47 protein-coding genes and 1 pseudogene (2 of these 48 only partly in view) are annotated in these 57,671 nt (G+C 71.2%); 31 read left to right on the top strand and 17 right to left on the bottom strand.

Going from position 1 to position 57,671, the window contains the following annotated elements:
• The 4 genes from ACFWU3_RS02545 to ACFWU3_RS02530 form a co-directional block, all read left to right on the top strand.
• A protein-coding gene (locus ACFWU3_RS02545; protein WP_384429989.1) for a DoxX family protein crosses the window boundary here: on the top strand, positions 1–115 show its end. The gene continues 332 nt to the left of window position 1, outside the view; 115 of the gene's 447 nt are visible here — the last part of the coding sequence; its start codon lies beyond the left edge, outside the window; it ends in the stop codon at positions 113–115.
• 227 nt (positions 116–342) lie between these two features.
• Positions 343–1,437 carry an SPFH domain-containing protein gene (locus ACFWU3_RS02540; protein WP_384429986.1) on the top strand — a complete coding sequence of 365 codons (1,095 nt, stop codon included), beginning with the start codon at positions 343–345 and terminating at the stop codon, positions 1,435–1,437.
• Between the two features lie 124 nt (positions 1,438–1,561).
• Positions 1,562–4,489: a DEAD/DEAH box helicase gene (locus ACFWU3_RS02535; protein ID WP_384429983.1), complete on the top strand. Its 2,928-nt coding sequence runs from the start codon at positions 1,562–1,564 to the stop codon at positions 4,487–4,489.
• Positions 4,486–5,757, top strand: coding sequence for an SWIM zinc finger family protein (locus ACFWU3_RS02530; RefSeq protein ID WP_384429980.1), 1,272 nt, complete (start codon positions 4,486–4,488; stop codon positions 5,755–5,757). The genes ACFWU3_RS02535 and ACFWU3_RS02530 overlap by 4 nt, the downstream gene beginning before the upstream one ends.
• Before the next feature lie 94 nt (positions 5,758–5,851).
• Here ACFWU3_RS02530 and helR read toward each other — a convergent pair whose 3' ends face one another.
• Positions 5,852–8,002: an RNA polymerase recycling motor ATPase HelR gene (helR, locus tag ACFWU3_RS02525; RefSeq protein ID WP_384429977.1), complete on the bottom strand. Its 2,151-nt coding sequence runs from the start codon at positions 8,000–8,002 to the stop codon at positions 5,852–5,854.
• A 420-nt stretch (positions 8,003–8,422) separates the two neighbouring features.
• On the opposite strand from helR, the gene ACFWU3_RS02520 reads away from it, so the two are divergent.
• Positions 8,423–9,607 carry a cytochrome P450 gene (locus ACFWU3_RS02520; protein ID WP_384429974.1) on the top strand — a complete coding sequence of 395 codons (1,185 nt, stop codon included), beginning with the start codon at positions 8,423–8,425 and terminating at the stop codon, positions 9,605–9,607.
• 48 nt (positions 9,608–9,655) lie between these two features.
• Here the strand turns inward: ACFWU3_RS02520 and ACFWU3_RS02515 are convergent, their stop codons facing one another.
• Entirely contained in the window at positions 9,656–10,159 is a 504-nt protein-coding gene (locus tag ACFWU3_RS02515; protein WP_384429971.1) for a DUF3574 domain-containing protein, read from the bottom strand.
• A 196-nt stretch (positions 10,160–10,355) separates the two neighbouring features.
• Here ACFWU3_RS02515 and ACFWU3_RS02510 point away from each other — a divergent pair, with 196 nt between their 5' ends.
• Positions 10,356–11,693, top strand: coding sequence for an amidohydrolase (locus tag ACFWU3_RS02510; protein ID WP_384429968.1), 1,338 nt, complete (start codon positions 10,356–10,358; stop codon positions 11,691–11,693).
• A 170-nt stretch (positions 11,694–11,863) separates the two neighbouring features.
• Positions 11,864–12,520 (top strand): chaplin, encoded by a 657-nt coding sequence (locus ACFWU3_RS02505; RefSeq protein WP_384429965.1) that lies wholly within the window; start codon positions 11,864–11,866, stop codon positions 12,518–12,520.
• Between the two features lie 28 nt (positions 12,521–12,548).
• Here ACFWU3_RS02505 and ACFWU3_RS02500 read toward each other — a convergent pair.
• A pseudogene (locus ACFWU3_RS02500) lies at positions 12,549–13,206 on the bottom strand (DUF2293 domain-containing protein); the annotation flags it as partial.
• 35 nt (positions 13,207–13,241) lie between these two features.
• Here ACFWU3_RS02500 and ACFWU3_RS02495 point away from each other — a divergent pair.
• Positions 13,242–14,201 (top strand): D-2-hydroxyacid dehydrogenase family protein, encoded by a 960-nt coding sequence (locus ACFWU3_RS02495; protein WP_384429962.1) that lies wholly within the window; start codon positions 13,242–13,244, stop codon positions 14,199–14,201.
• On the opposite strand, the gene ACFWU3_RS02490 is transcribed toward ACFWU3_RS02495, so the two are convergent.
• Entirely contained in the window at positions 14,194–14,652 is a 459-nt protein-coding gene (locus ACFWU3_RS02490) for a hypothetical protein (protein WP_384429959.1), read from the bottom strand. The two genes, ACFWU3_RS02495 and ACFWU3_RS02490, sit on opposite strands and share 8 nt — an antisense overlap.
• 70 nt (positions 14,653–14,722) lie before the next feature.
• Here ACFWU3_RS02490 and ACFWU3_RS02485 point away from each other — a divergent pair, with 70 nt between their 5' ends.
• Both ACFWU3_RS02485 and ACFWU3_RS02480 read left to right on the top strand, forming a co-directional pair.
• Positions 14,723–15,454: a hypothetical protein gene (locus ACFWU3_RS02485; RefSeq protein WP_384429956.1), complete on the top strand. Its 732-nt coding sequence runs from the start codon at positions 14,723–14,725 to the stop codon at positions 15,452–15,454.
• A 499-nt stretch (positions 15,455–15,953) separates the two neighbouring features.
• Entirely contained in the window at positions 15,954–16,592 is a 639-nt protein-coding gene (locus ACFWU3_RS02480) for a uridine kinase (RefSeq protein WP_384429952.1), read from the top strand.
• Here the strand turns inward: ACFWU3_RS02480 and ACFWU3_RS02475 are convergent.
• The 5 genes from ACFWU3_RS02475 to ACFWU3_RS02455 form a co-directional block, all read right to left on the bottom strand.
• Positions 16,565–17,524 (bottom strand): carbohydrate kinase family protein, encoded by a 960-nt coding sequence (locus ACFWU3_RS02475; RefSeq protein ID WP_384429949.1) that lies wholly within the window; start codon positions 17,522–17,524, stop codon positions 16,565–16,567. The two genes, ACFWU3_RS02480 and ACFWU3_RS02475, sit on opposite strands and share 28 nt — an antisense overlap.
• Positions 17,521–18,423 (bottom strand): pseudouridine-5'-phosphate glycosidase, encoded by a 903-nt coding sequence (locus ACFWU3_RS02470; RefSeq protein WP_384429946.1) that lies wholly within the window; start codon positions 18,421–18,423, stop codon positions 17,521–17,523. Before ACFWU3_RS02470 ends, ACFWU3_RS02475 begins: the two co-directional genes overlap by 4 nt.
• Positions 18,424–18,529: 106 nt before the next feature.
• Positions 18,530–19,789 carry an MFS transporter gene (locus tag ACFWU3_RS02465; RefSeq protein ID WP_384429943.1) on the bottom strand — a complete coding sequence of 420 codons (1,260 nt, stop codon included), beginning with the start codon at positions 19,787–19,789 and terminating at the stop codon, positions 18,530–18,532.
• A gap of 132 nt (positions 19,790–19,921) precedes the next feature.
• Positions 19,922–20,452, bottom strand: a complete 531-nt coding sequence (locus tag ACFWU3_RS02460; protein WP_384429940.1) for a methylated-DNA--[protein]-cysteine S-methyltransferase — start codon at positions 20,450–20,452, stop codon at positions 19,922–19,924.
• A gap of 58 nt (positions 20,453–20,510) precedes the next feature.
• Entirely contained in the window at positions 20,511–21,401 is an 891-nt protein-coding gene (locus ACFWU3_RS02455) for a glycerophosphodiester phosphodiesterase (protein ID WP_384429937.1), read from the bottom strand.
• 269 nt (positions 21,402–21,670) lie between these two features.
• Here ACFWU3_RS02455 and ACFWU3_RS02450 point away from each other — a divergent pair, with 269 nt between their 5' ends.
• The 5 genes from ACFWU3_RS02450 to ACFWU3_RS02430 all read left to right on the top strand — a co-directional run bounded on the left by ACFWU3_RS02450 (position 21,671) and on the right by ACFWU3_RS02430 (position 28,830).
• Positions 21,671–22,534 (top strand): MHYT domain-containing protein, encoded by an 864-nt coding sequence (locus ACFWU3_RS02450; RefSeq protein WP_384429934.1) that lies wholly within the window; start codon positions 21,671–21,673, stop codon positions 22,532–22,534.
• A gap of 121 nt (positions 22,535–22,655) precedes the next feature.
• Positions 22,656–24,776 (top strand): excinuclease ABC subunit UvrB, encoded by a 2,121-nt coding sequence (gene uvrB / locus ACFWU3_RS02445; protein WP_384429931.1) that lies wholly within the window; start codon positions 22,656–22,658, stop codon positions 24,774–24,776.
• Between the two features lie 191 nt (positions 24,777–24,967).
• The gene (locus ACFWU3_RS02440; protein ID WP_096629140.1) at positions 24,968–25,546 is read left to right on the top strand and encodes a TerD family protein; all 579 of its coding nucleotides are present in this window, start codon (positions 24,968–24,970) and stop codon (positions 25,544–25,546) included.
• A gap of 106 nt (positions 25,547–25,652) precedes the next feature.
• On the top strand, positions 25,653–27,608 hold the full coding sequence (locus tag ACFWU3_RS02435; RefSeq protein WP_384429929.1) for a TerD family protein: 1,956 nt from the start codon (positions 25,653–25,655) through the stop codon (positions 27,606–27,608).
• 223 nt (positions 27,609–27,831) lie between these two features.
• Positions 27,832–28,830 carry a TerC/Alx family metal homeostasis membrane protein gene (locus tag ACFWU3_RS02430; RefSeq protein WP_384429926.1) on the top strand — a complete coding sequence of 333 codons (999 nt, stop codon included), beginning with the start codon at positions 27,832–27,834 and terminating at the stop codon, positions 28,828–28,830.
• Positions 28,831–28,928: 98 nt separating this feature from the next.
• Here ACFWU3_RS02430 and ACFWU3_RS02425 read toward each other — a convergent pair whose 3' ends face one another.
• The 3 genes from ACFWU3_RS02425 to ACFWU3_RS02415 form a co-directional block, all read right to left on the bottom strand.
• On the bottom strand, positions 28,929–29,975 hold the full coding sequence (locus ACFWU3_RS02425) for a S66 peptidase family protein (RefSeq protein ID WP_384429924.1): 1,047 nt from the start codon (positions 29,973–29,975) through the stop codon (positions 28,929–28,931).
• Positions 29,976–30,258: 283 nt separating this feature from the next.
• The gene (locus ACFWU3_RS02420; RefSeq protein WP_384429921.1) at positions 30,259–30,915 is read right to left on the bottom strand and encodes an MBL fold metallo-hydrolase; all 657 of its coding nucleotides are present in this window, start codon (positions 30,913–30,915) and stop codon (positions 30,259–30,261) included.
• A 10-nt stretch (positions 30,916–30,925) separates the two neighbouring features.
• Positions 30,926–31,618: a maleylpyruvate isomerase family mycothiol-dependent enzyme gene (locus ACFWU3_RS02415; RefSeq protein ID WP_384429918.1), complete on the bottom strand. Its 693-nt coding sequence runs from the start codon at positions 31,616–31,618 to the stop codon at positions 30,926–30,928.
• A 196-nt stretch (positions 31,619–31,814) separates the two neighbouring features.
• Here ACFWU3_RS02415 and uvrA point away from each other — a divergent pair, with 196 nt between their 5' ends.
• Complete coding sequence (uvrA, locus tag ACFWU3_RS02410; protein ID WP_384429915.1) at positions 31,815–34,853, top strand: excinuclease ABC subunit UvrA; 3,039 nt, start codon at positions 31,815–31,817, stop codon at positions 34,851–34,853.
• A gap of 144 nt (positions 34,854–34,997) precedes the next feature.
• Here the strand turns inward: uvrA and ACFWU3_RS02405 are convergent, their stop codons facing one another.
• Positions 34,998–35,897 carry a carbohydrate kinase gene (locus ACFWU3_RS02405; protein WP_384429912.1) on the bottom strand — a complete coding sequence of 300 codons (900 nt, stop codon included), beginning with the start codon at positions 35,895–35,897 and terminating at the stop codon, positions 34,998–35,000.
• A 126-nt stretch (positions 35,898–36,023) separates the two neighbouring features.
• Between ACFWU3_RS02405 and ACFWU3_RS02400 the strand changes: the two genes are divergently transcribed.
• Positions 36,024–36,455, top strand: a complete 432-nt coding sequence (locus ACFWU3_RS02400) for a Rieske (2Fe-2S) protein (RefSeq protein WP_384429909.1) — start codon at positions 36,024–36,026, stop codon at positions 36,453–36,455.
• Positions 36,456–36,500: 45 nt separating this feature from the next.
• Here the strand turns inward: ACFWU3_RS02400 and ACFWU3_RS02395 are convergent, their stop codons facing one another.
• Positions 36,501–37,442 (bottom strand): hypothetical protein, encoded by a 942-nt coding sequence (locus tag ACFWU3_RS02395; RefSeq protein ID WP_384429906.1) that lies wholly within the window; start codon positions 37,440–37,442, stop codon positions 36,501–36,503.
• A gap of 399 nt (positions 37,443–37,841) precedes the next feature.
• Here ACFWU3_RS02395 and uvrC point away from each other — a divergent pair, with 399 nt between their 5' ends.
• From uvrC to ACFWU3_RS02325, 14 genes are all read left to right on the top strand, one after another.
• A complete protein-coding gene (gene uvrC / locus ACFWU3_RS02390; RefSeq protein WP_384429903.1) occupies positions 37,842–39,815 on the top strand; it encodes an excinuclease ABC subunit UvrC in 1,974 nt (657 codons plus the stop codon).
• The gene (rapZ, locus tag ACFWU3_RS02385; protein ID WP_313947011.1) at positions 39,812–40,747 is read left to right on the top strand and encodes an RNase adapter RapZ; all 936 of its coding nucleotides are present in this window, start codon (positions 39,812–39,814) and stop codon (positions 40,745–40,747) included. The genes uvrC and rapZ overlap by 4 nt, the downstream gene beginning before the upstream one ends.
• Entirely contained in the window at positions 40,744–41,778 is a 1,035-nt protein-coding gene (gene yvcK / locus ACFWU3_RS02380; protein WP_313947012.1) for a uridine diphosphate-N-acetylglucosamine-binding protein YvcK, read from the top strand. Before rapZ ends, yvcK begins: the two co-directional genes overlap by 4 nt.
• Positions 41,769–42,758 (top strand): DNA-binding protein WhiA, encoded by a 990-nt coding sequence (gene whiA / locus ACFWU3_RS02375; protein ID WP_313947013.1) that lies wholly within the window; start codon positions 41,769–41,771, stop codon positions 42,756–42,758. The genes yvcK and whiA overlap by 10 nt, the downstream gene beginning before the upstream one ends.
• A 162-nt stretch (positions 42,759–42,920) precedes the next feature.
• Positions 42,921–45,866 (top strand): M14 family zinc carboxypeptidase, encoded by a 2,946-nt coding sequence (locus ACFWU3_RS02370; RefSeq protein WP_384429900.1) that lies wholly within the window; start codon positions 42,921–42,923, stop codon positions 45,864–45,866.
• Positions 45,867–46,069: 203 nt separating this feature from the next.
• Positions 46,070–47,080 (top strand): type I glyceraldehyde-3-phosphate dehydrogenase, encoded by a 1,011-nt coding sequence (gene gap, locus ACFWU3_RS02365; protein WP_313947015.1) that lies wholly within the window; start codon positions 46,070–46,072, stop codon positions 47,078–47,080.
• Positions 47,081–47,192: 112 nt separating this feature from the next.
• The gene (locus tag ACFWU3_RS02360) at positions 47,193–48,404 is read left to right on the top strand and encodes a phosphoglycerate kinase (protein WP_384429898.1); all 1,212 of its coding nucleotides are present in this window, start codon (positions 47,193–47,195) and stop codon (positions 48,402–48,404) included.
• A gap of 7 nt (positions 48,405–48,411) precedes the next feature.
• Entirely contained in the window at positions 48,412–49,188 is a 777-nt protein-coding gene (gene tpiA, locus ACFWU3_RS02355; protein WP_384429897.1) for a triose-phosphate isomerase, read from the top strand.
• Between the two features lie 119 nt (positions 49,189–49,307).
• Positions 49,308–49,538, top strand: coding sequence for a preprotein translocase subunit SecG (gene secG, locus ACFWU3_RS02350; RefSeq protein WP_313949056.1), 231 nt, complete (start codon positions 49,308–49,310; stop codon positions 49,536–49,538).
• Between the two features lie 134 nt (positions 49,539–49,672).
• Positions 49,673–50,008 (top strand): RNA polymerase-binding protein RbpA, encoded by a 336-nt coding sequence (locus tag ACFWU3_RS02345; RefSeq protein WP_003957010.1) that lies wholly within the window; start codon positions 49,673–49,675, stop codon positions 50,006–50,008.
• A 126-nt stretch (positions 50,009–50,134) separates the two neighbouring features.
• Entirely contained in the window at positions 50,135–51,346 is a 1,212-nt protein-coding gene (locus ACFWU3_RS02340; RefSeq protein WP_384429895.1) for an MFS transporter, read from the top strand.
• 57 nt (positions 51,347–51,403) lie between these two features.
• Positions 51,404–53,056: a glucose-6-phosphate isomerase gene (gene pgi / locus ACFWU3_RS02335; protein WP_384430255.1), complete on the top strand. Its 1,653-nt coding sequence runs from the start codon at positions 51,404–51,406 to the stop codon at positions 53,054–53,056.
• 4 nt (positions 53,057–53,060) lie between these two features.
• Positions 53,061–53,564 (top strand): PH domain-containing protein, encoded by a 504-nt coding sequence (locus ACFWU3_RS02330; protein WP_313947019.1) that lies wholly within the window; start codon positions 53,061–53,063, stop codon positions 53,562–53,564.
• Positions 53,561–55,237 carry a PH domain-containing protein gene (locus ACFWU3_RS02325; RefSeq protein ID WP_384429891.1) on the top strand — a complete coding sequence of 559 codons (1,677 nt, stop codon included), beginning with the start codon at positions 53,561–53,563 and terminating at the stop codon, positions 55,235–55,237. The genes ACFWU3_RS02330 and ACFWU3_RS02325 overlap by 4 nt, the downstream gene beginning before the upstream one ends.
• A gap of 136 nt (positions 55,238–55,373) precedes the next feature.
• Here ACFWU3_RS02325 and pgl read toward each other — a convergent pair whose 3' ends face one another.
• The 3 genes in view from pgl to zwf are tightly spaced (each overlapping or abutting the next) and all read right to left on the bottom strand, a layout consistent with a single transcriptional unit that may run on beyond the window.
• Complete coding sequence (gene pgl / locus ACFWU3_RS02320; RefSeq protein WP_384429888.1) at positions 55,374–56,156, bottom strand: 6-phosphogluconolactonase; 783 nt, start codon at positions 56,154–56,156, stop codon at positions 55,374–55,376.
• Entirely contained in the window at positions 56,153–57,154 is a 1,002-nt protein-coding gene (gene opcA / locus ACFWU3_RS02315) for a glucose-6-phosphate dehydrogenase assembly protein OpcA (protein WP_384429886.1), read from the bottom strand. The genes pgl and opcA overlap by 4 nt, the downstream gene beginning before the upstream one ends.
• On the bottom strand, positions 57,151–57,671 hold the 3' portion of the coding sequence (gene zwf / locus ACFWU3_RS02310; protein WP_384429882.1) for a glucose-6-phosphate dehydrogenase. 1,012 nt of this gene lie beyond the right edge of the window; 521 of the gene's 1,533 nt are visible here — the last part of the coding sequence; its start codon lies off the right edge, out of view; its stop codon occupies positions 57,151–57,153. The genes opcA and zwf overlap by 4 nt, the downstream gene beginning before the upstream one ends.

Raw genomic sequence — 57,671 nt, 5'->3', positions numbered from 1 at the left:
CGACGGTCAGTACGCGATCACACCCGTCATCCTGTTCTTCGTCTTCGCCGGCATCGCCTGGGCGCGCCGCCACAACACGGCGGAGCTCGTCGCGCTGATCCGCAAGCGCATCTGACGGCGCCGGGCGTCCGCGCTCCGTCCGTCGAGATCCGCACCGCAGCCGGGAAAGGCCGTACCCGCCGAGGGTACGGTCTTCCTGCGTTCCGGGGCGGGCGTCGGCGTTCGGCCGTGCCGGGGTGTCTGTCGGTGGCCGGCTGAGGATGAGCCCGACGCTCGACCGACGGGGCATTTCGGGCATACCGTGGTAGTGGACATCCGGCTCGGACGGTAGGGGGTGCCCTGATGGTCGAGGAGCTGGTGATTGCGGGCGTGTCGGTCGCGTCGGCAGCCGTGGCGTACACACTGGCCGCCGCGCGGGTGGTCAAGCAGTACGAGCGAGGCGTGGTCTTCCGCCTCGGCCGTCTGCGCGACAGCGAGCGCGGCCCGGGATTCACCATGATCATTCCGGGCGTGGACCGGCTCCGTAAGGTCAATATGCAGATCGTGACGATGCCGGTGCCCTCGCAGGACGGCATCACCCGGGACAACGTGACGGTCCGGGTCGACGCGGTCATCTACTTCAAGGTGATCGACCCCTCCGACGCGGTGGTGCAGGTGGAGGACTACCGGTTCGCGGTCTCGCAGATGGCGCAGACATCGCTGCGTTCGATCATCGGCAAGAGCGATCTGGATGATTTGCTGTCGAACCGGGAGAAGCTGAACCAGGGGCTGGAGCTGATGATCGACAGCCCGGCGATGGGGTGGGGTGTGCAGATCGACCGGGTGGAGATCAAGGATGTGTCGCTGCCCGAGGCGATGAAGCGGTCGATGGCGCGGCAGGCGGAGGCCGACCGCGAGCGGCGCGCGCGGGTGATCAACGCGGACGCTGAGCTCCAGGCGTCGAAGAAGCTGGCCGAGGCGGCGGGCGAGATGTCGAAGCAGCCGGCGGCCCTGCAACTGCGGCTGCTCCAGACCGTGGTGGCGGTCGCAGCGGAGAAGAACTCGACGCTGGTGCTGCCCTTCCCGGTGGAACTGCTCCGCTTCCTGGAACGTGCCCAGCAGCCCGCTCCGGTGGCACAGACGGGCGCTGCCGCACAGCCGGAACCGGGTCGACAGGAAGTGACTCCACCGGCGCCGGGCCCTGCGGTGGAGGGACCGGCAGCGGAAGGTCCGGCAGTGGAAGGGCCGGCGGTGGAGACGGTGTCCGAACCGGATGCGGTGCCGAAGCCGGTACCGGAATCGGCGGCCGTGCCGGAGGCCGGGCCCGGGATGGAGCCCGGGCCGGGGGACTCGCCCGCCGATCCGCGAGCCGGTGAGGCGGCAGGCCGCGAGCCGGACGGTGGCACGCGGAGCGACGAGGGCCCGCCATCCGTACGTCCGCTGCCGCCGGCAGCCTGATCGTCACGGCCGACCTGTCCGGCTCTCCGGACCCGCACCGCCGTCGGCGGCCATTGTCAGACCCCGCCCGTAAGGTCGTAGATCCAGTGCTCCACTGCACGACCGACGGGTGGGAGGTGACCCGATGACGCCCGAGACGACGCCTGCGCTGCACCGCTGTGCCGCCGTGTTCCTTCCGGCAGCGCTCCCGCGCGAGGGCCGGGTCGCCTTCTGGGACCCGGACGGCGACCGGCTGCGTGACGCGGCGGCCGAGATCACCGTCGTCGGACCAGGACCAGGACCAGGACCCGGACCCGGACCCGGAGGCGGAGGGGGTGTGGACGGGCCGGATCTTCCGGACGGGAGCGTGACGGAGCGGACCGTGCCCGCCGCGCTGCTCTCCGTGGCCGAGGCCGTACCGCTGCTGGCGCAGGCTCGCCACCGTCCCGATGCGCATCCCGCCACCGCCTGCTGGGGTGCGGCGGCGCTGCACGCCCTGCATCTGGTGGCGCGCGGCCGACTGCTGCCGGGGCTGACCCCGACCGACCACGACGCCTGGCGCGCGGGCCCGCTGGACGCGGACGACATCGCCCAGCTGCGCGCCATCGCCGCCGCCATGCCGTACGAGGCACACGCGGTCCCCGTGCCCGGCCCGCAGCCCCCGCACCTGCCCGAACCGGAGACTTTGGTGCGGGCCTTCTTCGACGCCGTGGCCGACGCCCTTCCCCGTACGCCGGCCGCGGCCTTCGCGGCGGGCGCGCCGTTCGCGGCCGAGCAGGCCCAGCATCTGCCGGGGGCGCGGGAATGGGCGGCGGAGGCCGCCGCGGGCATGGACGCCGGCGTGCGGGTGTCCCTGCGGCTGGACCTGTCGGCCTTCGAACTCTTCGACATCGCGGACGCGGAGGAGGATGCCGAGCGCAGTGCGGGCGCGGCCCTCGTGCAGGTGCACAGCCTCGCCGACCCGACGCTCGTCATCGACGCGGCCCGGCTGTGGGCGGGCGACGGCGACCAGCACTTCGGCCCCCGTGCCCGGATCGACGCGGTGCTCGCGCTGCGCCGTGCGGCCCGGGTCTGGCCGCCGCTCGCCGGCCTGCTGGAGCGGGACGTCCCGGACGTGCTGCCGCTCGCCGAGAGCGAGTTGTACGACCTGCTGGGACCTGGCGCGGCACGGCTCGCGGCCGCGGGCGTCGCCGTCCACTGGCCGCGGGACCTCGTGCGCTCCCTGTCGGCCGCCGCCGTCGTACGGCCCGCGCCGGGTTCGGCGACGGACGGCACCCCCTTCTTCGACAGTGCGGAACTGCTCGCGTTCAACTGGCAGTTGGCCCTCGACGGCGATCCGCTGACCGAGAAGGAGATGGACGCGCTGGCCGAGTCGCACCGCCCGGTCGTGCGGCTGCGGGACCAGTTCGTGGTGGTCGACCCCGACCTCGTGCGCAAGGCGCGGAAACGGGAGCTGGGACTGCTGCAACCGGTCGACGCGCTGGCCGTCGCGCTGACCGGCACCGCGGAGGTCGACGGCGAGACGGTGGAGGCCGTGCCCACCGGTGCGCTGGCCGCTCTGCGTGACCGGCTCACGGACGGCGCCGCACCGGTCCCGGCCCCCGAGGGACTCACCGCCACGCTGCGCGACTACCAACTGCGCGGTCTGGCCTGGCTGGACCTGATGACCTCGCTCGGTCTCGGCGGCTGCCTCGCCGACGACATGGGCCTCGGCAAGACAGTCACGGTGATCGCGCTCCATCTGCGGCGCGCACGTTCGGCGCCGACGCTCGTCGTCTGCCCCGCGTCGCTCCTCGGCAACTGGCAGCGGGAGATCGTCCGGTTCGCGCCCGGCGTGGCCGTGCGCCGTTTCCACGGCGCCGACCGGACCCTCCCGGAGTCCGGGGGCGGCTTCGTCCTCACCACCTACGGCACGATGCGCACCAGCGCGGAACAACTGGCCGGGCACACCTGGGGCATGGTGGTCGCCGACGAGGCCCAGCACGTCAAGAACCCCTTCTCCGCCACGGCGAAGGCCCTGCGCACCATCCCGACACCCGCCAGGGTGGCGCTGACCGGCACCCCCGTGGAGAACAACCTCTCGGAGCTGTGGGCGCTGCTGGACTGGACGACGCCCGGACTCCTCGGCCCGCTCAAGGCGTTCCGCTCCCGGCACGCCCGCATCGTCGAGCACGGCGAGGACGAGGAAGCCGTCGAGCGGCTGTCCCGGCTGGTGCGGCCCTTCCTGCTGCGCCGCAAGAAGTCCGATCCCGGGATCGTGCCCGAACTGCCGCCCAAGACCGAGTCCGACCATCCCGTGGCGCTCACCCGCGAACAGGCCTCGCTGTACGAAGCGGTCGTGCGGGAGACGATGGCCGCGATCGAGGGCGCCGAGGGCATCGCGCGCCGAGGACTCGTGATGAAACTCCTCACCGACCTCAAACAGATCTGCAACCACCCGGCGCAGTTCCTCAAGGAACGCGCGCCCGAGGAACAGCGCGTCGCCCCGGGGGACCACACGCGGCGCGGCGGTGCGCCGGGCGCCGGCGCCGTGCGGCTGGCGGGCCGCTCCGGCAAACTCGCCCTGCTGGACGAGCTGTTGGAGACGATCCTGTCCGAGGACGGCTCGGTTCTCGTCTTCACGCAGTACGTCGCCATGGCCCGGCTGCTCGCCGGCCATCTCGCCGCACGGGCGATCCCGGCTCAGCTCCTCCACGGAGGGACACCGGTGGCGGAGCGCGAGCGCATGGTGGACCGCTTCCAGTCCGGCGGCGCACCCGTGTTCATCCTGTCGCTGAAGGCAGCCGGCACCGGACTGAACCTGACGCGCGCCGGCCATGTCATCCACTACGACCGCTGGTGGAACCCGGCTGTCGAGGAGCAGGCGACCGACCGTGCCTACCGCATCGGCCAGACCCAGCCGGTACAGGTCCACCGGCTGATGGCGGAAGGCACCGTGGAGGACAGGATCGCGGACATGCTCGCCGCCAAACGGGCCCTGGCGGACGCGGTCCTCGGCTCGGGCGAGGCCGCCCTGACCGAGCTGACCGACCGGGAGCTCGCCGACCTGGTCTCTCTGCGGAGGCCCTCATGAGCCCGCGCAACCGCTCCACGGGACCTGCCCGCCACGACGACCGCCGGCGCACGTTCCCCGCGCTCCAGCCCCTGACGGGCGAGGACTTCGCCGCCAGCTGGTGGGGGAACGCCTGGGTGGACGCGCTGGAGGACACCGCCCTGGACCGGGCCAGGCTGGTCAGGGGCCGGGCGTATGCGAGCCGCGGCCATGTCGACGCGATCACGGTGACCCCCGGCCGCGTCATGGCGTACGTCCACGGCAGCAGACCCCGCCCGTACCGCACGGAGATCCGTCTGCGGACGCTCACCGACGACGACTGGGACGACTTCCTCGCGGCCGCGGCCTCCCGGCCCGACCACATCGCGGCCCTGCTCGACAAGGATGTGCCGCACGCGCTGGCGGAGGTGGCGGACCTGCTGCCGACGCCGGGCGATCTGATCCCCGACTGCTCCTGTCCGGACGACGGTTACCCCTGCAAGCACGCTGCCGCGCTCTGCTACCAGACGGCGCGGCTGCTCGACGAGGATCCCTTCGTCCTGTTCCTCATGCGCGGCATGGGCGAGCGGGAGATCCTGGCCGCCCTCGCACACCGCAACGCGACGCGGTCGGCCGCCGAGCGGAGCACCGCCGCGACGGCCGCGCCCGTGCCGACGGTCCCGGCCCGCGAGGCCGTCGCGGCTCGCAGGCTCCCGGTCCTGCCGCCACCGTTCCCCGTGCCCCTCCACCCGGGGCGCCCGCCGGCGTACCCCGAAGGTCCCGGTGCGGGCGGCCGCGGGCTCGACTCGCTCGCTCTCGACCTGCTCGCCACCGAGGCCGCCGCCCGGGCCCACACCATCCTCGCCACCGGCTCCGACCCCATCGCCGGCCTCACCACCTGGCAGGACGCGATCCGGCTGGCCGCCGCTCACCCGGGCTCGGGGCTGACCGCGTCCACCCGCGCCCTCTACCGGGACCTCGCCGCCGCCACCGGTCGTACGCCCACCGATCTGGCGCGGGCGGTCGCCGCGTGGCGGCAGGGAGGCCGGGCGGCGCTCGAAGTGCTGGAGGAACCGTGGGACCCGCCCGCCGGTCCCTTCGACCGCGCCCGGCCCGCGCTCGCCGCCGCCGACTTCCCGCACTTCCGTCCCTGGCGCAACCACCTCTCGACGAGCTCGCTCCAACTGCGCTTCGGCCGTGACGGCCTCTGGTACGGCTATGAGTCCGACACGGACCGCGAGGACTGGTGGCCCCGCGGCACGCCCGACGCCGACCCGGTGGGCGCGCTCACCGCCCTGCTGGGCAGATGACGGGCCCGAGGGCGTACGACACGGGGGCGGGGCCGGCCCCGCGCCTCACTGCCCCGCGCCCGCAGGACCGGCCCGGCGCACGGGCGGACCGGTATCAGGAGCTCGTGAGGATCACCAGCCGCTGCGTCGCCCGGGTCATCGCGACATAGCGGTCGACCGCCCCCTCGATGCCCTGGCCGAACGTCTTCGGATCGACGAGGACGACCAGGTCGAACTCGAGCCCCTTCGACAGCTCCGGCGTCAGCGACCGGACGCGGGACGTCGCCCGGAACGTGGGATCGCCGATGACGCAGGCGATTCCGTCGTCGTGGGCGGCGAGCCAGGTGTCGAGGACCGAGCTGAGATCCGCAGTCGAACCGTGCACGACGGGGACGCCGCCGCTGCGGATGGAGGTCGGCACATTGGCGTCCGGCAGCGCGGCCCGGATGACCGGCTCGGCCTCCGCCATGATCTCTTCCGGCGTCCGGTAGTTGATGCTCAGGGAAGCCAGATCGATCCGGTCGAGCCCGACCCGTTCGAGCCGTTCCCGCCACGACTCGGTGAACCCGTGCCGGGCCTGGGCACGGTCGCCCACGATGGTGAAGCTCCGGGAGGGACACCGGAGCAGCAGCATCTGCCACTCCGCGTCGGTGAGTTCCTGGGCCTCGTCCACGACGACGTGCGCGAACGGCCCGGCGAGCAGGTCGGGTTCGGCGCCGGGCAGGACGCTCTCGTCGATCAGGGTGTCCTGGAGATCCTTCCCGTGCAGCATCCCCATCGCGCCCTGGCTCTCGTCGATCTCGGTGTCCCGCAGCAGGATCTCGATGACATCGGCCCGGCGCTCCCGTTCGGCGGCGACGGCGGCCTCGTGCCGGCGTTTGCGCCGTGCCGTCTCCGGATCGCCGAGCCGCTGCCGGGCCGCGTCCAGGAGCGGCAGGTCGGACACCGTCCATGCCTGGGCATCCTCTCGCTGGAGCGTGCGCACCTCGTCGCGGTCGAGCCAGGGAGCGCACATCCGCAGATAGGCGGGCACCGACCACAGGTCCCCGACGAGGTCGGCCGCTTCGAGCAGCGGCCACGCGCGGTCGAAGGCCGTCAGCAGCTCCCGGTTCTGGCGCAGCGACTTGCGGAGCAGATCCTCCGGGGCGTCACCGTCGTGGTTGTCCACCAGGATCGTGACCAGCTCCTCCCAGACCTGGTCGCGCGCCTCGTTGTGCGGAGTGCCGGGCGCCGACTCGAACGCCGAGGCCCAGTCGTCGGCGCTCAGCCGGATGTCGGACCAGTGGGTCGTGACCGTCATTCCCGTCGCGGGCGGCTCCTCGTAGAACCTGACGGCCGACTCGATCGCCTTGACCAGGTTCGCGGACGACTTGAGACGGGCCACCTCCGCATCGGCCTCGGCCGCCGCCGTGGCTCCCTCGGTGACGAGGTCCCGCAGGGTGCAGGTCTGCACGCCCTCCTCGCCGAGGCTGGGGAGCACGTCGGCGACGTACCCCAGATAGGGCTGGTGCGGACCGACGAACAGGACGCCGCCCCGGCGGTGACCGAGGCGAGGATCGGAGTAGAGGAGGTAGGCGGAGCGGTGCAGCGCGACGACGGTCTTGCCCGTACCCGGACCGCCGTCGACGACGAGAGCGCCGCGGGAGCTCGCGCGGATGATGGCGTCCTGGTCGGCCTGGATGGTGCCGAGCACGTCGCGCATACGCGTCGACCGGTTGCTGCCCAGGCTGGCGATGAAGGCGGACTGGTCGTCCAGCGCGGCGTGCCCGACGAACCCGTCCGGAGTGAACACCTCGTCCCAGTAGTCGCTGATCCGGCCGCGGGTCCAGCGGTACCGGCGGCGGCTCGCGAGCCCCATGGGGTTCGCGTGGGTGGCTCCGAAGAAGGGCTCGGCGGCGGGGGAGCGCCAGTCGAGCAGCAACCGGCGGCCCTCGCTGTCGGTCAGGCCGAGCCGTCCGACGTACAGGGGCTCATCGCCGTCCTCGGTGACCATGTGCCCGAGGCACAGGTCCAGACCGAAGCGGCGCAGCGCGCGCAGGCGCGCGGTCAGGCGGTGCACCTCGATGTCCCGGTCCATGGCCTGCCGGCCGATGCCGCCGGGTGTCCGGCGCTCCGCGTCGAGGCGGTCGGACAGCTCGGCGATCGACTCGTCGAGGCACCGCGCGATCGCCGCGAAGTGCTGCTCGTCGCCCGCGATCAGCATCGGGTCGGCCTTGGAGGAGAGACGGTCGGGAAGGTCGAACGCGCTGGTGGTCAGGGGGTTCATGCATCAGCTCCGAACCGGGGTCGCTTGCGCCCGTCCACAGGCTCGACGTCCCCACGCAAGCCGTACGCCGACAACAAAACACGCATGCAGTGACACTCATTTCCGCAGGATCCGGCTTCGGCGGACGATTCTGCGGTACGACGGGGGCCTTGCCGCAAGCCCCCCAGTGCGCTATAAGTTAAGAGTGGCAAGGAGAGTCGGTGTGCTCCTTGCCTTTCGTCGTCTTCGGTGACGGACACCTCGACGGACGGCTCATGACCGTCCGGGCAGTGCCCCCGAGCGGCGGGCGCCGACGGTCACCGCGTGCCGACCGTACATCTCACAGCTCACTCGTCCCGGGTACGTCCTGCCCCCACACCCGGCCGAAACGAGTCCGCGACCCCTGACGGTCCGTCAGAACGCCTTGTCTAGGCTGGCGTCATGACCATGAACGATCCGGCGAGCGAGCTGCTGACCGATCCCTACGCCGTGTACGCCCGCCTGCGGGAGACCGCCTCCGTGCGGCGGATCACCGGGCCCGACGGCTCGCCCGCCTGGATCGTCACGCGTTACGAGGACGTACGGCAGGCGCTCGCCGATCCCCGGCTCTCCCTCGACAAGCGGCATGCGCTGCCCGGCGGTTACCGGGGCTTCGCCCTGCCGCCCGCCCTGGACGCCAACCTGCTCAACATGGATCCGCCGGACCACACACGTATCCGGCGCTTCGTCACCCAGGCGTTCACCACGCGCCGGATCGAGGAACTGCGCACACCGGTCCGGCGCATCGCCGACGAGCTGCTCGACGCCGTCGCCCCGCACGGCCGGGCGGACCTGGTCGCCGCGTACGCCGCTCCGCTGCCGATCGCCGTCATCTGCGAACTCCTCGGCGTCCCGCCGCACTCCCGCCGCGACTTCCGTGACTGGACCGACGCCCTCGTCGCACCCGACCCCGCACAGCCGGGCCGCGCCGGGCAGGCCATCGGCAGCATGCTCGGCTTCTTCCACGAGCTGCTCGCCCACAAGCGTGCCGAACCGGCGGACGACCTGCTCTCCGCGCTGATCGCGGTACGGGAGGAGGGTGAAGACCGGCTCAGTGAGGACGAGTTGATGTCGCTCGCCTTTCTCATTCTCTTCGCCGGCTACGAGAACACCGTCCAGCTGATCGGCAACGCCGTACTCGCCCTGCTCCGGCACCCCGACGAACTCGCCGCACTGCGGGCCGATCCGACGCGGATCGGCTCCGCCGTCGAGGAACTGGCCCGGTACGACGGCCCGGCGCTGCTGGCCATCCGCCGCTTCCCGGTCGAGGACGTGACCATCGGCGGGGTGACCGTTCCGGCGGGCGAGACGGTCCTGCTGTCCCTGGCGTCCGCCGACCGCGACCCCGCCCGCTTCCCGGAGCCGGACCGGCTCGACCTGAGCCGTGACACCGCGGGGCATCTCGCCCTGGGCCACGGCATTCACTACTGCCTCGGAGCACCGCTCGCCCGCCTCGAAACCGGCGTCGCACTCAGCGCGCTGCTGGAGCGTTTCCCCCGGCTGGCGCTCGACACCGCCGAGAGCGAGCTGCGCCGGCGGCCGTCCGCCCGTGCCCGGGGGCTCATCTCCCTGCCCGTCCGTTTCTGAGAGTCGTGAGGGTTCTGACGGTTCCGAGGGGGCCTTCCGAGGGCGGCTTCAGAAGTCGGCGAGGGCCGGCTCGTCGAGGCGGGCCACCGACTCCTGTCCGTACGCCGACCGGTACGCCTCACGGATCCGCTCGATCAGCGGCCCGCGGGCACGGGCCTGCGACGCCGGGTACAGCAGCGTCAGCTCGTAGGAACGCTCCTTCTCGATGGTGCCGTCGGCATCCCGCCACTGCCCGCGGCAGTCCTGGACCGTCAGCCCGTCCGGGAAGCCCGGGGTGACACTGCGGTCGACGAAGGCCATGAACTGTTCGTCGGTGACATCGGGCCCGCCGTCTGGACGCTCCGTGCCGAAGAAGAGCCGGGTCTCGACGTACGCGCTCCCGGGCGCCGAGGCCGGTACCTCCGCCACCGCGGCCGGGACCGCCTTCGTCGCCGCGGCCGCCTTCGGCTCCGGGCCGTCGAGCGCCGCGGTGGCGGAGGGCGCCGCCAGGGTCAGCACGGCGGCCACGGCACCGGCGGCGGACAGCAGTGAGCGCTGTTTCGGGGTGGGCACGGGTCGATCCTTCCGTCCGGCGTCAGCACGGCGGTCTGCCGGGCGCGCCCTCACTGTGGCAAGGTCCGTGACGGTGTGCCGGGCAGGCCGCGCATGTCGGCCGGACACCACTCGCACGGGAACGCCTGCCGTTCGCAAGACGACTCCCGGGCACAGAGGTCAGCGGCCGGAGGCCGCAAGCCGGAGGGAGAACCGGATGGTTGATCTTGTCATCGACGGGTGCACCGCCCTGGTGCACGACGAGAGCGGGCAGATCCAGTTCGCTCAGGACGCCGCCGTCGTGGTGCGCGGTGGAGTGATCGACGCCGTCACCTCCACGCGTGAAGCCGCCTCGATCGAGGCCGTGGAGCGCATCGACGGGCGCGGGCAGCTGGCGATGCCCGGACTGATCAACTGCCACACCCACTCGCCCATGGTCGCTCTGCGGGGGATCGCCGAGGACATGCCCGTCGAGGAGTGGTTCAACGACTGGATCTGGCCGATCGAGTCCAACCTTACCGACCGCGTCGTCGAACTGGGCGCGAGGCTGGCGTGCGCCGAGATGATCCGCGGCGGAGTGACCACGTTCGCCGATCACTACTTCTCGATGGACCGGGTGGCGGCCGCGGTGTCCGACAGCGGGCTGCGGGCCAATCTCGGCTGGGCCTTCTTCTCCAGCCAGGGTGCCGAAGGACGCGAACGCTCCCTGGACTTCGCGCTGCGGATGCGGGGCGCGGCGGACGGCCGGATCACCACCTCGCTCGCGCCGCACGCGCCGTACACCGTGGACGACGAGGACCTCGTCGCCACCGCCGCTCTCGCGCGGCGGCACGGGCTGCTCGTCCACCTCCACGCGGCCGAGAACCGGGCTCAGACCGACAACAGCCTGGAGCGGTACGGCCGTACGCCCATCGGTGTGCTCCAGCGCACGGGGCTGCTCGACGTGGACGTGCTCATCGCGCACGGGACCGGGATCACCACGAAGGACCTGGACGTCCTGCGCGAGGGCACGGGACGCATCGGGGTCGCCAGCGCGCCGAAGGGGTATCTCAAGTTCGCCTGGGACACCACGCCCGTCCGCGGTCTGACCGCCGCCGGCGTCGCGGTCGGGCTCGCGACGGACGGAGCCGCGTCGAACAACACCCTGGACGTGTGGGAGAGCATGGCGCTGACGGCTCTGGTGCAGAAGTCGGCCGAGAACGACCCCGCCTGGCTCACCTCCCGGCAGGCACTCGGCCACGCCACCACACAGAGCGCCCGGGCCGTCGGACTCGGCGACGAGATCGGCTCGTTGGCACCCGGTCGCCGGGCCGATGTGATCCTCGTGGACCTCAGCGGGCCGCACACCCAGCCGTTGCACGACGTGGCCGCGGCCCTGGTGCATTCCGCGCGATCCGCCGACGTCACCACCACGGTCGTCGACGGCCGGGTCCTCATGCGGGACCGCCGGCTGCTCACCCTCGACCTGCCGGAGATTGTCGCCGAACTGACCGCGGAGCTGCCCGCGTTGACCGAGCGGCGCAAGGGCAAGCGGATCCAGGACTACGACGGCTGAGTCGTGTGTCCGGCCACGGCCGGGACGGCGATACCGCTTACTGCGCCCAGTTCGAAATGCCGCCCACTCGATGGAGTGAAAGGCGTGGGCGAAGTAGCCCGGATGGCGTCAGGGCGTCGTTGTTCCCGGTGCGGGTGAGTGCCCGCGAACTTCTCCGGAAGGCAGGGAACATGAGGCAGCTTCACCGAAAGGGTCTGGCCACCGTGATGCTCACGGGTGGCGCGCTCGCGCTGACGGGACACGCGTACGCCGACTCCGGCGCGGACGGCGCCGCGGCCGGTTCACCCGGTGTGCTGGCCGGCAACACGGTGCAGCTTCCGGTCCACGTCCCGGTCAATGTGTGCGGCAACACGATCAACGTCGTCGGGCTCCTCAACCCGGCCGCCGGCAACTCCTGCGAGAACACCTCGCAGGACGACGGCCATCGTGCCGGACACGGCTCCAGGGGAGGAGCCACCGCCGAGGGCGGCAGAAAGGATTCCCCGGGCGTCCTGTCCGGGAACGGCATCCAGCTTCCGGTCGATGTGCCGGTCAACGTCACCGGGAACTCCGTGAACGTGGTGGGCATCGGCAACGCCTCCGTGGGCAACTCCTCCTCCAACACCCCCGGGCAGCCGCCCACCGAGCCGCGCCCCGTCACCCCGCCCAGGCCCGCCCCGCCCGCCCCGCCCGTGCCGACCGAACGCGCCGTCGCGCCGCTGCCCGAGAAGGATGTCGAGCTCGCCCACACCGGCTCCGGAGCGATCGGCTACGCGGTGCCCACGAGCGCCGCACTGCTGCTCGGCGGCGCGATGCTCTACCGGCGAGCCCGCCGCGGCGGTGCTTGAGAACACCTCGCTCCGACACCTGTCGGCCGGGCGGCCGGCGCCAGGACTCCGGCACCGTGTCGATCGCGTCCGATACGTGGGCCCGTGCCACCTTGCGGGCGGTTCCGGCGGCCGGCAACGCGTCGTACCCCGTGTCGAGATGCCGTACGGAGGCCCGCACCGCGGCTGTCGCCGCTCCTGTCTCCAGGGACCGGCCCGCGGCGGTGCGGCCCACCCGGCCGCTGCCGCGGGCCGTGGAGTGCGCGGCGATGTCCTGCGCGCGGGCCGGCGGGCAGCGGAGGAACAACCGCATGATCTCGGCGGCCGGTTCGGCCGTGAAGCGTACGTCCGCGTCCGCGTCCGCTCCGCGGGCCGCGTCCCGTTCCCGGCGGCGTGCCCGGGCCTCCTCGTCCGCGAGGCAGGCTGCCTCGGCACGGGCCGGGGCCGCCTCCTCGACGAGCAGGCCATCACGCTCGTACCTCCGGCGGCGACGGCTGAAGCGGACCACGACCGCGGAGTGTGAACTCGCCTCGCGGGCGCGGCGGGTGAGTACCGCGGAACCCCCGCGGCAGGTGGACCAGGTGCGTGAGATCCGCACAGACCAGGCAGAGCGGGGAGCAGTACTCCCGGATGTGCGGCGTCAGCGGGCCCTGACGGCACTCCGCGCAGTGCCGTCCCTTCCGTGGTTCGATCACCACCACGTCCATGCCCGCACCGTACCCACCGGGTACGCTCCGCTCCCATGACGCTGCACTGTGCCGTGCTCGACGACTACCAGGCGGTCGCCCTCTCCCTGGCCGACTGGTCGGCCGTCGCGGGCGACGTCGAGGTCCGTTCCCTCGACCGCCACTTGGCCTCCGAGGACGAGGTCGCGGGTGCCGTCGGCGACTGCGAGATCCTCGTCGCGATGCGCGAACGCACCCCCTTCACTGCCTCGTTGTTCGCCCGCCTGCCCCGGCTGCGGCTGCTGATCACCTCCGGCATGCGCAACGCGTCCATCGACCTGGAGGCCGCCGCCCGGCACGGCGTCACCGTCTGCGGCACCGCCAGCAGCTCGGAGCCTCCCGCCGAACTGACCTGGGCGCTGATCCTCGGTCTCGCCCGCCATGTCGTCGAGGAGAACGTGTCCCTGCGCGGCAACGGGCCCTGGCAGTCGACCCTCGGCGCCGACCTGCACGGCCGCCGGCTCGCCCTTCTCGGGCTGGGCAGGATCGGCGCCAAGGTCGCCCGCGTGGGACAGGCCTTCGGCATGGACGTCATGGCCTGGAGCGAGAACCTCACCGACCGAAGGGCCGAGGAGCACGGCGTCGTCCGTGCGGCCTCGCTCGACGAACTCCTCGAAGCGGGCGACTTCGTCTCCGTCCATCTCCAGCTCGGCGACCGCACGCGCGGGCTGATCGGGGAGAGCGAACTGCGGCGCATGCGCTCCACGGCCTATCTCGTCAACACCTCACGCGCGGCGATCGTCGACCAGTCCGCCCTGGTGCGGGCGCTGCACGAGGGATGGATCGCCGGAGCGGGATCGGACGTGTTCGAGGCCGAGCCGCTGCCGGCCGACGATCCCCTGCGCACGGCACCGAACTTCCTCGGTCTGCCGCACCTCGGCTATGTCACCCGGCGCAACTACGAGGGCTACTTCACCCAGGCCGTCGAGGACATCGTGGCCCATCTCGCGGGCAGCCCGGTCCGCCGGCTCACCTGACGCCCGGCGCCGCGGCGCCGATGAACTCCGAGAGTGTTTCGCGGGCCTGCTCGGAGCGCTCCGCCCGGTCGGGCTCGTCCGGCGCCTCGTGCATGCAGTTGGTCACCGCGAACGCCGATGCGGCCAGTGCCAGTGCCTGCGGGTCGTCACACACCAACTGGACGCGGATCAGCGCCTGATGGGCGCTCGAACGCAGCCGGTACGAGTCGATGCGGGCCGCCTCGGCAGCCGGGCTGTCCGGGGTCTGCTGCGCACGGTGCCACCGGTCGTTCTGGCCGCGCCGGTAGTCCACGAGAGCGCCGGCGAAGGCGCTGTACGCCGTAATGCGGTCCTGGCGCAGCTGTTCGGACCGGGCGAGCTGCGCGGTCCGCTCGGTCGTCTGCCGTTGGAAGACGTGGGTGATCAGCGAGCCGAGCAGGGTGCCGATGACCGCGATGACGGCTGTCTCCATGAAATGCCTGCTCCCGGTGGCTCCGAATAAGGGTTCGAGCGCGTCGGAGGGTCTTGGTAACGTGATCGACGTGGCGAAACTCAATCAGATCATCGCAGTGGAGAAGGGCGTCAAGTCCAAGACGCACCAGGACCTGACGGCTGCCCACCACGGGCTCCAGAAGCCCGCGTTGCTCGCCGGCATCTCGCGTACGTACCAGCCCAAGGACGAGGAGGGCGAGCAGCTTCCTCCCGAGTCGACACGGGTTCAGGTCAAGGCCGAGGACGTGCTGCGCGACACGGCGAAGACGCTGACGCGGCTGTTCGACGTGACCGCCACCAAGGACTGGGCCAACTGCACCGCGCGCGCCGATGTGACCGTGGACGGGCGGGTGCTGGTGAGCGATGTGCCGGTGGCGTACCTCCTGTTCCTGGAGAAGCAGCTGACGGACATCAACACCTTCGTGCGCAAGCTGCCCGTGCTGGACGCGTCGGAGTCGTGGACGCAGGACCCGTCGACGGACGCGTGGAAGACCGAGTCGGTCCGCACGCTGCGGACCAAGAAGGTCCCCCGCAACCATGTGAAGGCCGAGGCGACCGACAAGCACCCGGCCCAGGTCGAGGTGTACTACGAGGACATCCCGGTCGGTTACTGGACGACGGTGAAGTTCTCCGGCGCGCTGCCGGCCCGGCGGGTGAACGAACTGCTGGAGCGGGTGGAGAAGTTGCAGCAGGCCGTGAAGTTCGCGCGCGAGGAGGCCAACGGCGCGGAGGTCACCGACGAGCGCGTCGGTGACGCGGTGTTCGGCTACCTGTTCGGGTAGCCTTCAAGACTCCCCGTCCGCTGCTTGCGGACGGGGTGCGCGAGGAGCGCAAGCTGAAACTGAAGTTTGTCGTGAACGAGGCGGTTCCAGTGGAGGTTCGAATCCTCCCCGCGGCATTGACGCGCCGCGGTGGCCCAAGCCCGGCAGAGGCAGCCGCCGTCAATCTCAGACTATTGCTCCAGATTCAGTATTCGCCGCCGATCGCCGGATCGACCGGGCCCGGGCCCAGTACGCCGAGATGCCGGTTCAAGTCCGGCCCGCACAGCTCGATGTGCGGTGGTCCAAAGGCAGGACGCGACGACATCATGACTGACCGGGGTCCTCAAGTGTGCCGGCGTGCCACATGGGCGGCATCACAGGGCTCGGGGGCCGGCTACGCCTCCGGGCCCGCTCCTTTTCCGCCCGGCCCACGTGTGCCGGGCACCGCCGCCGCCCTCCCGTCGGGCAGCACCACCCCCTCCTTCGGGCATCGCCACCGCGCCCGCCGCATCATGGATCCGTGCGACTCGAAGCGATCACCTGGGAGCGGCTGACCGAGGCCGTGGCGGACACGGTCACGGCGGGCGAAGCCGAGGACGGCAGCCCGTGGCTGCGCGTCGCCGTGGACGGCGCCGGCGGGGCGCCCGGCGGGGAGTTCGCCCGGCGCGTCGAGGAGGCACTGCGGCTACGCGGCCGGGCCGCTCTCGTCGTCGGGACCGAGGGCTTCCTGCGACCCGCGTCGCTGCGCCTGGAGTACGGGCGTGAGGACCCCGACTCGTACTACAGCGGCTGGTTCGACACGGGTGCCCTGTGGCGGGAGGTCTTCGGGCCGCTGGAGGCCGGGGGCAGCGGACTCGTCCTGCCCGATCTGTGGAACCCGGCGACCGACCGGGCGACCCGCAGTCCGCACGTCCGACTCCCGCCCGGGGGAGTGCTGTTGCTGCACGGTCCCTTTCTGCTGGGCCACTGGTTCCCGTTCGACCTGACCGTCCACCTCCAGCTGTCGCCCGGCGCGCTGCGGAGGAGGACACCGGAGAGCGAACAGTGGACCCTGCCCGCGTTCCGGCGGTACGAGGACGAGGTGGGGCCCGCCGAGGCCGCCGATGTGCTGGTCCGTGTGGACGACCCGCGTCATCCCGCCTGGGGCGGGACGACCTGAGCGGGCCGGCCGCCGATCAGCGTCACGGCCTCCGCGCCGGCCCGGCAGCCCTCGGCCGCCGCACTCGCCGGGTCCGCCCCGGTGAGCCGTGACGCCAGGAACGCCCCGGTGAAGGCGTCGCCCGCGCCCGTCGAGTCGACCGCCTGCGACCGGGGCGGCAGAACGCGTGCCGTGACCGCGCCGGACTCCGCCACCAGCGCGCCGTCGGCGCCCAGGGTGACGACGGTCAGCGGAACCCGGCGGCTGAGCCGTGCCGCCGCGTCCGCCGGGTCGGTCAGACCGGTGAGAAGGCACGCCTCGTCCGCGTTGGGGACGAGGACGTCCACGTCATCGAGTTCCGCCAGCACCTCCGGTGCGCCGGCACTGCGGATGAAGCCCGCCGAGGCCGGGTCCAGGCTCACCGTGACGCTCCGGGCGCGCGCCGAGGCCATGGCGAGGCGGGCGAGTGCTCGGCTGGCCTCGGCGAAGAGCAGATAGCCGGAGAGGTGCAGATGCGTGATGCCGTCCAGCAGTGACGGCGACCAGTCGGCGGGCGAGATGCGCAGCACCGCGCCGCTGTCGGTGAGGAAGGTCCTCTCCGCGCTCGCGTCGACCAGGGCGATGACCGTGGCGGTGGGCGCGTCGTCGTCGGGGACCAGCAGCGGGCGGACCCCGGCGGACCGCAGCTGCTCTTCGTGCCAGCCGGCCTCCGCGCGGCCGACCCGCCCGAGGAGACGTACGTCGACGTGGCCCCCGCGCGCCGCCCAGCAGGCCACGTTGGCTCCCGCGCCGCCCGGCAGGATGCGGATCGTGGCCGTCGTGTCCGTGCCGTGGCTGAGCGCTGCGGTATGACGTGCGACGACGTCGGTGACGACGTCCCCGATGACGAGCAGCGCGGGCCCGGCACCCCCCTCACCCGGCGCCGCCTCTTCGTGCGGAAGCTCCGCCCTCACAGGGCCGCCGCGATCCGCGCCGCCAGCCGTACATTCCCGCGCACCGCCGCGATGTTGGCCTCCAGCGACGCGCCCTCCGTCCGCTGCATCAGGAACTCCAGCAGGAACGGCGTCACCGCCTGACCCACGATGCCCCGCTCCGTGCACTCGTCCAGCGCCTCGCGGAGCACGCGGTCGTGGAGCGCCGGATCGAGCTGGTCCGACTCCGCGACCGGATTGGCGACGATCAGCGACGACTCCGGCCCGCCGAGCGCCTCCCGCGCGCGGATCACCTCGGCGACCTCGCCGGGGGAGTGGACCGTCCAGTCGACCGGCTCCCCGGAGGAGGTGAGGTAGAAGCCGGGGAAACGATCCGTCCCGTATCCGAGAATCCCGACGCCGAGGGTCTCCAGCCGTTGCAGCGTCGCGGGAACGTCCAGCACCGACTTCACGCCCGCGCACACCACCGCGATCGGCGTCTGGGCCAGCACCCGCAGATCCGCGGACTCGTCCTGGGAGTGGGTCCACTCACGGTGTACTCCGCCGAGCCCGCCCGTCGCGAACACCCGGATACCGGCCCGCGCGGCCAGAAAGGCCGTCGCCGACACCGTCGTCGCCCCGCCGGCTCCCGAGGCCAGCGCCGGTGCGAGGTCCCGGTGCCCGAGCTTGCGCACGTCCTCGTCCCCGGCGACGCGCTCCAACTGCCGCTTGTCCAGGCCGATGTGGGCCCGCCCGTCCAGTACGGCGATCGTGGCGGGGACGGCCCCCTCGGACCGTACGAGCCCCTCCAGCTCCTCGGCCACGGCCAGATTGCGCGGACGCGGCAGCCCGTGCGCGATGATCGTCGACTCCAGGGCCACGACGGGCCGGTGGGCGGCGAGTGCTTCCCGTACTTCATCCGTCATCTCGGTGAGCTGCATGTCCCATCCCTGGCACACGGGCAGGCCGCCCAAACCCCGCCGCCCTCGTCCCGGACCCGGAGCCACCGACCGCGGTCCCCGGCCCGAAGTCCCGGGCCCGGGTGCGTCAGCGGATCGACCTGCGGATCGTCAGGGCCGCCATCGGCAGCAGCAGACAGGCCCCGACCAGGTTCAGCCAGCCGTAGCCCGCCTGCGCGACGATCAGTCCGGCGGCAGCGCCGCCGAGACCCGCGGTGGCGCTCATGGCCAGGTCGGACAGTCCCTGGGCGGCGGCCCGGGCCGGCTGCGGCACCGAGTCGGTCAGCAGCGCCGAACCGGAGACCACGCCCGCCGACCAGCCGAGCCCCAGCAGAAAGAGCCCCACGGTGGTCTGGACATGGCTCGCACCCGCCGTGCCGGCGAGCAGCGCGGCCACCGACAGCAGGCCGACGGCGAGTCCGATCACGGCGAGCCTGCCGACCCGGTCCGCCAGCCAGCCCATGACCGGCGAGAACGCGTACATGCCCGCGATGTGGCCGCTGATGACGAGCCCGATCAGTTCGATGCCGGCGCCGTGGTGGCTGAGGGCCACGGGTGTCATCGACATGATCGACACCATGGCCGTGTGCGACAGGGCGACGGTCACCAGCGCGAGCCGGGCCATGGGAGATGCGCGCACGGCCTGTACTCCGGCCCGCAGCGAGCGGCCCTCGGGGGACCGGTCGGCGGGGGACAGGGCACGGGCGGTCAGCAGCGGGTCGGGTCGCAGCAGCACCAGGACCATGACGGCCGCTATCAGGAACACTCCGGCGGCCCAGACGAACGGGCCCGCCGTGGCCGGTATGCCGGCACCGGCGACGCTGCGGCCCGCGGGCGCCGCGATGTTGGGGCCGAGGACGGCACCGATCGTGGTCGCCCACACCACATTCGAGATGGCCCGGCCACGCCGCTCGGGCACGGCCAGATCCGCGGCGGCGAACCTGGCCTGGAGATTGGCCGAGGAGGAGGCGCCGAACGCGGCCATGCCCACCAGCAGCACCACGAAGTTGTCCATGACGGTGCCGAGCACGACGACACCCGCGCCGAGAGCGCCGATCAGATACGCGAGGACCAGCCCGGGCCGCCGTCCCCTGGCCGTCATCAGCGCGGCCAGCGGCACGGACATCAGTGCCGTCCCCGCGACGGTCGCCGTCGGCGCGAGTCCGGCCAGCGCCTCGGTGCCGCTCACCTGCTGCGCCAGCACGACGGCGAGCGCGATGCCGGTGGCGACTCCGAGCCCGCCGAGGATCTGACTGGCGACGAGCACGGCGGTGATACGCCGCCGCACGGCCGCCAGCTCGGTCTCGGACAGCGGAGCGACGGCCGGAGCCTTGTCGAGCGAGGTCACGACGCGTACGCCGTTCCACCGCCGGAACAGAGGGAGGGTGCGTCAGCGCGGAGAGTCACTGGCGCAGTCTGGCAGCTCGCACGGCAGTGCGAAACCGCATTCCCGCCCCGGTGCGCACGGCCGGATCCCGCCTCAGAACAGCGGCTCCGGCAGAACCCCTTCCAGCGCCAGCAGTTTCCGCTTCGTCTCCAGACCTCCGCCGAAGCCCCCCAGCTTGCCGTCGGTCTCCACCACGCGGTGGCAGGGCACCACCACCGGCAGCGGATTGGATCCCATGGCCGCCCCCACGGCCTGGGCGGCACCCGGCTGGCCCACCCGCGACGCCAGGTCGCCGTAACCGACGACCGCGCCGAAGGGGACGCCGGCGGCGAGCTCGCGCAGCACCTGACGGTTGAAGCCGCCCGACAGCGACCAGTCGAGCGGCAGCGTGAACTCCCGCAGGCCGCCCGCGAAGTACGCCGTCAGCTGGCGCACCGGCTCCGCCAGCAGGCCGGTCGCGTCCTCGACCGGCTCGGCACCCAGACGCCCGGCCAGCTGCCCGAGCGCCCGGTCCCGTATGCCCGCGTCCGCGTGGAAGACGACGCTCACCAGGCCCTGCTCGGTCGCGGCGACCAGCAGGGGCCCGATGTCCGTGCTCACGACGGTCCACTCGAAGCTCTTCATGCGGACCACCGTACGACCGGGCACTGACAGTGCCCTCCGGCCGCGGCTCCGGTGCGGCTCAGCCCACCGCGTCCGCCACCACGTCGGGCTTGTTGGTGATGATGCCGTCGACTCCGTACCCGGCGACCCGCCGCGCGTCCGCCGCGGCGTCCACGGTCCAGGTGTTCACCCGGAGCCGCTTGCCGTGCGCGCCCTTGAGCCGGTGGACCGCGGTCACGTAGTCGGCGGTGAGGGTGCTGTACGTCGGGTTGATCTGATCGGTGAACGCCGCGTACGACGGCAGATCGGCGACCGCGGGCGTACCCAGGAACCCGGTGGTGACGTCCGGGCGCTGCCGGTGCACCTCCCGCACACTGGCCGCGCCGAAGCTCTGGATCACGAGCCGGCAGCGGACGTGCCCCCGGTCGAGCCACCCCTCCTGGCGCAGCACGCGCAGGGTGTCCTTCTCGATACCCGGGTAGAGCTCGGGCTTCTTGATCTCGAGCAGCAGCTTCTGGCCGTTGTCCTCGACGCGGTTCAGATACTGCTTGAGGGTCGGCACCCGGGCGCCCGCCCACTTCGGATCGAACCAGCTGCCCGCGTCCAGTGTGGCGATCTCGGCGGCCGTGAAGTCCTTGACCTTCCAGGGCGACCGCGTGGGGAACCGCTGCTCGACGTCCGTCGTGCGCGCCAGAGAGTCGTCGTGGACGACGACGAGCTCGCCGTCCTCGGTGCGCTGGACGTCGTTCTCGACCCAGGCGAAACCCATGTCGGCGGCGAGGTCCACGGCCGCGAGGGTGTTCTCCGGGGCGTACGCGGAAGCACCTCGGTGGGCGAAGACGATCGGTTCGCCGTGGCGGCCGGCGGTCTCGGCGGGGCTCGGGCCGGCGGCGGCGGCCGGAGGGGACAACAGGGCCGCGCCGACTCCCAGGACGGCGGCGGCGGTTGCGGCGACGGGACGTGCGTACACCCTGACTCCTCACGGTGTCGGTCACGGACGGGCCGAGAGTGACACCCGCCGGTCAACGCGGAACAGGCGAAGTATGGCCAGAACGTGAACGGATCCGCCCAGAACACATCGCGTGTCCGCTCTCGTGTCGACAAATCTCCGCACACCTGTTTGCCAACCGTGGCCGGAGTCATACCCTCGGCCCCTGACCGGACGTTCCATCAGGATCGCGGGGGATCCAGGATCGCGGGGATCGCGGAACCACGCCGGGAGCGAAGGGCGTTACAGGCATGCAGGGAACAGTCGACGGCTTCAGCTACGGACTGGTCACACCCGTGGCCGCCTTTGTGATGGCGTGGCTGGGCGGTGCCCTCGGGCTCCGCTGCACGGCACGCTCCGTCCGCAACAGGGGGTCGTTCAAGGCCGGCTGGCTGGCGCTCGGAGCGACCGCGATCGGCTCCGGCATCTGGAGCATGCACTTCATCGCGATGATGGGCTTCAGCGTGGACGAGGCGCCGATCGCCTACGACCGGCCGGTCGTCTTCGCCGGGCTCGGCGTCGCCGTCCTCATGACCGGCATCGGGATCTTCCTCGTCGGCTACCGCGGGGCCACGCCGATGGCCCTGATGACCGGCGGCACGATCACCGGCCTCGGCATCGCCTCCATGCACTACCTCGGCATGGCGGGGATGCGCCTCCAGGGGGCTCTGGCGTACGACACCCTGACCGTCGCCGCGTCTGTGGTGGTCGCCGTCGCCGCGGCCACGATCGCCCTGTGGGCGGCGGTCTCCGTCCGGGGCCTGTGGGCCGGTCTCGGCGCCGGCCTGGTCATGGGCGTGGCGGTGAGCGGCATGCACTACACCGGCATGGCGGCCGTCAGCGTCCATCTGCACGGCGTGACCGCGGGCACGGGCGACGACCCCGCCGCGCTGCTCATCCCCATGCTGATCGGTCCCGTGATCTTCCTGGTACTGGCGGGGGTGGTGGTGATGTTCGACCCGCTCCTGATGCTGGGAGAGCCGGACCGCGGGGCGCCCTCCGCCGTTGACCTGCGTCCGGGGGTGCCGGCCCAGCGGACGGGGAGCCCGTCCGGGTACCGGTCGCCCGGCTGGGCGGTCGAGAGGGGCGAGCGGCACCGGTCCGACAGCTGGTGACCACGGCGGCCGCCCGGCGGGGGCGATTCCCGGGGGCGCCGGCCTGATCCGGCCCGATCCGGCCTGATCCACAGGACGGACCCGAGCCCGGTTGTCAGTGGGGGGTCGTACCGTTGGATCCATGCGGCCCGTTTCCAAGATCGAACGTACGGTGGCGCCCTTCGAGGTCGTCAGTCCCTTTCAGCCCAGTGGCGACCAGCCCGCGGCCATCGCCGACCTGGAGCGCCGTATCCGCGCGGGTGAGGACGATGTCGTGCTGCTCGGCGCGACCGGCACCGGCAAGTCGGCGACGACCGCCTGGATGATCGAGAAGCTCCAGCGCCCCACCCTGGTGATGGCGCCGAACAAGACGCTGGCCGCCCAGCTGGCGAACGAGTTCCGCGAGCTCCTGCCGAACAACGCCGTCGAGTACTTCGTCTCGTACTACGACTACTACCAGCCCGAGGCCTACGTCCCGCAGTCGGACACCTACATCGAGAAGGACTCCTCGATCAACGAAGAGGTCGAGCGGCTGCGCCACTCCGCGACCAATTCGCTGCTCACCCGGCGTGATGTGATCGTCGTCGCCTCCGTCTCGTGCATCTACGGCCTCGGCACCCCGCAGGAGTACGTCGACCGCATGGTGCAGCTCAAGGTCGGCGAGGAGATCGACCGCGACCAGCTGCTGCGCCGCTTCGTCGACATCCAGTACACGCGCAACGACACGGCGTTCCAGCGCGGCACCTTCCGGGTCCGCGGCGACACCATCGAGATCTTCCCGGTCTACGAGGAGCTCGCGGTCCGCATCGAGATGTTCGGCGACGAGATCGAGGCGCTCTCCACCCTCCACCCGCTCACCGGCGAGATCATCAGCGAGGACCAGTCGCTCTACGTGTTCCCGGCGACGCACTACGTGGCGGGCCCCGAGCGCATGGAGAAGGCGGTCAACGGCATCGAGGCCGAGCTGGAGCAGCGGCTGGCAGAGCTGGACAAGCAGGGCAAGCTCCTGGAGTCGCAGCGGCTGCGGATGCGCACCACCTACGACCTGGAGATGATGCGCCAGATCGGCTCCTGCTCGGGCATCGAGAACTACTCGATGCACTTCGACGACCGCGGACCCGGCTCGCCGCCCAACACCCTTCTCGACTACTTCCCCGAGGACTTCCTCCTCGTCATCGACGAGTCGCACGTCACCGTTCCGCAGATCGGCGCGATGTACGAGGGCGATGCGTCCCGCAAGCGGACCCTGGTCGACCACGGCTTCCGGCTGCCCTCCGCGCTCGACAACCGCCCGCTGAAGTGGGAGGAGTTCAAGGAGCGGACCGGTCAGACCGTGTACCTGTCGGCCACCCCCGGCGCGTACGAACTCTCCCGCGGCGACGGATTCGTGGAGCAGATCATCCGCCCCACCGGACTCGTCGACCCGGAGGTCGTCGTCAAGCCGACCGAGGGCCAGATCGACGACCTGGTGCACGAGATCCGGCTGCGCACCGAGAAGAACGAGCGGGTCCTCGTCACCACCCTCACCAAGAAGATGGCCGAGGACCTCACCGACTACTTCCTCGAACTGGGCATCCAGGTCCGCTATCTGCACAGCGACGTCGACACCCTGCGCCGCGTCGAGCTGCTGCGCGAGCTGCGCGCCGGTGAGTACGACGTCCTGGTCGGCATCAACCTCCTGCGGGAGGGCCTCGACCTCCCCGAGGTGTCCCTGGTGGCGATCCTCGACGCCGACAAGGAGGGCTTCCTGCGCTCCGGCACCTCGCTGATCCAGACCATCGGCCGCGCGGCGCGCAACGTCTCCGGCCAGGTCCACATGTACGCGGACAAGGTCACCCCGGCGATGGAGAAGGCCATCGAGGAGACCAACCGCCGCCGGGAGAAGCAGATCGCGTACAACACGGAGCGGGGCATCGACCCGCAGCCGCTGCGCAAGAAGATCAACGACATCGTCGCCACCATCGCACGCGAGGAGGTCGACACCGAGCAGTTGCTCGGCACCGGCTACCGGCAGGCGAAGGCCGAGAAGCCGGGCAAGGGCGCCAAGGCTCCGGTCCCCGCGCTCGGCGGCAAGGCGGGCAGGAAGGGCGAGGTGCTGAGCGACCGGCCCGCCGCCGAACTGGCCGGAATCATCGAGGAGATGACCGACCGGATGCGCGCGGCCGCCGCGGACCTTCAGTTCGAGGTCGCGGCCCGGCTGCGCGACGAGGTCGGCGAGTTGAAGAAGGAGCTCCGTCAGATGAAGGAGGCGGGTCTGGCCTGAGCCGCCTCCACCGGCGGGTCACCACCCCGCTCACCAGGTGTGCGGCAGCCCTCGCACACCTGGTGATTCGTCTGGTGTGTTGCAAGACCGACACAAAATCGAGCCATTTGTGCTGCACCGTTGACGCAACTGCGTAGGGTGCTGGGAAGCCGCGCGTTGGGCGGCGGAATTCAGGGAGAAGGGGACAGCGCGTGACGGTCAACATGACCAAGGGTCAGGCCATCAGCCTGCAGAAGAGCGACGGGGGCACCCTCACGGCTGTACGGATGGGGCTCGGCTGGCAGGCGGCGCCCCGGCGCGGTCTGTTCGGCTCGCGCACCAGGGAGATCGATCTGGATGCCTCGGCGGTGCTGTTCGCCGACAAGCAGCCGGTGGACGTGGTCTTCTTCCGTCACCTGGTCAGCGACGACGGTTCGGTGAAGCACACCGGTGACAACCTGGTCGGCGGGGCGGGTTCGGGCGGCGACGACGAGGCGATCCTCGTCGATCTTCAGCGAGTGCCGGTCCACATCGACCAGATCGTCTTCACGGTGAACTCCTTCACCGGCCAGACGTTCCAGGAAGTGCAGAACGCCTTCTGCCGCATCGTCGACGAGACGAACGGCCAGGAGCTCGCCCGCTACACGCTCGACGGCGGTGGCCAGTACACCGCCCAGATCATGGCGAAGGTGCACCGCGCGGGCTCGGGCTGGCAGATGACGGCCCTCGGCAACCCCGCCAACGGCCGCACCTTCCAGGACCTGATGCCGTCGATCCTGCCGCACCTGTAAGCACGGCTCGCACGGACGACGCAGCTCCCGGAGGCATGAGGCCGCCGGGAGCTGCACCGATTGGCACCACCGCTCAGCACCGACCACAGCACGAGGGGACAAGGCGATGACGGCCGAGCTGGTCCGGGGGCAGAACCATCCACTGCCCGACGCCCGCCTGGAGATACGGGTGTCGGCCGGACACCCGGTCGTGGCCTGCGCGACCTGCGCCGACGAGCGGGGCGCCGTCCGGGACGACTGGATCGCCCACCCCGGAGCGCCCACCGTCCACGGCGTCGAGGTGCCCCGCCGGGCCACCGAGGCGCCCCGCTTCGCCGTCGACCTGTCGGCGGTGCCTGCGGCCGTCCACCGGCTCAACATCCTGCTCGCGCTCCCCGAAGGCACCGGCGGGCCGGCCCAGTTCGGCGCCACGGCCGCCCCGTTCCTCGCCGTCGTCGCCGAGGACGGCAGCGAGGTGGCCAGCTTCACCATCACCGGTCTGGACACCGAGACGGCCGTTGTCGCCGTCGAGGTCTACCGCCGCCAGGGCGCCTGGAAGGTGCGCGCCATGGGCCAGGGGTACGCGGGCGGGCTCGCCCAGCTCCTCGGCGACCAGGGACTGGCCACGGCCCGTGAGAAGGCCGCCGAGATCCAGGCCACCGCCGCACCGCGCACTCCGCGGACCGCGCCCGCGCCGCTGAACACCCGCGGCGCCGACGGCGCCTACACCCGCCCGGCCTCCGGCCAGACCTCCGCGGTGGACCCGACGGCCGCGGACGGTCTCGGGGCCGGCGGCGGACAGGCCCCGCCACCCGCCGACCCCCAGCACGCCACCACCCCCGACGCCCCGCCGGGATCCGGCGGGCCCATCGACTACGCCCACCCGCGTCGCCGCTCGGCCCCGCCCCCGCCGCCTCCGACCGCGCCGGCCGCCGAGCCCGGGCAGCCCGCCCGTCCCGTCGCCGGCGATGCCACCGGCTGGTCCATGGAGGAGCGGCTCTACAACCAGATCTGGGGGATGTTCGAGGACCTGGCCCGCTCGGTCGCCGCCTACCGCAGCGCGGTCGAGTTCGCCGAGAACCGCCTCGACCAGGAACTGGACCGGGCCCTGTCGGACCCGCGCAACCGTATCGGCGGCGCCGGGGACACCGCCCGTGCGGCGGCCCGCGCCAAGTGCGAGGAGCTGACGACCCAGGCGCGCCAGGCACTCGACCGGGACCTGGCCCAGCTGTCGGCCGAGTCCGATGTCGTCGAGCCGGCCCTGCCGCCGGCCTTCGCCCGCTGGGACAACCCTGTCTGGCACGCCTACCGCGTGCCCATGGAGATCCCGATGGCCCTGCGCCTCGGTGATCTCCAGCTGCCCGAGACGCCGGAGCTGCGCATCCCGTTCCTGATCAGACTGCCGCTGGAGCGCGGCTTGTGGGTGGACAGCGGACGCACCGGCTCCGAGGCCGCGATGATGCTGGACGAGGGCCAGCTGCGGAAGCTCGCCATGGACTGCGCGGTCTCCCACGCGGCCCGGCTGCTCGGGGTCTACCCGCCCGGCGAGTTCACCGTCCACGTCATCGACCCCGCCCGTACGGCAGCGGCCTCGCTCGCCCCGCTGGTCGAGTCGGGCGCGCTCGCCGGACCGCCCGCGACCGGCGCGCAGGGGGTGAGCGACACGCTCGCCAAGCTCACCCAGCGGGTGGACCTGGTGACGATGGCGGTGCGCGGCGGCGCGGCCGACGCCCTCCCGCCCGACCTGGACACCGGCGAGCAGCTGCTGATCGTCAACGACTTCCCGCACGGCTTCGACGACCGGGCCGTCACCCAGTTGCGCTACCTCGCCGACGAGGGTCCGGCGGTCGGGGTGCATCTGATGATGGTCGCGGACCGCGAGGACGCGAGCGCCTACGGGCCGGTGCTGGACCCGCTGTGGCGCTCCCTGCTGCGGATCACGCCCGTGCCGGACGATCACCTCGCCGACCCCTGGGTCCGGCACGCCTGGACGTACCAGCCGCTGACGGTCCCGCCGGGCAGCGCGGTACTGCGTCAGGTGCTGGACGCGGTGACCGCCGCTCGGCGCAACTGGGGCCGCTGACCTGCTGATTTGAAGCGTCCTTTACCCTGCGCTTTACCTTTACTTGGTGATTCCTGTACTCTCCTTTTGAACGGAGGGGAGTACTCCCGACTGCGGCGTGCCCGTCAATACGGACCGATTCACAGGTCCCGGGGCGCCGGCCGGAGCGGCAAGGACCGCTCGGGTGGAGGAGACCTCCGGCAGCGACGACGCTGATCAGTAGCCGTACGAAGCCGGAGGCGCAGTGGACGTTTCATTGAACATCTGGTTGCTGACCATTCTTGGTCTGTCAGCCCTCATCGCCGTGGACTTCTTCATCGGGCGCAAGCCCCATGACGTGTCCATCAAGGAAGCCGGAATCTGGACGATCGTCTGGATCGTCCTCGCCGCTCTGTTCGGCCTCGGCCTGCTGATGGCGGGCGAGAGCCAGGCGTCCGGCGAGTTCTTCGCGGGCTTCATCACCGAGAAATCGCTCAGCGTCGACAACCTCTTCGTCTTCGTCCTGATCATGGCGAAGTTCTCGGTGCCCTCACACCTCCAGCAGCGGGTGCTGCTCATCGGTGTGCTGATCGCCCTGGTCCTGCGAGCGATCTTCATCGCCGCCGGTGCCGCGATCATCGCCAGCTTCTCCTGGGTCTTCTACATCTTCGGCGCGTTCCTGATCTACACCGCCTGGAAGCTCATCCAGGAGGCGCGGGCCGACGACGAGGACGAGGAGTTCGAGGAGAACCGCCTCCTGAAGTCCATCGAGAAGAAGTTCGGCGTCGCCGACAAGTACCACGGCACGAAGCTCTTCATCCGCAACAACGGCAAGCGCGTCCTGACCCCCCTGATGGTGGTCATGCTGGCCATCGGCACCACCGACGTGCTGTTCGCGCTGGACTCGATCCCGGCGATCTTCGGCCTCACCCAGGACCCGTACATCGTCTTCGCCGCCAATGCCTTCGCCCTGATGGGTCTGCGGCAGCTGTACTTCCTGATCGGCGGACTGCTGAGGAAGCTGGTCCACCTCAGCTACGGCCTGTCGGTGATCCTCGGCTTCATCGGCGTGAAACTGGTGTTGCACGCACTGCACGAGAGCGGGGTGCATGTCCCCGAGATCTCGATCCCGGTCTCGCTGGCGGTCATCTGCGGCGTGCTGATCATCACCACGATCACCAGCCTCATCGCCTCCAAGAGGCAGTCCGAGCGCGAGGCGGCCCAGACGCCGGAGTCGCCGGAGAAGGACAGCATCGGGGCCTGACGGACCTGATGAACGGTGGGCGGGGACAGCGGCTGCTGTCCCCGCCCACCGGCGTTTCCGTGCCCACCGGCGTTCCCTCGGTCCCGGCCTTCGCCGAGTCAGTACGTCACCGTGATACGCCGGGCCGGCCCGTCCACCCGGACGTGCCCGCCGTAGGGAATGATCAGCTGCGGATCGGTGTGTCCGAGGTCGACGTCGAAGACGGCCATGATGTCCGGCGCGTAGACCTCCAGCGCGCGCAGCACCGCCTCGCGCTGGTCGCGCGCGTACCGGGCCCGCTCCGCCAGGCCGCCGGGCCGGTCGAAGGACCAGGTCTTGGCCCGGCCCATCAGCAGCGCGTCGAAGCGCTCCAGGAGTCCCCGCTCGCCCATGGCACGCAGGATCCGGAACACCTCCTCGGCCGACGGCAGTTCCTCGTCGGTCTCCAGCACCAGCACTCCGCCGTCGTACGCCGAGAGGTCGGAGCTGATCTCGCGGTCCGCCATCAACAGCCAGGACAGCACCGAGAGATTCCCGCCCCACGAACGCCCCTCGACGACGTGCTCGGGCCCGTGCCACCACCAGCCGCCGCCCGGATCCGTCTCCGGCTCGGCCTCGAACGTCGCCGGATCCGCCCAGTCTCGGTCGACGACCCGGAACCGGTCGGCGGCGCGGAGTTCGTACGGACCCGAGGTGAACAGGGCGGCCCGCATTGAGTCGGCGGTCAGCGGCTCCATGGCTCCCGGTCGGCCCAGCTCGACCATCACGCTGCCGCCGTGGTAGCTGACGATGCCGGTGTTCCAGAGGTAGCAGTGCAGGGCCGTGTTGTCGCTGTACCCGAAGAAGGGCTTCGGGTTCGCCCGGATCAACTCCCGGTCCAGATACGGCAGCACGGTGATCTGGTCGTCCCCGCCGATGCTCGCGATGACGGCCGTGATGCCGGGATCCGCGAAGGCCGCGTGGATGTCGCGGGCCCGCTCCCGCGGCGACGAGCCCATCCTGCGGGTCGTCGGGTACTCGACCGGAACGAGCCCGAAGTCGTCGCGCAGCCGGGCGAGACCGAGTTCGAACGGCAGCGGCAGCAGTCCCGGAAGTCCGCTGGAGGGCGAGAGGACCGCGATCCGGTCGCCGGGACGGGGCTTGGGAGGGTGGACGGGCTGCGTCATGGCCCGGAGGTTAGCCGTGCGCCGCCATCGGGCGACAACGGTTTCTCGCCGGACGCGGACCGAGGTGTACGGCATTCGGTATGGCAGTCGGGAAACGGATCGACGCGTACCGCGGCCCGGAAGCGGACCACGCGAACCGCCGCCCGGACGCGGACTCTTCCCCACCTCCGCCCCCGACATGGAGCGACGCGTACCGCCGCCCGGACGCGGACCGACCCGCACACGCGCCGCGACCCCGTCCCCATCGCCGCCCGGGCGCCGGAACTCCCCAACAGCTGTGCGTTCACCAGCCGCGTCGGCGCCACTCCGCCAGGTGCGGCCGCTCGTCGCCGAGCGTCGTGTCCTTGCCGTGGCCCGGATACACCCACGTCTCGTCCGGCAGCGGCCCGAAGAGCTTCTCCTCGACACCGTCGATCAGGCTCTGGAACGCCACCGGGTCCTTGCGGGTGTTGCCCACCCCGCCGGGAAAGAGGCAGTCGCCGGTGAAGATGTGCGGGTGTCCGTGCGGGTCGTCGTAGACCAGGACGATCGACCCCGGCGTGTGGCCCACCAGATGCCGGGCGGTCAGCTCGACCCGGCCGACGCGGATGACGTCGCCGTCCTCGACCTGTACGTCCGTGGCGACGGGAATGCCCTCGGCGTCGAAGCGCCCCGCATAGGTCCGCGCGCCCGTCGCCGCGACCACATCGGAGAGTGCCTGCCAGTGGTCGCCGTGGCGGTGCGTGGTGACCACCGAGGCGATGGAGTCGTCGCCGATCAGCCGGAGCAGCGTCTCCGGCTCGTTCGCCGCGTCGATCAGCAACTGCTCGTCCGTGGCGCGGCAGCGCAGCAGAAAAGCGTTGTTGTCCATCGGACCGACGGCGACCTTGGAGATCATCAGGTCCGTCAGTTCGTGAACGTCCGCAGCGCCGCCGACCTTCACCACTCCGCTGTACGTCATGGAGATCAGCCTATAGCGGGGGCAGCGCGGGGAGCAGGGCTCCCGCGGTGTCCAGGGCGGCCCCGTCCCGGCGGCCGGCGAGCCAGCCCACGAGCGCGGCCGCGGGGCCGGAGACGGTGACCGGGGCGCCGTCGGTACCACCGGTGTGCCACTCGCCACCGGAGCCGTCCGTCGCGACGATCCGGGTCGGGGGGACGTCCGGCCGGCCGGAGAACCGCTGCGCGAGGAAGTCGATCTCCCGGGCGGTGAACTCCTCCGAAAGGTCCTCGAGCTCGTAGCCCACGTCGAGGTCCACATGGTGCAGCTCGACCTCGACGAGGCGGCGGAAGGGGACCCGGGCGGCGGCGTCGGTGACGCCGTTGCGCAGCTGGACCGTGCGCCGCCAGTCGGCGGGGAGCGAGCCCACGGCCTCCAGGCGGGCCGCGCTGTCGCGCAGGTCGGCGAGCTGGACGTCCAGCGGGCGCGGGGCGTCCCGCTCGATGTCGGCCTCGCGCGCCTCGGCGCTCGCGTACATCGGACGGCCTTCGAGAATATTTACGATCGCGTCGGCGTTACGGGATACATGAGCAAGGACATGTCCGCGGCTCCAGCCCGGTAGCCGTGACGGACCGGCGAGGGCGGCGTTGTCCAAGGAGTCGACTGCGGTGAGCAGCCGCTCGGTCGCTTCACGTACAGATGCCAGGTCGCGCAGGGGATCGATCATGAGGCCGACGATAGCCCGGCCACACGTTCGGGTGAAGGTGGCTGAGCGCGGTCTGAAATCGAATGCACGTGCTATAGCCTGGTCCGAGGCATCCTTGCTTGTCTGGCATTCATCGATCTGGCGCCCTCCGTAGGCTGGAACAGTCTGGGACGGGGGCCGGTGCCCCCGCTTCTCTGAAGAAAGGTGCGGACCCGGCGTGGCCGACCGTCTCATCGTTCGTGGCGCTCGCGAGCACAATCTCAAGAACGTTTCGCTCGACCTCCCCCGTGACTCCCTCATCGTCTTCACGGGGCTCTCCGGGTCGGGCAAGTCCTCGCTCGCCTTCGACACGATCTTCGCCGAGGGCCAGCGCCGGTACGTGGAATCCCTGTCGTCGTACGCCCGCCAGTTCCTCGGTCAGATGGACAAGCCGGACGTCGACTTCATCGAGGGTCTCTCCCCGGCCGTCTCCATCGACCAGAAGTCGACCTCGCGCAACCCGCGCTCGACGGTCGGCACCATCACCGAGGTCTACGACTACCTCCGCCTGCTGTTCGCGCGGATCGGCAAGCCGCACTGTCCCGAGTGCGGCCGCCCCATCACGCGCCAGTCGCCGCAGGCCATCGTCGACAGGGTGCTCGAGCTTCCCGAGGGCAGCCGCTTCCAGGTGCTCTCGCCGCTGGTGCGCGAACGCAAGGGCGAGTTCGTCGACCTCTTCTCCGATCTCCAGACCAAGGGATACAGCCGCGCCCGGGTCGACGGGCAGACGATCCAGCTCGCCGAGCCGCCGACGCTGAAGAAGCAGGAGAAGCACACCATCGAGGTGGTCATCGACCGCCTCACGGTCAAGGACAGCGCCAAGCGCCGGCTGACGGACTCCGTGGAGACCGCGCTCGGCCTCTCCGGCGGCATGGTCGTGCTCGACTTCGTCGACCTCCCCGAGGACGACCCCGAGCGCGAGCGGATGTACTCGGAGCACCTGTACTGCCCGTACGACGACCTGTCCTTCGAGGAGCTCGAGCCGCGCTCGTTCTCCTTCAACTCGCCCTTCGGCGCCTGCCCCGACTGCACCGGCATCGGCACGCGCATGGAGGTCGACCCCGAGCTGATCGTCCCGGACGAGGAGAAGTCCCTCGACGAGGGTGCGATCCACCCCTGGTCGCACGGCCACACCAAGGAGTACTTCGGCCGGCTGATCGGCGGGCTCGCCCAGGCGCTCGGGTTCTCCACCGACATGCCCTGGGGCGGACTGCCGCAGCGTGCCAAGAAGGCCCTGCTGTACGGCCACAAGACCCAGGTCGAGGTCCGCTACCGCAACAGGTACGGCAGGGAGCGCGCGTACACCACGCCCGCCTTCGAAGGCGCGGTGCAGTTCGTCAAGCGGCGGCATCAGGAGGCCGAGAGCGACTCCAGCAGGGAGCGCTTCGAGGGCTACATGCGCGAAGTCCCCTGTCCCACCTGCCAGGGCACCCGGCTGAAGCCGATCGTCCTCGCGGTGACGGTGATGGAGAAGTCCATCGCCGACGTCTCCGCGATGTCGATCAGCGAGTGCGCCGAGTTCCTCGGCCGTCTGACGCTGAACGCCCGGGACAAGAAGATCGCCGAGCGGGTGCTCAAGGAGGTCAACGAGCGGTTGCGGTTCCTGGTCGACGTCGGCCTGGACTACCTCTCGCTGAACCGCGCGGCCGGCACCCTCTCCGGCGGCGAGGCCCAGCGCATCCGGCTCGCCACCCAGATCGGCTCCGGACTCGTCGGTGTGCTGTACGTCCTGGACGAGCCGTCCATCGGTCTGCACCAGCGTGACAACCACCGGCTCATCGAGACCCTCGTCCGGCTCCGTGACATGGGAAACACCCTCATCGTCGTCGAGCACGACGAGGACACCATCAAGGTGGCCGACTGGGTCGTCGACATCGGTCCGGGCGCCGGCGAGCACGGCGGCAAGGTCGTGCACTCGGGCTCGCTCAAGGATCTGCTCGCCAACAAGGCGTCGATCACCGGTCAGTACCTCGCCGGGAAGCGGTCCATCCCGACCCCCGACATCCGTCGGCCCATGGACCCGGGACGGCAGCTCACCGTCCACGGCGCCCGTGAGAACAACCTGCGGGACATCGACGTCTCCTTCCCGCTCGGTGTCCTGACCGCCGTCACCGGTGTCTCCGGCTCCGGCAAGTCGACCCTGGTCAACGACATCCTCTACACGCACCTGGCGCGTGAGCTGAACGGCGCCAAGTCGGTGCCCGGCCGGCACACCCGCGTCGACGGCGACGACCTCGTCGACAAGGTCGTGCATGTCGACCAGTCGCCGATCGGCCGCACCCCGCGGTCGAACCCGGCGACGTACACCGGTGTCTTCGACCATGTCCGCAGGCTCTTCGCCGAGACGATGGAGGCCAAGGTCCGGGGCTACCTCCCCGGCCGGTTCTCCTTCAACGTCAAGGGCGGCCGCTGCGAGAACTGCTCGGGCGACGGCACCATCAAGATCGAGATGAACTTCCTTCCGGACGTCTACGTCCCGTGCGAGGTCTGCCACGGTGCGCGCTACAACCGGGAGACCCTGGAGGTCCACTACAAGGGCAAGTCCATCGCCGAGGTGCTGGACATGCCGATCGAGGAGGCCTTGGACTTCTTCGAGGCCGTCCCGACGATCTCCCGTCATCTGCGCACGCTCAACGAGGTCGGTCTCGGATACGTCCGGCTCGGCCAGTCCGCGCCGACGCTCTCCGGCGGTGAGGCCCAGCGGGTGAAGCTGGCGTCCGAGCTCCAGAAGCGCTCGACGGGCAGCACGGTGTACGTGCTCGACGAGCCGACGACCGGTCTGCACTTCGAGGACATCAGCAAGCTGATCAACGTGCTGTCCGGATTGGTCGACAAGGGCAACACGGTCATCGTCATCGAGCACAACCTCGATGTGATCAAGACCGCGGACTGGGTCGTCGACATGGGACCGGAAGGCGGCAGCGGCGGCGGACTCGTCATCGCGGAAGGCACTCCGGAGCAGATCGCCGGGGTCCCGACCAGCCACACCGGCAAGTTCCTGCGGGACATCCTGGACACGGAGCGGATCAGCGACGCGGTGGTGCCGCAGGCGCGCTCGGGCACCAGGAAGAAGGCCGCGGCGAAGAAGCCCGCGACCACGGCCGCCGCGAACTCGGTCCCCACCGTGAAGGCACCCGTCACCAAGAACACCGCGAAGAAGGCGGTGGCCAAGAAGACGGCGGCGAAGAAGACGGCGGCCCGCGCCCGCAAGGCCTGAGCACCGTAGTCGACAGCGTCATCGGTCTCTCCCCGAGCCATCGGGGGGAGACCGATCTCGTTCGGTCCGTGTGCGGCCTTCCGCCCGCGTGCGGAATCCCGGCCGCGTCGGGCGTCCCGCCCGCGTTCGATCCCCGACGGCTCGTCAGTCCCGGCGCAGTTCCCAGGCGTAGGGCGGCTCCGCCCCCGTACGGGAGCAGGTCACCGCCGCCGCTCGTGCCGCGAAGTCCAGCACCGCACGCCAGCCCTCCGCGTCCAACCGGGCCATGCCGTCCGCCGACAGGGCGTCCCGGGCCGCGAGGCCGTGCAGCAGGGCCGCGTTCACCGTGTCGCCCGCGCCGATGGTGTCGGCGACGCGCACCTGTGTCGCGGGCACGGAGACCTCCGTCCCGGTCCGCGTCCGCACCCTCATGCCCTCGTCGCCCCGCGTCAGCACCACCGCCGCCGGGCCCTCGGGCACACCGCCCAGCCAGCGGGCGTCGTCCTCCGAGAGCTTCAGCAGCGACACCGACGGCAGCCAGTCGGCGAACCGCGCACGGTAGGCGTCCGGGTCCGGGATCAGCCCCGGCCTGATGTTCGGGTCGAGCAGCGTGAACAGCCCGCGCTCCGCCTCCCGCCGCAGCAGTGCCTCGTACGCGCTCGCGCCCGGCTCCAGGACCAGCGAGCAGGTGCCGAACGCCACCGCCCGTGCCGCGTCCGGCAGCTGGAGCGGCAGTTCGAACAGCCGGTCGGCGCTGCCCTCGGCGTAGAAGCCGTAGCCGGCGGAGCCGTCCGCGCCGAGGGACGCGACCGCCAGCGTCGTCGGCTCCGGACCGCGCGCCACCAGCCCGGTGTCGACACCCGCGTCCCGTAGGCCGGCCAGCAGTGCCTCCCCGAAGCCGTCCGTGGACATCCGGGAGCAGAAGGCGGCGCGCGCGCCGAGGCGCCCCAGCGCCACAGCGGTGTTGTACGGTCCGCCGCCGAGGCGAGGCAGCAGCATCGGCAGGGGCTCGCCGTCCCCGTGCGGGACCAGGTCGATCAGGGATTCACCGGCGACGACGATCACGGCCCAGAACGTAACTCATAACCACGGCCGGGGGGAGGCATCCCGCCCTCGGGGCCGCGGGTACGCGCCGGTATTGTCGGGTCTGTCGCAAGCCCTGCGACCGATGCTCTGATCTGTGGAGTCTGCATGTCCGGCCACCCCTCAGCCGCCCGCCGCACCGTGCTGAAAGGCGCCGCCCTCGCCGGGGCCGCCGGCCTCGGGGTCGCCGCCTGCTCGACCGAGTCCAAGCTCGGCCACGCGGAGAACCCCACCCCGACCGCGCCCGTCGACCTCGGCGCGGCCGACGCCGTGCCGGTCGGTGGTGCCAAGCTCTACCGCGAGCAGCGCCTGATCGTGAGCTGCCCGGCCGCGGGCCAGTACCGGGCGTTCAGCGCCCAGTGCACCCACGCCGGCTGCGTCCTCGACAAGGTCGAAGGCACCGAGGGCAACTGCCCGTGCCACGGCAGCCGCTTCGACGTGACCACCGGCAAGGCGCTCCAGGGCCCGGCGACCGTGCCGCTGCCCGAGGTGCCGGTCACCGCCAAGGACGGAAAGCTGGTCGCGGGGCCGAGCGCGTAAGACGTCCGGCACCGGCCACCGGCCGGATGGTCGACCTGTCCGGGCTCACTCCCAGTCCCAGTCGATCCCGAGGATCCCGGGCCGCACACCCTGCTCGACCAGATGCACCGTCCGGTGCCTGCCGCTGAGCGGCAGAGCCGTCCGGGCGCCCCGCGGCGCACCCGTGGTGGCCTGGGCGAACCGGCGGCACCGGGCCGGCAGGGCCCCTTCGTCGAACCGGACCTGAAGGACGTACTGCCCGCCCGCGAAGGTGAAGCCGCGGACGTACTCACTGCTGGGGCCGCCGGTGCCGTCCTCGAAGCCGTAGCCGAAGAGATACGTCTCACCCGTCCGCAGCCGGGCGTCGAAGAGCAGTTCCGCGACGATGATCCCGGTCTCGCGGTGCCAGCGGACCCGGCCGGTACGGCAGTTCTCCAGGGCGCTCACCCGGACCAGCGCCGGGTCGCAGCCCGGGTCCCCGTGGTGGACGGCCAGATAGCGGTCGACGCCGTCACGGTGGGCGCGGACGACATGCTGCGAATCCCGGCCCACCAGCTCCCGCCCGGCGCCGATCCGCACCCGCTCGTGGTGTCCCACGGTGTGCAGCCCGGCGTCCGCCGGCGTCTCCATGTCGGCGAGCAGCCGCTCCACGACACCGGACACCTCGGCCAGGGAGCGGTGGGAACGTCCGGCGGGACGTTCGACGTCGAGGCCCGCGCCGTGCTCGCCGACGCCGAGGAGCCGGGTCAGTGAGTTGCCGGGCAGCTCCAGCACCTCCTCCAGCGCGCGTACCGCCCGCAGCGACTCCGGACGCTGCGGCCGGCGGGCGCCCTGCTGCCAGTAACTGAGGCTGGTCACCCCGACCTTGATGCCGCGGTGGGCGAGATGGTGCTGCACCCGCTGGAGCGGCAGTCCGCGCACCGCGAGGGCGGCCCGCAGCGCCAGATGGAACGGCCCGGTGTGCAGCACCTGTGCCAGATCGGCGGTATCAAGGTCGGGGCGACCCATGGAACCTCCAGCGGCTTCGGGGTACGGCTGCGCGGCCTGCGACGGCCCGGATGAACGGTCGGGACGGGAACGGGGCGCCGTGAGCGGGCGGCCCGGCCGTCCGGCCGGGGCGGGGGAGGTGTTCACATCCCGGTCGCGCGTTCACAGTCCCGTGTCCACCGCATTGAAGCGGGTTGACCTATCCGCGACAAGGATTCGGGCACAACCGCAGGGTCCCCGGACGCGCTCCGTCCCCCTTGCGCACGCGCCGTGCCGGCAGCCTCTCGCACGGTGAGCGGAGCGCGTCCCGGGGCGAGCCGCGCCGGACGCCGTAGCGGCACCTGAGAGCCGCTGGAGCCTCCTGCCCGGTGCACGCCCGCGCGCCCCGCGGTGTCACCCTCCGCCAGTAGGGTGGTCGGCATGGCAGACCCCTCCAGCTACCGTCCCAAGCCGGGAGAGATCCCCGACTCGCCGGGGGTCTACCGGTTCCGCGACGATCACCGCCGGGTGATCTACGTCGGGAAGGCGAAAAGCCTCCGCCAGCGCCTCGCCAGCTACTTCCAGGACCTGGCGAATCTGCACCCGCGCACGGCGACGATGGTCACCACCGCGTCCTCCGTCGAGTGGACCGTCGTCTCCACCGAGGTCGAGGCGCTCCAGCTGGAGTACTCCTGGATCAAGGAGTACGACCCGCGGTTCAACGTCAAGTACCGGGACGACAAGAGCTACCCCTATCTCGCGGTCACGCTCAACGAGGAGTTCCCGCGCGTCCAGGTGATGCGCGGTGCCAAGCGCAAGGGCGTGCGGTACTTCGGTCCGTACGGCCACGCCTGGGCGATCCGCGAGACCGTCGACCTGATGCTGCGTGTCTTCCCCGTACGCACCTGCTCCGCCGGCGTCTTCAGGAACCATCAGCAGAAGGGCCGGCCCTGTCTGCTCGGCTACATCGGCAAGTGCTCCGCGCCCTGCGTCGGCCGGGTCACGCCCGAGGAGCACCGCGAACTGGCCGACGAGTTCTGCGACTTCATGGCCGGCCGCACCGGCACCTACATCCGCCGCCTGGAGCGGCAGATGACCGACGCGGCCGAGGAGATGGAGTACGAGCGTGCGGCCCGGCTGCGGGACGACATAGGGGCGCTCCGGCGCGCCCTGGAGAAGAACGCCGTCGTGCTCGCCGACGCCACCGACGCCGACGTGATCGCGGTCGCCGAGGACGAGCTGGAAGCGGCCGTGCAGATCTTCCACGTCCGCGGCGGCCGGGTGCGCGGACAGCGCGGCTGGGTCACCGACAAGGTCGAGGCCGTCGACACCGCAGGGCTCGTCGAGCACGCGCTCCAGCAGCTGTACGGCGAGGAGAGCGGCGACGCGGTGCCCAAGGAGGTCCTCGTCCCCGCCCTCCCCGACGACTCGGACGCCGTCAGCCAGTGGCTCGGCCAGCGCCGGGGGTCGAACGTCTCCCTGCGCATCCCCCAGCGCGGGGACAAGAAGGACCTGATGGCGACGGTCCAGCGCAACGCGCTCCAGGCGCTGGGCCTGCACAAGACCAAGCGCGCCAGCGACCTCACCACCCGCTCACGCGCCCTGGAGGAGATCGCGGAGGCCCTCGGGCTGGACTCGGCGCCGCTGCGGATCGAGTGCTTCGACATCTCCCACCTCCAGGGCGAGGACGTCGTGGCCTCGATGGTGGTCTTCGAGGACGGCCTGGCACGCAAGAGCGAGTACCGCCGCTTCCAGATCAAGACCTTCGAGGGCCAGGACGACGTCCGGTCCATGCACGAGGTGATCAGCCGGCGCTTCCGCCGCTATCTCGCGGAGAAGGACAGGACCGGCGAGTGGATCGGCGAGGACGCGCCCGCCGAGGACGACGGGAAGCCCAAGCGATTCGCTTACCCGCCGCAGCTCGTCGTCGTCGACGGCGGAAAGCCGCAGGTGGCCGCCGCCCAGCGCGCGCTCGACGAGCTGGGCATCGACGACGTGGCGGTCTGCGGACTGGCCAAGCGGCTGGAAGAGGTCTGGCTGCCGCGTGAGGACGACCCGGTGATCCTGCCGCGTTCCAGCGAGGGGCTCTACCTCCTTCAGCGCGTCCGGGACACCGCCCACGACTTCGCCATCCGCTACCAGCGCTCCAAGCGGACCAAGCGCATCAGGACCAGCCCGCTGGACGCGGTGCCCGGTCTGGGCGAGACCCGCAAACAGGCGCTGATCAAGCATTTCGGGTCGGTCAAGCGGCTGCGACAGGCGACAATCGAGCAGATCTGCGAGGTTCCCGGCATGGGCCGCAAGACGGCGGAATCCGTGGTGGTGGCCCTTGCCCAGGCGGCTCCGGCCGTCCCTGCCGTGAATACGGCAACAGGAGAGATCATGGAAGAGAACGACGGGGGCAGTACGACATGACCGAGCACGACGGAGACGGAGCAGACGTGAGTACGGGCACCACGATCGAGCCCGGCGGTGCCGCGGACGCGGCCATCCCCGAGCTGGTGATCATCTCCGGTATGTCCGGCGCCGGGCGCAGCACGGCGGCCAAGTGTCTGGAGGACCTCGGCTGGTTCGTCGTCGACAACCTCCCACCCGCCCTGATCCCCACCATGGTGGAGCTCGGCGCCCGCTCGCAGGGCAATGTGGCCCGGATCGCGGTCGTCGTCGACGTCCGCGGCCGGCGGTTCTTCGACAACCTCCGCGAGTCCCTCGCCGACCTCGACTCCAAGCAGGTCACGCGCCGGATCGTGTTCCTGGAGTCCTCCGACGACGCCCTGGTCCGCCGCTTCGAGTCGGTCCGCAGGCCGCACCCCCTCCAGGGCGACGGCAGGATCGTCGACGGCATCGCGGCCGAGCGCGATCTGCTGCGTGAGCTGCGCGGCGACGCCGACCTGGTGATCGACACCTCCAGCCTGAACGTGCACGAGCTGCGCGCCAAGATGGACGCCCAGTTCGCCGGCGACGAGGAGCCCGAGCTGCGGGCCACCGTCATGTCGTTCGGCTTCAAGTACGGGCTGCCCGTGGACGCGGACCTCGTCGTCGACATGCGGTTCCTGCCGAACCCGCACTGGGTCCCGGAGCTGCGCCCCTTCACCGGCCTGAACGAAGAGGTGTCGAACTACGTCTTCAACCAGCCCGGCGCCAAGGAGTTCCTCGACCGCTACACCGAGCTGCTCCAGCTGATCGCCGCCGGCTACCGCCGTGAGGGCAAGCGGTACGTGACCATCGCCGTCGGCTGCACGGGCGGCAAGCACCGCTCCGTCGCCACGTCCGAGAAGCTCGCCGCCCGGCTCTCCTCCGCGGGCGTCGAGACGGTCGTCGTCCACCGTGACATGGGGCGCGAGTGAGCGGACAGGCCATCCGTCTGCGTCGGCTGCGCAGGACCGCGCACACGCTCGCGGGGCGGAACCGCGGCGCCCAGCCCAAGGTGGTCGCCCTCGGCGGCGGCATGGGCCTCTCCGCGTCGCTCACGGCCCTGCGCCGTATCACCGGCGACCTCACCGCGGTCGTCACCGTCGCCGACGACGGCGGCTCCAGCGGCCGGCTCCGGGAGGAGCTGGGCGTGCTGCCGCCCGGCGATCTGCGCAAGGCGCTGGCGGCCCTGTGCGGCGACGACGAATGGGGCCAGACCTGGGCCCGGGTGATCCAGCACCGCTTCCAGTCCAAGGGCGATCTGCACGAGCACGCGGTCGGCAATCTGCTGATGGTGGCGCTGTGGGAACAGCTCGGCGACCACGTCCAGGCGCTCGACCTCATCGGCAGGCTGCTCGGCGCGCACGGCCGGGTGCTCCCCATGTCCGCCGTGCCGCTGGAGCTCCAGGCACTGGTCAGGGGCCACGACCCGGCGCGCCCGGACGACGTGGAGACGGTCCGTGGCCAGGCGACCGTGGCGCTGACCCCGGGAGAGGTGCAGTCCGTGCACCTCGTGCCGCACGACCCGCCGGCCGTCCCGGAGGCCGTCGCCGCCGTACGGGACGCCGACTGGGTGGTTCTCGGGCCCGGATCCTGGTTCTCGTCGGTGATTCCGCACCTTCTGGTGCCCGAACTGCTGGACGCGCTGGTCGAGACGAAGGCCCGCCGGGTCCTGTCGTTGAACCTCGCGCCCCAACCCGGCGAAACAGAAGGCTTCTCACCGCAGCGTCATTTGGAGGTTTTGGGACGACACGCGCCTAAACTCGCCCTCGACGTGGTGCTGGCCGACGAGGCCGCCGTGCCCGACCGAGAGTCCCTCGCCGATGCCGCAAAGAGCCTCGGCGCCGCGGTCGAGCTGGCCCCCGTGGCCTCGCCCGACGGCGTTCCGAAGCATGATCCGGAGCTGTTGGCCGCCGCGTACGACCGTATTTTTCGGATGCATGGAAGGATCGGCCCATGGCGATGACGGCAGCGGTGAAGGACGAAATCTCCCGGCTTCCCGTCACCCGGACCTGCTGCAGAAAGGCGGAGGTCTCGGCGATCCTGCGGTTCGCGGGCGGGCTGCACCTGGTGAGCGGCCGCATCGTGATCGAGGCGGAGCTGGACACCGGCATCGCCGCGCGCCGGCTGAAGCGGGACATCCTGGAGATCTTCGGACACAGCTCCGAGCTGATGGTGATGGCGCCCGGGGGACTGCGCCGCGGCTCGCGCTATGTCGTACGCGTGGTGGCGGGCGGCGACCAGCTCGCCCGCCAGACAGGGCTGGTCGACGGCCGGGGGAGGCCGATCCGCGGCCTGCCGCCGCAGGTCGTCTCCGGTGCCACCTGTGACGCGGAGGCCGCCTGGCGCGGGGCGTTCCTGGCGCACGGTTCGCTGACCGAGCCCGGCCGCTCCTCGTCGCTGGAGGTCACCTGCCCCGGCCCCGAGGCGGCGCTCGCGCTGGTCGGCGCGGCCCGCCGGCTCTCCATCGCCGCGAAGGCGCGGGAGGTGCGCGGTGTGGACCGCGTCGTCGTCCGTGACGGTGATGCGATCGGCGCGCTGTTGACGCGTCTGGGTGCGCACGAGTCGGTGCTCGCCTGGGAGGAGCGGCGTATGCGGCGCGAGGTCCGCGCCACCGCCAACCGCCTCGCCAACTTCGACGACGCCAACCTCCGCCGCTCGGCACGGGCCGCTGTGGCGGCGGGTGCCCGGGTCCAGCGCGCGCTGGAGATCCTGGGCGAGGAGGTGCCCGAGCACCTCGCGGCCGCCGGACGGCTGCGCATGGAGCACAAGCAGGCATCCCTGGAGGAGCTGGGCGCGCTCGCCGACCCGCCGCTGACGAAGGACGCGGTCGCGGGCCGGATCCGCCGGCTGCTGGCGATGGCCGACAAGCGGGCACAGGACCTCGGTATCCCCGGCACCGAGTCCACCCTCTCCGAGGAACTGGCCGACGGTCTCGTCGGCTGACCCACCGCTCTCTCGTCCGTTCCGACGCTGCCGGTGCCCCCTGGGCACCGGCAGCTTCCGTTGTTCACTCGTGTGCCCGGCCCGGCCTTCTTGACATGGCCATGGGGTGTGATGAGTCTGGCGTCTGTTCACTTTCCTGGCAGACACCAGCAAGGGGGGCTTATGAGACGCAGAGCGAGATCGATCCTCGCCGCGGCTTCACTGCTGACCGCAACACTTGCGGCGGCTCCGATCGCCCGCGCCGAACCCGGCGGAGGGAACGGCGACGGGCTGTCCGTATGGCACGCGAAAGTCACCAAGGCCCAGGTGCCCCTGATCCTCGCGGCGGGCGCCGACGGGCACGAACTGACGGAACAGGTGCCCGACAAGGGCACGGCGACCGTCGAGCTCTACCTCACGAAACGTCAGGCCGGTGAACTGCGCGAGCAGGGCGTCGGCATCACCGAGCACACCGTCTCCCCGGCGGCGAGGAACCGGGTCGCCGCCGCCGGTGACGGCGTCTTCCGCCCGTACAGCGGCGAGAAGGGCCTTCAGCGCGAGATCCTCGCCACCGCGCAGGCCAACCCCGGCCTCACCAAGGTCATCAGCATCGGCAAGACGGTCAAGGGCCAGGACATCCTCGCCCTCAAGCTCAGCAAGGGCGCGGCGAGGACGGCGGACGGCTCCAAGCCCGCGACGCTCTACATGTCCAACCAGCACGCGCGCGAGTGGATCACCCCGGAGATGACCCGGCGTCTGATGCACTACTACCTCGCCAACTACGGCAAGGACCCCCGCGTCACCAAGATCGTGAACAGCAGCGAGCTGTGGTTCGTGCTGTCCGCCAACCCCGACGGCTACGACTACTCCTTCACCGGCACCCAGCAGCGGCAGTGGCGCAAGAACCTCCGCGACAACAACGGTGACGGCGCGGTCAACACGGGCGACGGCGTCGACCTCAACCGGAACTTCTCCTACAAGTGGGGCTACGACAACGAGGGTTCGTCCCCCGACCCGTTCGACGAGACCTTCCGGGGCACCGGCCCGGCCTCCGAGCCGGAGACCAAGGCCATCGACCGCTTCCAGAAGCGCATCGGCTTCTCCTACGGCATCAACTACCACTCCGCGGCCGAACTGCTGCTGTACGGAGTGGGCTGGCAGGTCGCCACACCGACCCCGGACGACGTCCTCTACCGCTCGCTCGCCGGCACACCCGAGAACTCGGCGATCCCCGGCTACCGTCCGCAGGTCTCCTCGGAGCTCTACACCACCAACGGTGAGGCCGACGGGCACGCGGCCAATGTCAACGGGATGATGATGTACACCCCGGAGATGTCGACCTGCGCCACCGTCTCCAGGATCGATCCCCAGGACCCCTGGAACGCGGCCGACTGCGCCTCCGTCTTCACCTTCCCCGACGACGAGAAGCTGATCCAGCAGGAGTTCGCCAAGAACGTCCCGTTCGCGCTCTCCGTCGCCGAGACGTCCCTGCACCCGGACCAGCCGTCCTCCTCGCTGGGCCTGAAGGCCGCGGACTTCACCCCCGACCCCTTCACCGTCTCCTATGCGCGCGGCGATGACCAGGAAGTCTCCGTCGTGGCGCGCAAGTCGGTGCGCGACAAGGAGCTCCGCTACCGCGTCAACGGCGGCCGGGTCCACGACCAGGCGCTGAAGCCCTGGAAGGGCGGCGAGACCTACGGCGGCGAGGACAACATCCTCTTCGACGAGTACCGCGCCAAGGTCAAGGACGGCGACGTCGGCGACACGGTCGAGGTCTGGTTCACCGGCAGGACCCGGGCCGGAAAGGCCACCGCGAGCGAGCACTTCACGTACCGGATCGCCGAGCGGCCGCGCGGCGACACCCTCGTGATCGCCGAGGAGGGCGGCACCTCCGCCGCGAAGAACACGGCCGCCTACACCAAGGCACTCGCCGACAACGGCGAGCGCAGCGCGGTCTGGGACGTCGCCACCCAGGGCGTGCCGCACCGGCTCGGCGTGCTCGGCCACTTCGACACGGCCCTCTGGTACACCGGAGCCGCCGCACCGTCCTGGCCCACCACCCAGGCCGTACGCGACTTCGTCAACGAGGGCGGCAAGCTCATCACCACCGGTGAACGGGCCGGCGGCAACGCCGACCTCGGCGGAGCGCTCAGCGACGACTTCGCGCAGTACTACCTCGGTGCGTCGGGACGCGCCTCGCTCGCCGGGGCCGCGGACTTCCTCGGCACCGGACGCCTCTCCGGCGCAGCGGGCGCGCTCGGTGACGCACCCGGCAACCCGCTGGACGCGGCGGGTGCGTACACGATCACCTCGGACAGCCTGCCGCCCGCGCGGTTCCCGCAGTTCCGCAGCGCGGCCGCGGGCGACTACCCGGGCGTGAAGATGCCGTTCTCGCCGTACGAGGGGCAGTGGTACGCGGCGGCGAGCCACCGCAACTCCTCCTGGATGCGGCTGTCGCAGGCGGTCGATCTGACCGGCACCACCGCCGCCGACCGGCCGGCGCTGAACCTGCGGATCAGCTTCAACACCGAACCCGGTTACGACAACGCCGTCGTCGAGGTCCACACCGTCGGCCAGGACGACTGGACCACCCTGCCGGACAGCAACGGCGGTACACGGACGACCGTGCCTACCCAGTGCGACCAGGGGTTCTACGTCAACCAGCACCCGTTCCTGCGGCATTACCTCACCGTGGGATCCGGCGGCTGCACGGCGACCGGCACCAGCGGCGCCTGGCACTCGTTCACCGGTGCCTCCGACGGCTGGAAGGCCGCCTCGTTCGATCTGAGCGCCTACGCGGGCAAGCAGATCGAGGTCTCCGTCTCGTACATCACCGACCCCAGTGACGGCGGCCGCGGCATCTTCGTGGACGACACCAGGCTGGTCACCGCCGCCGGACAGGGCGCCGAGGGATTCGAGACCTCGCTCGGGCCGTGGACGACGGGTCCGGCACCGGAGGGCAGTCCGGCGCTGCGCGGGACCTGGGAGCGCAGCCAGGACCTGTTCCCGTCGGCGGCCGCGGTCACCACGCGGGACACCGTGCTGATCGGATTCGGCCTGGAACACGTCCCCGGCGCGACCGACCGCAGGAAGATCGTCGGCCGTGCTCTCGGCGCACTCGGGCGCTGACCCCGCGTGACGGAGACCGCGGCTCTCACCGCGGTTCCGGCGGCCCGTGCACCCTACTGAGGGGTACGGGCCGCCACCGCCACACAGGGGCCGTTCCGATGTCACTCCGCGGCTTCCGGAGAGGTAGGGTCGGAGGCGGTCGGGGACATCCCATACAACTCGCCGGCGTCGAAAACCGGCGTACCTAACGAGGAGATCGGTTCGTGACGATCCGCGTAGGCATCAACGGCTTTGGCCGCATCGGTCGTAACTACTTCCGCGCGCTGCTGGAGCAGGGTGCAGACATCGAGATCGTGGCTGTCAACGACCTGGGTGACACTGCGACCACGGCCCACTTGCTGAAGTACGACACGATCCTGGGCCGCCTCAAGGCCGAGGTGACCCACACCGCCGACACCATCACGGTCGACGGCCACACGATCAAGGTGCTCTCCGAGCGCAACCCCGCCGACATCCCGTGGGGCGAGCTGGGCGTCGACATCGTCGTCGAGTCGACCGGCATCTTCACGAAGAAGGCGGACGCCGCGAAGCACATCGCGGGCGGCGCCAAGAAGGTCCTCATCTCGGCTCCGGCCAAGGACGAGGACATCACCATCGTGATGGGCGTCAACCAGGACAAGTACGACGCGGACAAGCACCACGTCATCTCCAACGCCTCCTGCACCACCAACTGTGTGGCGCCGATGGCCAAGGTTCTCGACGAGAACTTCGGCATCGTCAAGGGCCTGATGACCACGGTCCACGCGTACACCAACGACCAGCGCATCCTGGACTTCCCGCACTCGGACCTGCGTCGCGCCCGTGCCGCGGCCGAGAACATCATTCCGACCACGACGGGCGCCGCCAAGGCCACCGCCCTGGTCCTCCCGCAGCTCAAGGGCAAGCTCGACGGCATCGCGATGCGCGTGCCGGTCCCGACCGGTTCGGCCACCGACCTGGTCGTGACGCTCCAGCGCGAGGTCACCAAGGACGAGGTCAACGCCGCGTTCAAGAAGGCGTCCGACGACGGTGACCTCAAGGGCTTCCTGACCTACACCGAGGACCCGATCGTCTCCTCGGACATCGTCGGCGACCCGGCCTCCTGCACCTTCGACTCCTCCCTGACCATGGTCCAGGAGGGCAACACGGTGAAGATCCTCGGCTGGTACGACAACGAGTGGGGCTACTCCAACCGCCTCGTGGACCTCACGGTCTTCGTCGGCGGCCGGCTCTGACAGCTCCGACCGGCACCGAGAGCACCCCGATGTGAGCGACAGGGCTCGGGCACGCGCAGTGTGGCGCGGTTCGAGCCCTGTCGCACGTCCCGCCGTCCCAGGAGTTCTGACCATGAAGACGATCGACCAGCTTCTCGCCGAAGGGGTCGCGGGTCAGCGCGTTTTCGTCCGCGCCGACCTGAACGTGCCGCTCGACGGCACCACCATCACCGACGACGGCCGCATCCGTGCCGTCCAGCCGACCGTCGCCAAGCTCGCCGAGGCCGGCGCCCGCGTCGTCGTCGCCTCCCACCTCGGCCGCCCCAAGGGCGCCCCGGACCCGGCCTTCTCGCTGGCTCCCGCGGCCGCCCGGCTCGGTGAACTGCTCGGCACCGATGTCGCCTTCGCGACCGACACCGTCGGAGAGTCGGCCCGGTCCGTCGTCGCGGCTCTCGCGGACGGCCAGGTCGCGGTGATCGAGAACCTGCGCTTCAACCCCGGCGAGACGAGCAAGGACGACGCCGAGCGCGGCGCCTTCGCCGACGAGCTCGCCGCCCTGGCCGATGTGTACGTCGGCGACGGCTTCGGCGCCGTGCACCGCAAGCACGCCTCCGTGTACGACCTGCCGGCCCGCCTGCCGCACGCGGCAGGCGGGCTGATCGCCACCGAGGTCGGCGTCCTCAAGAAGCTCACGGAGGACGTGGCGCGGCCGTACGTCGTCGTGCTCGGCGGCGCCAAGGTCTCCGACAAGCTCGGTGTCATCGACCATCTGCTGGAGAAGGCCGACCGCATCCTGATCGGCGGCGGCATGGCGTACACCTTCCTCAAGGCCCAGGGTCACGAGGTCGGCATCTCGCTGCTCCAGGAGGACCAGATCCCGGCGGTCAGGGAGTACCTGACGCGCGCCGAGGAGAAGGGCGTGGAGTTCGTGCTCCCCGTCGATGTCCTGGTCGCCCCGGAATTCCCGGACCTCAAGACCAAGACTCCGGCCAACCCCACCGTCGTCGCCGCGGACGCGATCCCGGCCGACGAGGAGGGTCTGGACATCGGTCCCGAGACCCGCAAGCTGTACGCATCGAAGCTCGCCGACGCGGCCACCGTCTTCTGGAACGGTCCGATGGGCGTCTTCGAGCACCCCGACTACGCCGAGGGCACCAAGGCCGTCGCCCAGGCGCTCGTCGACTCCCCGGCCTTCAGCGTGGTCGGCGGCGGGGACTCCGCCGCGGCCGTGCGGATCCTGGGCTTCGACGAGAAGGCATTCGGCCACATCTCGACCGGTGGCGGCGCAAGCCTCGAGTACCTCGAGGGCAAGACGCTTCCCGGCCTCGCCGCACTGGAGGACTGACCCACTCATGACCACCCGTACCCCGCTGATGGCGGGCAACTGGAAGATGAACCTCAACCACCTCGAGGCCATCGCCCACGTCCAGAAGCTCGCCTTCGCACTGTCCGACAAGGACTACGACGCCGTGGAGGTGTCGGTCCTGCCGCCCTTCACCGATCTGCGGTCCGTCCAGACCCTGGTCGACGGCGACAAGCTGAAGATCAAGTACGGCGCCCAGGACATCTCCGCGCACGACTCCGGCGCGTACACCGGCGAGATCTCGGGCCTGATGCTGGCCAAGCTGAAGTGCACCTATGTCGCGGTCGGCCACTCCGAGCGCCGGCAGTACCACGCCGAGACGGACGAGATCTGCAACGCCAAGGTGAAGGCCGCGTTCCGGCACGGTCTCACCCCGATCCTCTGCGTCGGCGAGGGCCTGGAGGTCCGCAAGGCCGGCCAGCAGGTCCAGTACACGCTGAACCAGCTCGAAGGCGGTCTGAAGGACGTCCCGGCCGAGCAGGCCGAGTCCATCGTGATCGCGTACGAGCCCGTGTGGGCCATCGGCACCGGTGAGGTCGCCACCCCGGAGGACGCCCAGGAGGTCTGCGGGGCGATCCGCGGGCGGCTGGCCGAGCTGTACTCGCAGGAGCTCGCCGACCAGGTGCGCATCCAGTACGGCGGCTCCGTGAAGTCCGGAAACGTCGCCGCGATCATGGCGCAGCCCGATGTGGACGGCGCTCTGGTCGGTGGCGCGGCGCTGGACGCCGACGAGTTCGTCAAGATCGTCCGGTTCCGCGACCAGTGAGTATGCGGTAGCGCGGATCCGTCGTACCCTTGCGGGGGCCTGAGGCTGTGGAGCCCGGGCCCCCGCTCGTCCGTAGATGTCCCGAGAGAATTGCCAGGAAGTAGGGTCCAGCCGTGGTTATGGGGTTCTCGATCGCCCTGATCGCTTTCAGCCTGCTGCTGATGCTGCTCGTGCTGATGCACAAGGGGAAGGGCGGCGGCCTCTCCGACATGTTCGGCGGTGGCATGCAGTCGTCCGTGGGCGGCTCCTCGGTCGCCGAGCGCAACCTCGACCGCATCACCGTGGTGGTCGGTCTGCTGTGGTTCGCGTGCATTGTCGTACTTGGTCTGCTGATGAAGCTGGACAGCTGACCCGCGCCTTCCGCGTCCCGGGCTGGGGTGTAACTCCCACCACTGGACGAGCGTTGGGCCTTACGTAGACTGGGGCACCGCGGCGCAGCCGCTGTGAGAGGCTGTGCAGCACCATCACGCAGGGAGTTACGACCGTGGCAAGTGGCAACGCGATCCGGGGAAGCCGGGTCGGAGCGGGGCCGATGGGCGAGGCCGAGCGTGGCGAGTCCGCGCCACGCCTGCGCATCTCCTTCTGGTGCTCGAACGGGCACGAGACGCAGCCGAGCTTCGCCAGCGACGCACAGGTCCCTGACACTTGGGACTGCCCGCGCTGCGGGTTCCCGGCCGGTCAGGACCGGGACAACCCGCCGGACCCGCCGCGGACCGAGCCGTACAAGACGCACCTCGCGTACGTACGCGAGCGGCGCAGCGACGCGGACGGCGAGGCGATCCTCGCCGAAGCGCTTGCCAAACTGCGGGGCGAGATCTAGAACTTGCGTCCGGCCGGACACCTCACGGTGCCCGGCCGGTCTGCTTTTCCGCCCCCTCTCGTCGGCCGGGCCGACTGTCAGTGGCACCCCGTAGCGTTCCGGATCATGGGACGGGAAGGGGATGTTGTGACGACGGCCGAGACGGTGGAGGCGCGGAGCATCTCCTGGCGCGGGGGATTCGGACGGCTGTGGACGGCCGCCGTCGTCTCCAAGTTCGGCGACGCACTGCGACTTGCCGCCATGCCGCTGCTCGCCGCCTCGCTCACCGACGATCCGCTGCTGATCGCCTCGGTGACCGCCTGCGGGTATCTGCCCTGGCTGCTCTTCGGGCTGCTGGGCGGCGCGGTCGCCGACCGGGTGGACCAGCAGCGGGCCATGTGGGCCGTGGACCTGCTGCGCGGCCTGCTGATGGCGGCCTTCGCCCTGGCGGTCGGGCAGGGACTCGGCTCGATCGCCCTGCTGCTGACGCTCGCCTTCGCCCTCACCACCCTCCAGACGCTCTTCGACAACGCCGCGACCGCTCTGCTGCCCGCCCTGGTCCCCGAGGGCGCGCTGGCCGGAGCCAACGCCCGGCTGATGACCGCACAGCAGATCGTCGGGGCCTTTGTGGCCGCGCCCGTGGTGCCGGTGCTCCTCCTCGCCGGCGCGGCCGTGCCGTACGCGGCGGACGCCGTCACCTATCTCGTGGCCGCGGCCCTGATCGCCTCCCTGCGCCTGCGGGCGCCGGAGCGGGCGCCGAGGCCCGCCGGAAGCACCCTGCGGGCGGAGATCGCGGAAGGGCTGCGCCGGTTGTGGAGCGACCCCGCGCTGCGCCGTCTGTGCGTGGCCACCACCCTCTGCAACATCGGCATGGGCGCTCTCATCGCCACCCTCGTCGTCCATGTAACCGGCTGGCTGGACGCGGGCAGCGGGGCGTACGCGGCGGTGCTGACCGCCGTGGGCGCGGGCAGCGTGACGGGCGGGCTGCTGGCCCGCCGGCTCGCGGAGCGCGTCGGCCGCATCCGCAGCGTGTTCATCGCCGGGACCGTGCAGGCCGGCTGTCTGCTGATCACCGGGACGGTCCGCGCGTTGTGGGTGACGGTCGCCGCGATGGCGGTCTTCGGCGTCATGAGCATGGTGTGGAACGTCAACCAGGCGACGCTGGTGCAGGAGCGCAGCCCGGCGGACATGCTCGGCCGGATCAGCTCGGCGTTCCGCACCCTCGGCGTCGCCGGCGCTCCGCTCGGCGCGCTCGCCGGCGGCGCGGCGGCGGCCGCCTGGGGCGGTAACGCTCCGGCACTGCTCGCGGCGGCGCTGTTCGTGCCTGCTGTCGCCTCGCTGGCCGGTCTGATCAACTAGGTTGGAAGGGCAGCGGGGCATGCAGGCAGGTACAAGAGAAGTGGGCTGATGTCCAGAATGAACGCAGACGGCCGTACCAGGCTCAACAAGACGCCCGAATGGGCTGCTCTCGGCAAGCATCGCGAGCAGCTCGGACAGACGCAGCTGCGGGAGCTGTTCGCGGCCGACGCGCAGCGCGGCAGCAGGTACACCCTGCAGGTCGGCAACCTCCATCTCGACTACTCCAAGCACCTGGTGACCGACGAGACGCTGACGCTGCTGCGTGAGCTCGCGGCGGCGACCGACGTCACCGGGCTGCGGGACGCGATGTTCCGTGGCGAGAAGATCAACACCACCGAGAACCGCGCCGTCCTGCACACGGCACTGCGGGCCCCGCGGGACGCCGTCGTCGAGGTCGACGGCGAGAACGTGGTGCCGGCCGTGCACGCCGTGCTCGACAAGATGGCCGCGTTCGCGGACCGGATCCGCTCGGGCGAGTGGACCGGTCACACCGGCAGGCGCATCAAGAACGTCGTCAACATCGGTATCGGCGGATCCGACCTCGGCCCCGCCATGGCGTACGAGGCGCTGCGCGCCTACACCGCCCGCGATCTGACGTTCCATTTCGTCTCCAACGTCGACGGCGCCGATCTGCACGAGGCCGTCCGTGAGCTGGACGCGTCCGAGACGCTGTTCATCATCGCGTCCAAGACCTTCACCACGATCGAGACCATCACCAACGCCACCTCCGTGCGCGACTGGCTGCTCACCGAGCTGAAGGCCGGTCAGGAGGCCGTGGCCAAGCACTTCGTGGCCCTGTCGACCAACGCCGAGAAGGTCTCCGACTTCGGCATCGACACGGCCAACATGTTCGAGTTCTGGGACTGGGTCGGCGGGCGCTACTCGTTCGACTCCGCCATCGGCCTCTCGCTGCTCATCGCGATCGGCCCGGACCGCTTCCGGGAGATGCTCGACGGATTCCACCTCGTCGACGAGCACTTCCGGACCGCCCCCGCCGAGTCCAACGCGCCGATGCTGCTCGGCCTGCTCGGGGTCTGGTACGGCGACTTCTTCGACGCCCAGTCGCACGCGGTGCTGCCGTACTCCCACTATCTGAGCAAGTTCACCGCCTATCTCCAGCAACTGGACATGGAGTCCAACGGCAAGTCGGTGGACCGCGAGGGCAACCGGGTGGAGTGGCAGACCGGTCCGGTGGTGTGGGGTACGCCCGGCACCAACGGACAGCACGCGTACTACCAGTTGATCCACCAGGGGACGAAGCTCATCCCGGCGGACTTCATCGGCTTCGCCAATCCGGTCGATGACCTGCTGCCCGGTCTCGTCGCCCAGCACGACCTGCTGATGGCCAACTTCTTCGCACAGACGCAGGCGCTCGCCTTCGGCAAGACGCCGGACGAGGTACGGGCGGAGGGCGTGCCCGAGGAACTGGTGCCGCACAAGACGTTCCCCGGCAACCGCCCCACGACCACGATCCTCGCCGACGAGCTCACCCCCTCGGTCCTCGGCCAGCTGATCGCGCTGTACGAGCACAAGGTGTTCGTCCAGGGAGCCATCTGGAACATCGACTCCTTCGACCAGTGGGGCGTCGAGCTGGGCAAGGTCCTCGCGAAGAGGATCGAGCCGGTGCTCACGGAGGGCACGGGCGGCGGGGATCTGGACGGCTCGACCGCCGCACTGGTGGCCACCTACCGCTCACTGCGGGGTCGTTGAACCGATGGCCGCGGGGGAGGGGACGGTTCGGCTGAGGCCGCCGAACAACACGCTCAATGACCGGGTCGTCGGCTGGTGGCGGGTGCAGTGGCTGCTGCTGACGGGCGTCCCGGTCGTGGTGCTGGCCGTGCTGGGCGCCTTGATCGGGCCCGCCCGGACCTGGCTGCTGGCCGTCGCCGCAGGACTGGCGGTGCTCGGGCTGCTGTGCACCGCCTTCTTCCCGTCCTGGTGGTTCCGGGTCCACCGGTGGGAGGTCACTGACGAGGCGGTCTACGTCCGCAGCGGCGCCTTCTGGCAGGAGTGGCGGATCGCGCCGATGTCCCGCATCCAGACCGTGGACACCCTGCGCGGGCCCCTCGAACGCGCCTTCCGGCTGGCGACGGTCATCGTCACCACGGCCTCCTCCAAGGGCGCGATCAAGATCGAGGGGCTCGACCACGAGGTCGCGGCCGAACTCGCCGAGCAGCTCACGCACATCACCCAGGCGACGCCCGGGGACGCGACATGAGCACCGCGGAGGAGCCGGCCGCGGGGGAGGCCGCTCTGCCGGGCGCGGCGTACGGCGACGGCGAACGGACGGCGGGACCGGCGTCCGGCGAGAGCACCGCGGACGGGCAGGCATCCGGCGAGGACTGGCTTCGGCTCGACAAGCGGGCCCTGGTGGTGAGGGCCGCGGTGATGTCCGGCGTCGCGGGAGGCATCTGCCTGCCCGTCCTGCTGGGGCTCTCCGGCGGGGACTGGCTCCGTGGAGAGGCCCGCAGCGGCACCGGCATCGCCCTGCTGCTGCTCGGCGGGGTCCTGCTGGTGCTCGCCGGGGCGGGCGCGGAGTATCTGCGCTGGCGCAGGACCCACTACCGGATAGGCACCGAGCGCGCCGAACTGCGCACCGGAGTACTGCTGGTCAAACGGCGTTCGCTGGCCCGGGACCGGATCCGCAGCGTCGACCTGACGGCCAACCCCCTGCTGCGGATCCTCGACCTGGTGAAGGTGCGCATCGGCACCGGCGAGCACACCGGGGGTGAGTCGACGCTGGAGCTCAACCCCGTCACCAAGGCGGAGGGCGAGCGGCTGCGCCGGGAACTCCTCGGCCGCACCGCCACCGCCGCACCCGGCGAACACCGCGAAGGACAGCTCGCATCCGTCGACCTGGCGTGGATCCGCTACGCGCCGGTCTCCTTCGTCGCCCCGCTGCTCGGCGGCGCGGCGGCCGGCGGTGTGATGCAGGTCAGCGAGTGGTTCGGGGCGCAGGGCGAGGTCATCGACTGGGTGGGCGAGCGCTTCTCGCACACCTCCGTCCTCATGATGATCGTGGTGCTGCTGCTGGCGGCCGTCGCCGCCGGCGTCGTCGGCTCGCTCGGCCTGTGGATCGAGATGTGGTGGAACTACCGGCTGGAGCGCGAGCCCGGCGGCACCCTGCGGGTGCGGCGCGGACTGTTCACCGCGCGCTCGATATCCATGGAGGAGCGCCGGCTGCGCGGGGTGGAGCTGGTGGAGCCGCTCGGCGTACGGCTGTTCGGCGCGGCACGGGTGGACGCGGTCGCCACCGGTATCGCCCACGACGATCAGGACAAGCACGCCGACCTCAAGGTGCTGCTGCCGCCGGTGCCCCGGGCGGTGGCGGACGACGTGGCCGGACAGGTCCTGCGTGAGGCGCGGACCCCGACGGACGCCCCGCTCACGGCCCACCCGCGGGCCGCACGCACCCGCAGGCTGCGCTGGGCGCTGGCGACCGCGGTCCTTCCGCTCGCCCTGCTCACCGCGCTGGGCCTGTGGCTCACCGATGTCCTGCTCCACATCGCGGCGGTCTGCGCGGTCCTCGCGCTGCCGGCGGCGGTGCTCCTCGCCCTCGACGCCTACCGCAGCCTGGGCCACGGCGTGAGCGGCGGCTATCTCGTCACCCGCTCGGGCACGGTCCGGCGTGCGACGGTTGCGTTGCAGCGTGGGGGAGTCATCGGCTGGGTGGTGAAACAGTCCGTGTTCCAGCGCCGGGCCGGGGTGCTGACCCTGACCGCGACGACGGCCGCCGGAGCGGGCGCCTACGCGATCCTCGACGCCGACGCGAGCGAGGGTCTCGGCTTCGCGGCGGATGCTGTTCCGGGGCTGCTGGAGCCGTTCCTGCTGAGGGACGGGGACGCGCGGGGACGCGACGGCCGGGACGGCGGCGCGACCATCCCGGTATGACGGCCCCGCCGCCGGTACGCCGTACATCGTGAGCCCGCGCCCGCCCCCGTACGCCGACCGCCGCCGGCCCGGAGGAACAGGGCCGGCGGCGGTCGGAACAGAGGACTCCGTGGAGCCCGTCCCCTCAGGGGCGATGTCAGGGCGACGCCGGCGGGTAGAGATCACGCGGCAGCTCCGAGGCCGCAGCCCCGTCCAGCAGCCACAGCGTCCTGCTGCGTCCGTACGCACCGGCCGCGGGCGCCTGCACCTCACCCGCACCCGACAGGGCGATCTGCACCGCCTTCGCCTTGTCCTCACCGGCCGCCAGCAGCCACACCTCACGCGCCGCCCGGATCGCCGGGAGCGTGAGCGTGATGCGGGTCGGCGGCGGCTTCGGCGAGCCGTGCACGCCCACCACCGTGCGTTCGGTCTCCCGCACCGCCGGATGCTCCGGGAAGAGCGAGGCGACATGGGTGTCGGGGCCGACGCCCAGCATCAGGACGTCGAACCGGGGGACCGGACCGTGGTCCTCCGGACCCGCCGCGGCGGCGAGCGCGGTGGCGTACGCGGCGGCCGCGGCCTCCACGTCGCTGCCGTACGCGCCGTCCGAGGGGGCCATCGCATGCACCCGGGCCGGATCAACGGGAACCCTGTCCAGCAGGGCCGCGTGGGCCTGCGTGACATTGCGCTCGGGGTCGCCGTCGGGGAGGAACCGCTCGTCCCCCCACCACAGGTCCAGCCGCCCCCAGTCGATCGCGTCGCGGGCCGGCGAGGTCCCGAGGGCGTCCAGCAGCGCATTGCCGTTGCGACCGCCCGTCAGGACCACCGACGCCGAACCGCGCGCGGCCTGGGCGTCCACGATCTTCGTGATCAGCCGGGCCGCCGCGGCCTGCGCCATCAGCTCCTTGTCGCGGTGGACGACGAGCTGCGGCGCACTCACTTCGCTGCCGCCTTCTTTGCGGGAGCCTTCTTCGCCGGGGTGGCCTCGGCCTTGTCCGGTGCGATGTCCCCGCCGTCCGAGAGCCGGTGCACGCCGAACCGCAGCGCCGAGGCGTAGATCTCGTCGGGGTCCAGCCGACGGAGCTCCTCCGCGATCAGCTCGGCGGTCTCGCGCCGCTTCAGGGCGACCGCGCGATCCGGCTGCCCCTTGATGGACAGGGTGGCCAGCGAGCCGTCGGCCCGGTCCAGCACGATCGGACCGCACGAGCTCTCCATGCGCACGGCCGTGAGCCCGGGGCCCGCCGATCCGGTGCGCTTGACCGGCACCTTCAGCCGGTCCGCCAGCCACATGGCGAGCAGCTCGCAGCTCGGGTTGAACTCCTCGCCCTCCACCTCGACCGCGGTGACGTCGCAGGCCACCTGGTCCAGGGCGGCGGCCAGCATCGAGCGCCAGGGGGTGATCCTGGCCCAGGACAGGTCCGTGTCGCCGGGGGTGTAGGCGGAGGCGCGTGCCACGAGCTCCTTCACGGGCTCCTCGGCCGCATAGGAGTCCGTGACCCGTCGCTGCGCGAGCGCGCCGAGCGGCTCCTTGGCCGGGTCGAGCGGTGCGTTCACCGGCCACCAGACGACGACCGGGGCGTCGGGCAGCAGGAGCGGCAGCACCACGGACTGGGCGTGGTCGATGACCTCGCCGTACAGCCGCAGGACCACCGTCTCGCCGGTGCCGGCGTCCGTGCCCACCCGCACCTCGGCGTCCAGGCGTGCCTTCGCCCGGTCGCGCGGCGAGCGCGAGACCCGCTTGATGACGACGAGCTTGCGCGAGGGGTGCTCGCGCGATGCCTCGCTGGCCGCCTTCAGCGCGTCGTAGGCGTTCTCCTCGTCGGTGACGATGACGAGGGTGAGGACCATGCCGACGGCCGGTGTGCCGATCGCCCGGCGTGCCTGCACCAGTGCTTTGTTGATCTTGCTGGACGTGGTGTCCGTGAGGTCGATCTTCATGGCCGACGCCAGCTCCGTCCGTCTCGTGCGAGCATTTCGTCCGCCTCGTCCGGCCCCCAGGTCCCAGCCGGGTACTGGGCGGGCTTGCCGTGCTTGGCCCAGTACTCCGTGACGGGATCGAGGATCATCCAGGAGCGCTCGACCTCCTCGACCCGCGGGAAGAGGTTGGAGTCGCCGAGCAGTACGTCGAGGAGAAGGCGTTCGTACGCCTCGGGGCTGGACTCGGTGAAGGACTCGCCGTAGGCGAAGTCCATCGAGACGTCCCGTACCTCCATCGAGGTGCCCGGCACCTTCGAGCCGAACCGCAGGGTCACGCCCTCGTCCGGCTGCACGCGGATGACCAGGGCGTTCTGGCCCAGCTCCTCCGTCGCCGTGTGGTCGAAGGGCGAGTGCGGGGCGCGCTGGAAGACGACCGCGATCTCGGTGACACGGCGGCCGAGCCGCTTGCCCGTCCGCAGATAGAACGGCACGCCCGCCCAGCGGCGGTTGTCGATCTCGAGCTTGACCGCCGCGTAGG

This window comes from Streptomyces sp. NPDC058685, assembly GCF_042714725.1.
Lineage (GTDB): Bacteria > Actinomycetota > Actinomycetes > Streptomycetales > Streptomycetaceae > Streptomyces.
Note: the sequence above shows the minus strand (reverse complement) of the source record. Positions and strands in the feature narration are given on the sequence as shown.

Excerpts from the sequence above, each read along its gene's own strand:
- ACFWU3_RS02505 (WP_384429965.1), top strand. The coding sequence starts at position 11,864 with ATGAGGCAGCTTCACCGAAAGGGTCTGGCCACCGTGATGCTCACGGGT.
- opcA (WP_384429886.1), bottom strand. The coding sequence starts at position 57,154 with ATGAAGATCGACCTCACGGACACCACGTCCAGCAAGATCAACAAAGCA.
- ACFWU3_RS02470 (WP_384429946.1), bottom strand. The coding sequence starts at position 18,423 with ATGCAGCTCACCGAGATGACGGATGAAGTACGGGAAGCACTCGCCGCC.
- ACFWU3_RS02520 (WP_384429974.1), top strand. The coding sequence starts at position 8,423 with ATGACCATGAACGATCCGGCGAGCGAGCTGCTGACCGATCCCTACGCC.
- rapZ (WP_313947011.1), top strand. The coding sequence starts at position 39,812 with ATGACCGAGCACGACGGAGACGGAGCAGACGTGAGTACGGGCACCACG.
- uvrC (WP_384429903.1), top strand. The coding sequence starts at position 37,842 with ATGGCAGACCCCTCCAGCTACCGTCCCAAGCCGGGAGAGATCCCCGAC.
- ACFWU3_RS02360 (WP_384429898.1), top strand. The coding sequence starts at position 47,193 with ATGAAGACGATCGACCAGCTTCTCGCCGAAGGGGTCGCGGGTCAGCGC.
- pgi (WP_384430255.1), top strand. The coding sequence starts at position 51,404 with ATGAACGCAGACGGCCGTACCAGGCTCAACAAGACGCCCGAATGGGCT.
- ACFWU3_RS02540 (WP_384429986.1), top strand. The coding sequence starts at position 343 with ATGGTCGAGGAGCTGGTGATTGCGGGCGTGTCGGTCGCGTCGGCAGCC.
- ACFWU3_RS02450 (WP_384429934.1), top strand. The coding sequence starts at position 21,671 with ATGCAGGGAACAGTCGACGGCTTCAGCTACGGACTGGTCACACCCGTG.
- uvrB (WP_384429931.1), top strand. The coding sequence starts at position 22,656 with ATGCGGCCCGTTTCCAAGATCGAACGTACGGTGGCGCCCTTCGAGGTC.
- ACFWU3_RS02495 (WP_384429962.1), top strand. The coding sequence starts at position 13,242 with ATGACGCTGCACTGTGCCGTGCTCGACGACTACCAGGCGGTCGCCCTC.
- whiA (WP_313947013.1), top strand. The coding sequence starts at position 41,769 with ATGGCGATGACGGCAGCGGTGAAGGACGAAATCTCCCGGCTTCCCGTC.
- ACFWU3_RS02415 (WP_384429918.1), bottom strand. The coding sequence starts at position 31,618 with ATGATCGATCCCCTGCGCGACCTGGCATCTGTACGTGAAGCGACCGAG.
- ACFWU3_RS02460 (WP_384429940.1), bottom strand. The coding sequence starts at position 20,452 with ATGAAGAGCTTCGAGTGGACCGTCGTGAGCACGGACATCGGGCCCCTG.
- ACFWU3_RS02425 (WP_384429924.1), bottom strand. The coding sequence starts at position 29,975 with ATGACGCAGCCCGTCCACCCTCCCAAGCCCCGTCCCGGCGACCGGATC.
- helR (WP_384429977.1), bottom strand. The coding sequence starts at position 8,002 with ATGAACCCCCTGACCACCAGCGCGTTCGACCTTCCCGACCGTCTCTCC.
- secG (WP_313949056.1), top strand. The coding sequence starts at position 49,308 with ATGGGGTTCTCGATCGCCCTGATCGCTTTCAGCCTGCTGCTGATGCTG.
- ACFWU3_RS02530 (WP_384429980.1), top strand. The coding sequence starts at position 4,486 with ATGAGCCCGCGCAACCGCTCCACGGGACCTGCCCGCCACGACGACCGC.
- ACFWU3_RS02420 (WP_384429921.1), bottom strand. The coding sequence starts at position 30,915 with ATGACGTACAGCGGAGTGGTGAAGGTCGGCGGCGCTGCGGACGTTCAC.
- ACFWU3_RS02325 (WP_384429891.1), top strand. The coding sequence starts at position 53,561 with ATGAGCACCGCGGAGGAGCCGGCCGCGGGGGAGGCCGCTCTGCCGGGC.
- ACFWU3_RS02395 (WP_384429906.1), bottom strand. The coding sequence starts at position 37,442 with ATGGGTCGCCCCGACCTTGATACCGCCGATCTGGCACAGGTGCTGCAC.
- ACFWU3_RS02510 (WP_384429968.1), top strand. The coding sequence starts at position 10,356 with ATGGTTGATCTTGTCATCGACGGGTGCACCGCCCTGGTGCACGACGAG.
- ACFWU3_RS02490 (WP_384429959.1), bottom strand. The coding sequence starts at position 14,652 with ATGGAGACAGCCGTCATCGCGGTCATCGGCACCCTGCTCGGCTCGCTG.
- ACFWU3_RS02535 (WP_384429983.1), top strand. The coding sequence starts at position 1,562 with ATGACGCCCGAGACGACGCCTGCGCTGCACCGCTGTGCCGCCGTGTTC.
- ACFWU3_RS02370 (WP_384429900.1), top strand. The coding sequence starts at position 42,921 with ATGAGACGCAGAGCGAGATCGATCCTCGCCGCGGCTTCACTGCTGACC.
- ACFWU3_RS02330 (WP_313947019.1), top strand. The coding sequence starts at position 53,061 with ATGGCCGCGGGGGAGGGGACGGTTCGGCTGAGGCCGCCGAACAACACG.
- tpiA (WP_384429897.1), top strand. The coding sequence starts at position 48,412 with ATGACCACCCGTACCCCGCTGATGGCGGGCAACTGGAAGATGAACCTC.
- ACFWU3_RS02435 (WP_384429929.1), top strand. The coding sequence starts at position 25,653 with ATGACGGCCGAGCTGGTCCGGGGGCAGAACCATCCACTGCCCGACGCC.
- ACFWU3_RS02400 (WP_384429909.1), top strand. The coding sequence starts at position 36,024 with ATGTCCGGCCACCCCTCAGCCGCCCGCCGCACCGTGCTGAAAGGCGCC.